This window comes from Saccharospirillaceae bacterium, from assembly GCA_022448365.1.
Classification (GTDB): domain Bacteria; phylum Pseudomonadota; class Gammaproteobacteria; order Pseudomonadales; family Oceanobacteraceae; genus Bacterioplanoides.
Window position 1 is genome coordinate 173,015 of sequence record JAKVCS010000001.1, and the last position, 57,671, is coordinate 230,685.

Genomic DNA, 57,671 nt, shown 5'->3' on the forward strand with positions numbered 1-57,671 from the left:
GCTCGATGCTCTGATTAAAGGCCGAAGACCAGGGCGTGATATTAAAATCGCCCAGCATAATCACTGGTCCGCTTTGTTGTGCTGCTGTTGCAGCCGCCTGCAACAGCTGAGTATCGCGCTGTTGCATCATGTCTTTTGTGATGGGTGGCAATGGATGGGTTGCCAGCAAGGTAATGCCCTGGCCTTGCCACTGATAGTTCAGCATTAAGCTGGGTAAACCACGATTGCCCCAGTAGCGAACTTCGGCTTTATCGAGGTACAACTTGCTGAAAACCGCAATGCCGAAGTTATCATTGCGAGCGATGGCTTTTTCAAACGGGTACGTTGTTTTGATGGTTTGCAGAGAGTTCAGCCAGGCATCATTTATTTCCAACAGCACCAGAATATCCGGAGATTCCTGTTGAATCAGATCAATCAGCCGCTGATGTTCGCTGTTGGCGGAGTTGACGTTACTTAGCAGGATTTTATGGGCGCTATTTTCCGATATTTGGCCAGAAGAAGTTGACGGGCTTTTCGATAAATACAAAGGCGCAATCGTATAACCATTAATAATCAGCAGCAGGCCTGCTGCCAGGCTTCTGAATTTGTCTTTTTGCAGCACAAATATCGTCAGGCAGACCAGTGCTCCGATTTATATAGTACTTTGGATAGTTATCTATATTCATATTAAATTCTCTAGAAAAATAAACCGGTCAATGAATTACTGCATCCCCGAAACTCGATACTGATCCGCCAGCTGGCTATAACCCAAACCGTTTTCCTTGCGCACTTCGATCTGCAATGGAATCCTTTCTTTCAACGCTTCTACGTGAGAAATAACACCAATCATTTTTCCGCTGGCGTTTAAATTATCCAGTGCATTCAGCGCCACTTCTAAGGTTTCTGCATCAAGAGTACCGAAGCCTTCATCGAGGAATAAAGAATCAATGCGAGTTTTATGGCTAACTAAATCTGATAGCGCTAACGCTAACGCCAAACTCACCAAGAAACTCTCACCACCAGATAAGGTTTTGGTATCGCGGGCAGTATCGCCTAGCCAGGTGTCCAGTACTTCCAGGCTTAATGCCTGATCGGCCTTACGTTTCAGCTGATAACGCGCATGCAAGCGATCCAATTGTTGATTGGCCAGGTAAATTAAATGATCCAGGGTTAAACCTTGAGCAAACTTACGGAACTTGTCGCCTTTGGCCGAGCCAATCAACTCATTTAATTGCCGCCAACTGGTGACACTTTGTTGCTGTATGGCGATTTTTTCAAATAGTGTTTTCTGACTGGCCCGTTGCTCCTCTTCACGAGATAAAGTTGCGCTTATTTCTCCCAATCGCTGTTGTTGCTGTGCCAGTTGTTGCTCGGTAGCATCAAGGTTTTCAGCCAATTGCTGCAGCGACAATTCCGTTTTGGGCCCCGCTAACAGTGACTGCAATGATTTATCGACTTGTTGCTCCACCGCTAAAGCCCGCTCTAACGCTTGCTCCAGGCTGTTTTTAAGCTCCGTTAATTGCTGGCGCTTTTCATCGCTTAACAACGCCTGGGTGAATTGCCCGACGTCGTCAAAATCACTCTGTTGTAACTGGTGTTGCCATTCGTCGTTTCGAGCGACCAGTTGCTTACTCACGTCGCTTGACGTGTTTTGCAGCTGTTGAATTTCACCCTGTAAACCACTGAGATATTGCTGGTTTTGCTGTAGGGTTTGCTCAGCAGCAGACAACTGTTGGCTAAGTTGTTTGGTTTGTTCACTAAGCAGCTGCTTTTCTTTCGCAGGGTCTTTATCAGCAAACAATTTCTGACGTTGTTGTTGTAACTCTGTCAGCTGTTGGTTACAGTCCTTTAATACAGTTTCGGAGCCAGTCGCAATTTTTTGCTGTTCGGTTAATTGCTGTGCAGCCAGGTCGATTTGTTTTTCCGCAACGCTGATGGTCTGTTGCAGTTGCTGAAGCAACTCACTCTGACTGGCAAATTGTTGTGCTCGCTGTTGTTGCTCATCAAGCCACAGTTGCTGCTCTTCATCATCTGGCAAGGTTAATTCAAATGCGGTCAGTGATTGATTCAGGTGTTGCTCAAGTTCAGCCAAGACCTTTTGTTGTTCAGATACCTTCGCTTCAATTTCGCTTAACTGCTGCTGGCAGTGTTGGCTTTGTTGTTGTGCCTGTAGCGTCTGGTGTTCTGCCGCCTGTTGATCGACATTCGCTTTATTTAGTAACTGTGTTTGCTCTTGCAGCTGAGCATTCAGAGAATCGAGACGTTTGATCAGGTTATGTAATTGATCACCCTGTTCCTGATGTTTCTCCATCCAGCCCTCAAACGGCTGTTGCTCAGCAATTGTCAGCGTCAATGATAAAGGCAGTGCTGCTTGTTGCCAGTTTTCCTGCCAGTTATTAAGTTGCTGCTCAATCTCGGATAACTGCTGTTGCTGATGTTCAATCTGCAGTTGGCTTTTTTCCAACTCAGTTTTAAGTTCAGTACCTTGTTGTTTTAACTGCTCTAATAATTGTTCCGCTTCAATCAGTTGGGTCTGATATTGGTCGGGATGCTGATTAGCGTAGTCGCTGATTTTTGGATGCTGTTGTGAGCCACATAACGGGCAATCTTCGCCCGGCTGTAATTGCGCACGATAATGGCTTAAATCAGCAATCTGACGTTGTTGTTCGACAATGATTTTGAGTTGTTCGACCTGTACCTTTTGCTGTTTATATTGGCCACGTAATGCTTGTCGATGAGTATCTTTTTCCGCCTGATGTTGTTGCTGTGTGGCGATATCGGCTCGCAACTGTTGCTGCTTCATTGCCGCTTTTATAAATAACGGCTGAATGGTTTTTAATTGCTCAATCGCCGGGCGCTGTTGTTGCCAATCTTCGTAACGCTGGTGTAACTGTGGTTCGCTGAAATCCACTAATAACTGCGCACGTTTGTTCTCTAGCTGCAGGCACACCTGCTCACTGTCCTGGCGTATCTGTTGCGATTTAGCCAGCTGCTCAGATAGGTGGTGAATCTGCTGCTGATGCCTTTTTAATTCGTCTTGTTGAGATAACAACTGACGCTGTAAACCTTGCTGTTGCACCATCCCGTCACTGCGTTGTTGCAGCTGTTGTTGCCATAACGGCAGCTGGCTGGCTAGTGTTTGCCAGGGATGCTGCTGTAACCAATCCTGCAGCGTTATTTGCTGACTAATATCCTGCTGCTGTTGCCGGGTTAATTCCGCATGTTGGCTTTGCAGTTGGGTTAACTTCTGTTGTTGTTCCTGACAGTCGTTTTGTTGCTGTGCCTGCTGTGAAGTTTGCTGAGTAATCTGTAGATCCAGCGGCATCACCTGATCATGAATCAGCTGCTCGGTTTGTTGCTGCAACTGCTGATGCTGCTGGAATTGCTGAGTCTGTTCTGTAACTGCTTGCTGCTGTTTATCGCCGGTTGCCTGAGCTTCACTGAGCAGTGTTTGTTTTTCGTTCAGCTGGCGTTGCTGAGTTTCAGACTGGGCCGTCAGTTGCTGTAATTGCTTATACACCGGCTGAATTTTCTGGGCTGGAATATCACGCTGTAAGGCATCTAATTCGGTTTGTTGCTGCTGCCGGGTCTGCTTCACTTCGGCAACTGCTGCGCTGGCCTGCTTCAGCTGCTGTTGCAAATCGCTGCATTGCTGACGCCATTGATGCTGTTGCTGCCAGGACTTTTGTTGAGCAGATTGTTGTTGAATCTCAGCCTTCAGTTCAGCTTTTTGCTCATTCAACCTTTCGATCTCTTCCGCAGGCAATAACTGCATTCCCTCAACTTTGGCTTGCAGTCGATCTAATATTTGTTCCTGGTCGCGAGTATCCTCGTATACTCGTTGTGAAATTTCACCGTAAATTTCGGTGCCGGTCAGTTCTTCTAATAACTCTGCTCTTTCATTGGCAGAGGCCTGCAAGAATGCAGCAAACCCGCCTTGGGCCAATAACATCGATTTGGTAAAACGCTGAAAATCCAAACCAGTTAATTCACTGGTCAGACGTAATTTATCACCGATTTTATCGGTAATAATTTTGTTCTGTTCGGCTTCGCTATCACCACTGACTTTCACCAGCTCGACTTTTGGCGGCTGTAATTTACCCTCACTGCTGCCCCGGGCACGGCGCTGTGACCAGAAAGCACGATAACATTCATTGCCGGCTTTGCCCTTAACCTCGAATTCCACTTCCGCCAGAGACTCAGCGGTATGACGGGTCATTAACTGGTTTTCATTGATCGATACACTCAACCTCGGGGTTTCGTGATACAACGCTAAACAAATAGCATCCAGCAGACTGCTTTTACCAGCGCCGGTAGCTCCGGTGATAGCAAATAAGCCGTTATCGAGGAACTCATCGTTGGTGAAATCAATTTTCCATTCACCTTTGAGGGAATTAATATTTTTTAACCGCAAGGATAAAATTCTCACGCGTTATTCTCCTGCAGCTTTGTGCCCGACTGCGCTTTATTTGCAGCAACTTCTTTCTCATCCGCCTTTTTTTCGTCTTCTGAAGGCGACTGAATACTATCCACCACCTGATTAAACAACCCGGTTAATGTCTGTAATTGTTCTTCTTCCAAAGTTTCGCTCAGTTCGGACTGCTCTAAACAAGCTTCAAATACATCACTGATTTCCAGCTCTGCCAGAGTTTCCTTGCTCGACTGCTGCAAGCTTCTCTCCTGCTGGGTGCGTTTTCGTCTGACCCGGAGAATTTCAAGCCGTAATACATCGGTGTGTTGCTGAATCTGCTTTTGCAGATCAGAGATATATTGGTCAGCATCAATCACCACTTCTAGCCAGGGCATCAGTGGATCTTCTTCGCCGTGCTCGGCGATGCTTTCTAATAGCTTCGGCAGTTCATCTAATGTGCATTGCAGTGACTTCAGTCGACGAAACAACGGTATTTCCAGTGGCGTTACCTGAGTTAATTCACCGTCATTGAAATCCGCCAGCAGTACTTGCTTAGCAGCCGATGATTCATCAAAGCTCAATGGAATGGGCGAGCCGCTGTAACGGATATGTTCGCTGTTGGCGACTTTTTGTGGCCGATGCAAATGGCCCAATGCAATGTAGTCTGCCTTAGGAAATAGCCCCGCAGGAAAGGCATCCAGTGTGCCGATATAGAGTTCCCGTACTGATTCTGACAACTGACCGCCAACGCAAGTCATATGGCCGGTAGCGAGAATTGGTAATAAATATCCCTGTTGTTTTACCTGCTGCTCTGCCTTTTTCTCAGCCAGCTGAAATAAGTCGAGGTAATGGTCGCTCATCGCTTTCATTAGCTGCTGTTGTTTATCCTGAGACGAATCACCAGCACGGCTTTTTACAAGGTCACGCTGACGCAAAAACGGAATGGCGCATAAAATTCCGCCTACGTCCCCATTGCGATTTTTCAGCGTTAAAATCTGATCTTGCGGATCTTCGGTGACAGTCGCGGTAACCGAGGCATTGAGGCAAGCCAGCAACTCGCGAGACTCGTGCAAGGTTGCGACCGAATCGTGGTTCCCCCCCAACACCACCAACTGACAGCCCGTGTTCTGCATTGCCGCCACAAACTGGCTGTAGCGGGCCCGGGCGTAACTTGGTGGCGTGCCGGTATCAAAGATATCACCAGCGATGATCAGCGCATCGACCTGGTGCTCCTCAACCTGCCCCAGCAGCCAGTCAATAAATGCCGCATGTTCCTCATCTCGGCTATTACCGAAGAAGTGTTGGCCTAAGTGCCAATCTGAAGTGTGCAGCACCCGCAGTTGTGGCGTGCCCTGCTCAGTAGATTGCACTTCATCAGGCTCAGAGGATTGCAATGTATCCGGCTGTGTAGACTGGGGAGTCAGATCCAGAGAACTCTGGGGATTATCGATATTGGAGGGGGAGTGAGTGCTGGCCATGAAGATCCGTCGAGAGCGAAGCGATTTAATGGCCGAATTGTATCATCTTTGGGAGTTGCATTCAGACTAGCTAGCTTCGTCCTAACAACTTAGCTGATTGAAGAATTGTTGACTTGGGTAGAATAATTCCGATTACGTAGTAAGCGATGGTTGTTGTTCATCACACTAAGCCTAGCTTGGCAATATAAGCCAGCGATGACAAATCATCACTCTACCTGCTTTATACCTATTATTAGCATTTTGCGCTAAAAATATTCTCACACAATAGCACTATTAATAACTCATTCCATTAGAACCCCATATAATCAAATAAAAATTCATCGAGACAAAAAACACAGGACCCATAGAGCCCTGCACTTTTTTATTAAATTTCCTAACTATGAACAGCACCCCAGTCTCGTTCTACAAACCACTTTGCCTCCCAAGTAACAAACTCCTCTGGATCAAAACTATCAGCCAAGAATTCCATGTCTTTTATTTGATCAGGCAACAAAGACAAAACATGATTCTTCTTATCACTTTCATAATCCCACAAGTGATATCTATCCGATTTATCGTTTGCACGACGGCTAGGACCGAAATCCATTGGCGCACAAAGGCGAACCAAATCTCTACCATCTTCTTTCGAGTAAAAAGTGAGACGTATCTTCTTCAAATTCCTGATAGCGGAAATAAACTGCTCTTTGTACATAAAACTGCCTCCTTGGCATCATTGATTTAAGTTGTAAATTTTATCAATCATTTTGGGCTACTATTTCGTTACCAATTTGACCGAATTTCAAATTCCTATCGAAAGTTAATCGCTGCAAGCTACTAGTTTCGACCAGTAACAGCCTGCACCCGGAAATTTTTAAGGCGCGTCTCGAAGATGATCCAAGTATGGGCTGCACAAGTTGATGAACGTAGATTTCCAATCATTAGGCAAATCAACAAATTCCTCCCCCCAATTATCTTGTATATGTTGATGGGCCCTGTATGGTTTTTCGTTACTTGGTGCATCATAACCCAACAAATCCTCAATGCACTCATCGATCATAATTCGCCTATCTTCTCCTGTCTGAGCCAAAATCGGAGCATTCATTGCTTCCGCACGCTCTGTCCCAGTATCACGGTCGTGCATAAACATGTAGTTTACATCTAAGGCATTCAAATATTTTGCAATTGATATAAGCACTGCTTTTCCTCTGGCTCTCAGAAATTCGCAATTTCCTATAACTCTTGCCTTATCTTCATGAGACAACCTCTTTATTGTTTCGCGTACGACTACTTCTTCCGTATCACCTTCAAAAAATACACATTTCTTTGAGAAGAACATCCTTGATATATAGTCATCGACTTTCAAAAGCATTTTCAAGTTATGCTTTTCATCTTCGACAAGCGTTAAGAAAGCTTCTTCTAGGTTAAAAGTATTTGCGGTCGAAAAGTTGTCTTCAGTAAAACTAAATTTCGTGAGACTCATGCTTTTCTCAGATCCAAGATTAACCATATAAGGCGAATGTGTAGTCGCGATAATCTGACAATTTGGGCCTGCTAAATCATATAATGAGTCCCGCATTTGATTTGCCGCCGAAGGGTGTAAATATATTTCAGGCTCTTCAAAGCAAAATATGGTTGCTCTAGGGTTGTCGGTGTTTCTATTTATAAAATCTTGAACAAATCTCAAGAGCTGAAAAGCTGTTGCCCTGATCATTCCGTGACCCTGATAGTTCACAGCAGTTTTTACATTACTCTCCATCTCTACCTTAAATTGAGGTTTAATAGATTTATCTGGCACATCAAGTGTCGCACTAACATGTACAGCCGAGTCAGGAAAAAGAGTATCCACCATTCCATTAAGGTCACTAATTAATTGGCCAAAATCAGTTGTTTCATCATTTGGATTAAGCTCAGCGGCCAGATTATTTAGAAAAGCCTGTGCTTGAAAATAGTTTTCGGAGTTGCTTCTAACTTGATCGAATAACCCTCCCAACAAAGTAAATAATGCTCCTCCCGGGCTGGTAAGTTCGGAAATACAAGATTCTGCAGGTATAACAACAATAATGGGTAACTTTGATAAGACATTACCTGGAATACCACCTGGGTTTTCCACCCAACTAGCTTCTTCTTCCACTTGAACATCCCAGCATTCGGGCAAATCTAATAGCTTCGATTTAGTTGCAGCTATTGTCAGATTTTTATCAAAGTTCGCCTCTCCAAAATGTTCTTTCAGAAATACTTCCGAATAATGTTCTCCAACGAGATCTGATACCTTTCTGCATTCAGCGTACAATGCACTCCTAGTTCTAGGATACTCCTTCATAAAAATTTTTGGTTTGCTTTGATTAAGAGACCAAACCTTTTTGTATACGATAGAATTTCCAGTCTCACCATCTAGCTGATCTTGAGATGATATTACTCTTCCTTTAAACCCAATCCAGCTGTGAGCAGTATCAGGTAAATTGTGATACTCCGCTACAATTTCAACCTCATCTTCGTAGGTATAGCTCTCTTCATCTTCGTTATACTCCTTGGAATAGTCTTCTCTGTCTAGATTAGAGTTTTTATGAAAATGCTCTAACGCGGAAAAGACACTAGACTTTCCTGCATTATTCGGCCCAATAAGAAAGGTCGTGTCTCTAAATTTTATGTGACAATTTTTGAGCTTTCTAAAATTATTTATATGGATCTCATGCAGTCTCATTAAACATCCTTATTCGAGTCTTAGCCTTAAAGTTTTAATTGTGCGCGTGTATTTACACGGAACACCGGCGCTTTGAACATCCTCACGACCAACTGAATTCGCTGCTGGAATCTCCACTCAATAACACCGTATTCCCTTAAAAATGCACATGCCTTTTATATCTGGCGACGAAGCTTGGTTATCACCATTGATATAATCAACAACAACTTCATTCTCTTACATTTCGTACGGCGATACCAGAACAAACACCCACAAAAAAACCCGACTTGAAAAAGCCGGGTTTTTATAAAAGCTAAGTAGTTAGCTTAGGTATTGATGAGCGATGATTACATCATGCCGCCCATGCCACCCATACCGCCCATGCCACCCATATCAGGCATTGCAGGAGCGTCGCCCGCTGGCAGTTCAGCAACCATTGCTTCGGTAGTGATCATCAGACCAGCGATAGAAGCAGCTGCTTGCAGAGAAGAACGGGTTACTTTAGCCGGGTCCAGGATACCCATTTCGATCATGTCGCCGTACTCACCGGTACCCGCGTTGAAACCGAAGGAACCTTCGCCTGCTTTCACTTTGTCGACAACTACAGAACCTTCTGCACCCGCGTTTTCAGCGATCTGACGGATTGGGGCTTCCATCGCACGCAGTGCCAGGGTGATACCTACGTTCTGGTCTTCGTTGTCCCCATTCACTTCTACAGAAGCCAGAGCGCGAACCAGAGCAACACCACCACCAGCAACAACACCTTCTTCTACGGCGGCGCGAGTTGCGTGCAGAGCGTCATCAACGCGGTCTTTTTTCTCTTTCATTTCAACTTCAGAACCAGCACCAACCTTGATCACGGCAACACCGCCGGCCAGCTTAGCAACACGTTCCTGCAGTTTTTCTTTGTCGTAGTCAGAGGTTGAGGCTTCCATCTCAGCACGGATCTGTTCAACACGTGCGTTAACGTCAGCTTCGTTACCAGCGCCATCTACGATGACGGTGTTTTCTTTGCTGATCACAACTTTCTTAGCCGTACCCAGCATTTCCAGAGAAGTGGTTTCCAGAGACATACCTACTTCTTCAGAAATTACCTGAGCGCCAGTCAGAATTGCGATGTCTTGCAGCATGGCTTTGCGACGATCGCCGAAACCAGGCGCTTTAACAGCAGCAACTTTGAACGTACCACGCAGGTTGTTGACAACCAGAGTGGCCAGTGCCTGACCTTCAACGTCTTCTGCAACGATCAGCAGTGGACGACCGGCTTTAGCAACACCTTCCAGTACCGGAATCAGTTCCTGCAGGTTGTCTACTTTCTTATCAACCAGTAACAGCAGCGGGTTTTCCAGCTCTGTGATCATTTTTTCCTGATTGTTTACGAAGTATGGAGACAGGTAACCGCGGTCGAACTGCATACCTTCAACCACGTCCAGCTCGTCTTCCAGACCTTTACCTTCTTCAACGGTGATAACACCTTCCTGACCTACTTTTTCCATCGCTTCGGCGATGATGCGGCCAACAGTTTCATCAGCGTTTGCAGAGATAGTACCTACCTGAGCGATCGCTTTAGAATCAGTACAAGGCTGAGCTTGTGCCTTCAGAGACTCAACCACCGCAGCAGTCGCTTTGTCGATGCCGCGCTTCAGGTCCATTGGATTCATGCCAGCGGCAACCGATTTCAGACCTTCGTTAACGATGGACTGAGCCAGTACGGTTGCAGTAGTGGTACCGTCACCCGCCTGATCGTTGGCCTGAGAGGCTACTTCTTTAACCATTTGTGCACCCATGTTTTCGAACTTGTCTTCCAGTTCGATTTCACGTGCTACGGATACACCATCTTTAGTGATGGTCGGAGCGCCAAAAGACTTCTCCAGAACCACGTTGCGGCCCTTAGGACCCAGAGTTACTTTTACAGCGTCAGCCAGAACGTTTACGCCGTTCAACATGGCAACGCGGCCATCATTACCAAATTTAACTTCTTTAGCAGCCATGAGACTTTCCTTTCTAATTCGTATGTATTCAGTTAGGTGCAGATACTAAAACGGAAGAATCAGTCTTCCAGTACACCGTAAATTTCGTTTTCGCTCAGAATCAGTAACTCTTCGCCATCAACGTCGATGGTGTTCGAACCGGAGTATTTTCCGAATACTACAACGTCGCCTTCTTTAACTGCTAACGGACTGGTGTCGCCGTTATCCAGAACTCGACCGTTACCGACAGCAACCACTACACCCTGGTTAGGTTTTTCAGCGGCAGCGCCTGGCAGGATGATGCCACCTGCAGTTGCTTGCTCTTCTTCCTTGCGACGTACAACGACGCGATCGTGTAAAGGACGGATTTTCATTTGAAGCTTTCTCCAACATTCAATTAACAGGCCCGGCGGAATACGTTCGCCGCAAGGCAATATTTATAGTTCAATTTCGTAGATAGGGTTAGATAAAACGATTTCAACAGCTAAATATGAAATTTTTTAGATTTTCGCTGGCAAAGGTGAATATTCGCTCAACCGCTGTTGAAGTTTTGATCAGTATTCACAATCAACCGAGCCACGGAGGCTGGCTGCTCACTCACTCTTCGCGTTTGTAATCGCCTTCGATAACGTTCTTCGGTCCATCGTTGCGATGAACGCTGCCCTGGGAGGATGTTTGACCCGGTGGCTGATGATGCTGAGCGGAACGCCCTCCCATATGTCCGAAGCCGCCCATCATTTTCGGTTTCATCATTTTCATCACTGAACCCGCCATAGCCATACGCACACCTGGAGTCAGCAACGCGAAGCCAAAGGCATCGGTTAAGAATCCCGGGGTCAGCAGCAGGGCACCGGATAATGCCAGCAAGAACCCTTCCGCCAGTTCTTTGGCTGGGATACCGCCTTCAGCAAGACGTTGCTGGGCACGCATCAGGGTCGATAATCCTTGCAGTTTCAGCAGCCGCACGCCAATGATGGCGGTAATGAAAATCAGCGCCAGGGTCCACAATATGCCGATGTGCGAGCCAACCTGAATCAGGACAGCCAGCTCAATCATAGGAATGATAATAAAGATCAATAAAAGAGGCACGACGCTCTCCGCTTGTTGAGATAGATTACTTAAATCGATGGTTTCTATATGGAGACGGCCATAGAGATTTCAACCAATGGCCGCCTATCCGGTCACAATTCCTGACAGAGCAATTTTGTACAATCAGTGATACTGAACCGCCATTAAGGTAAAGGTCATCTCAGAAGCTGCCCAGACAAACGACGTTCAAAATGAAACACGAATCCGGCAAACAACAGAAAGAATTCGCGCACTATCGCAACAGCGATGTGATGGGTGGCGTTGAGCTGTTGCAGGCACGGTTCGAAAATCACACTTTCTCACGCCACAGCCATGAAGGTTACACCATTGGTGTGATTGAAGACGGTGCCCAGGGTTTCTACCGCACCGGTGATAATCATGTCGCGCCGGCCGGCACCATCATTCTGGTAAACGCCGACGAGGTACACAGCGGTCATTCAGAAACTCAGGGCGGCTGGGCGTATCGAGCGATGTATCCGACGCCAGAGCAGCTCGTTCAGTTAAACACCGATCTGAATCAGTCCTCGGGTACCCGAGGTGCGCCCTACTTTCCTAATGCCGTCATACAAGACCCGGAAGTCGCCCGCGATTTGTATCAGCTGCTGACCCTCGACCCAATCACCAACAGCCGCTTAGCGCAGGAAACCGTGTTGTATGAAGCGCTGCGCAAATTGTTGTTGCGCCACAGCAAAACCCGCCCCAGCGAATCCAGTGCCGGGCATTACTCCCGGCCAATACCAGGCAGCGTTCTGATTTTCTCAATCTTTCTTGACGGCAAATCTGTTTCAGGATCATAATTGTTATATTATAACATTTCTGAAATTTGGATGGTTCATGTCTGACTCCAATCACGTCGTCGCCACCGACACCCCTTCAACCTCGATCAAAGATTCGTTCGGTGTTATTTGCTCCAGCTTGTGTCTGGCACATTGTCTGCTGCTGCCTATGGTGCTGGCGACTGGTGCATTGGGTACTGCGGGTGCGCTGTTGGCCAGTGAACAAACGCACCTGATGCTGCTGGTTCCGGTCGTACTGTTAGCTCTGATGAGTTTTCCAGCCAGCTATCGCCGTCATGGCAGTGTGTTGCCAAGCGCTCTGGCATTGGCCGGACTGACGGGGCTGACACTGGCACTGTTATTGGGGGAGGCAACCGAAACGCTGCTGACATCGATTGGTGCCGGTTTATTGATCATTGCCCACCTGAGAAACAGGAAACTGCTGAATGGCTAGTACTGCGATGGCCTGTAACGTGGCCAACAATCTGAAAGGTGATACTCCCGAAGTATTACCGCTGATTTATCAGGACGGTGTTAATCTGATTCAGTGGCAGCGTGCAGAACGCGCTGCAACACGTGAATACGCGCAATACTTAACATCGAACAGCAGCCATTTCTCGGTGTTTAAAAGTCGGTTGGAGCCAGACTCTGCCGCCGCTATTTTGCAGAAAGAACTGCCGGATCATGGCTATAAACAAGACTTTATCGATGATGCAGTCCTGCTGGTTGACATGTTCTGCACCCTGTTCGAGTTACCAGCTGCATTAGCACGCGTATCGGTACTGGACTCAGCTATGTGTCCGAAGTTTCATACCGATAAGGTACCTTGCCGTCTGGTGACCAGTTTTTGCGGTGCTGGCACTGAGTGGCTGGAGAATCATCAGGTTCGTCGACATAAAATGGGCCACAACACGCAGGGAAAATCGGATAAAGATGCGGGTGTATTCATTCATCAGCGATTTATTCAGCAGGTGGGTACACAAGACGTGGTGTTACTCAAAGGTGAATCCTGGGAAGGTAACGAAAACAACGGTGCGGTTCACCGCTCTCCAATGCCAGTTGCTGGCGAAAACCGCTTATTAATGACTCTGGATTTTTCCGACTGATATGAAGCCTTCAATAATTCTTGCCAGCCAACTACTTACTGCAATGACTGTATTGCTTTGCAACCCGCTACATGCAGAAGTCCATCAACACGATGCTCACGTGCATGGCGAAGCGACATTAAATCTGGTGATCGATAACACCGAGCTGCTGTTGGAACTGGAAAGCCCGGCCGCTAATCTCCTGGGTTTTGAACACGCGCCCAAAAATAAGGCCCAGCAACAGCAACTGGACAAAACCAAGTCGCTGTTATCCAAGGTCGATTCGCTGATCACCACAACGGGTCTGAAATGTCAGTTGGTCTCTGCTGAGATTGAAATGCCTTACACAGACCACAATCATGGTCACAAACATCATGAGCATCAACATGATCATGGGCACAGCGATGAACATCCCAAATCAGAAACATCTGACCACAGTGAAATTCATGCGCAATATAGCCTTAGCTGTGACATCCAAAATACCATCAAACAAATGAATGTTTCGTTATTCAAACATTTTCCTGGTTTAGAGAAACTGCAAGTAATGTGGATTAATGGCAACCAGCAAGGCATCGCTAACCTGACACCAAATAACTCTGCGCTGCTACTCAATCAATAATATAGAAATATGAGCAAATCATTTTTTAAAGATATCGAACTCTCTGAGTGCGGTAGGCGCTTCGCTGCGGCCGATATTCTGAATCAACTGACATTTAATGAGCAGGGTCTGATTCCGGCCATTGCTCAGGACGCTACCACTGGCCAGGTGCTAATGATGGCGTGGATGAACAGTGAGTCACTGAATTATTCGTTAACGAATGGAGTAATGACGTACTGGTCACGCTCACGAAATACCCTGTGGAGAAAAGGCGAATCCAGCGGTCACTGGCAGCATATTGTATCGATGCAGGTAGATTGTGATGGCGACGCCCTGCTATTCCGGGTAAATCAGGCAGGGGCTGCTTGCCACACAGGTCGTCGCCATTGTTTTTATTTCTCGCTGGATGCCGAAACCAATGAGTTTTTAATTACGTCAAATCCTGATAATTCCATTTAATCCAGATTTAAAGAGTACGGGGTAATCTATGCAAACCACTGCGTCTGCCATACTGATAAAGCATGCCACACTCGTTAACGAAGGCGTAATAAAAGAACAGGATGTTCGCATTACAAACCAGCGGATCGAGTTAATCGCTGATCATATTTCTGCCGCTCCTGACGATACCATAATTGATGCCAGTGGCCTTTATTTACTGCCTGGAATGATCGACGACCAGGTACACTTTCGTGAGCCGGGAATGCCCGGTAAAGGAACCATTCGCTCTGAGTCCCGCGCTGCGGTTGCCGGTGGCATTACCAGTTACATGGAAATGCCAAATGTGATCCCAGCCACGACTAACCAGGCGGCACTGCAGCAAAAACTGGATATTGCCAGCCAGAACTCACTGGCTAATTATTCGTTTTATCTCGGCGCTACCAACGATAATATTGAAGATATCAAGAAAATTGATCCGACACAGGTATGCGGTGTGAAAGCGTTTATGGGCGCATCCACCGGTAGCCTGCTGGTGGACGATCCCAAAGCCCTTGAGGATGTATTTCGCTATTCACCGGTATTGATTGCCACCCACTGTGAGGACAATGCAACGGTTCAGGCAAACAGCCAAAAGCTGGAATTGGATTTACCTCCGGAGCAATGGCAACCGATCCATCATCCGCAAATTCGCGATCACGAAGCCTGCTATCGCTCTTCGTCACTGGCTGTCAGTCTGGCTAAAAAACACGAAGCCGATCTGCATGTATTGCATTTGACAACAGCAAAGGAAATGGCGCTTTTCTCTGCCGGACCACTCATCGATAAAAACGGTCAGCGTAAAAAAATAACGGCTGAAGCCTGTGTGCACCACTTATGGTTCTCTGATAAAGACTATGCCCGTCTGGGTAATAAGATTAAGTGTAACCCGGCAATAAAATCCGAGCAGGATCGCCAGACCCTACTAAAGGCAATTAATGATGATGTTATCGACATTATTGCTACCGATCATGCACCACACACACTGGAAGAAAAACAACAACCGTTTTACAAAGCTCCAGCGGGCTTACCCTTAGTGCAGCACGCGCTACTCACCTTGCTTGATCAGTACCACCGAGGCGTATTCAGCCTGGAAAAAGTGGTGGAAAAAGTCTGCCATAACCCGGCTATTCGTTATCAGGTAAAAGACCGTGGCTTTATACGCGAAGGCTACTTTGCTGACCTTGTATTGGTGGATCTCGATGGCCAAACCACGGTTGAGCAAACCAGCTTGCGGTATTTATGCCAGTGGTCTCCCTTCGCAGGACATACCTTCAGTGCCAGCATCCGATCGACCTTTGTGAACGGTAAGGAAGTCTATAGCAATGGCGATATAACCGAACCGTTTATTGCGGGTACTTCACCGGCATTGCCACTTGTTTTTCAACGCGCCAATTCATAACAGATATTCAATAACCACGGATAAGTGAATCAGTCATGTTAATAAATCGTGAAATAGCCGATACCACTAAAAAACTACCCGATGTCGCCAGTGCCCACGCAACACCAATCGCTCTGTCACTTAACTGGGTCGGTATGGACCAGATTGACCTGCCTCTTTCGGTCGTCACACGCGAACATGCAGACACTGATATCAGCACTTCCAACGTAGACGCCAGAGTAAACTGTTACGTCAGCCTGGATAATGAACAGGCCAAAGGCATTCATATGTCACGACTGTATCGATCGGTTAATCGCCACGCTCAGCAACAGGCATTTACTCCCCGAATTGCCCATGAACTGCTGAATGACATGATTGCCAGCCACCGTGATCTGAGTTGTGATGCCTACTTTAATATGTCGTTTAATCTGACATTGAACCGCCCTGCACTTCTGAGTGACAACTCTGGCTGGAAAAGTTATCCGGTAGAAATTATTTGTCGCCAACAGGAAGGTCACCATATCAGTGAACTTAAAATCACCGTGCCTTATTCCAGCACCTGTCCGTGTTCCGCCTCTCTGTCACGTCAGTTACTGGCGAACAAAATCCGTCAGCATTTTTCTGCAGAGAATGATTCGAGTAGCCGCAGTGACTCAAGTTCTAATCAGATCGACCTGGATCAATTAACCAGCTGGTTGCAAAGCAGCGAGGGCTCTGTGGCTACACCACACAGCCAACGCTCATATGCTTATATCAAAGTGCGTTTCCAACATGACGATTACTTCCCGATTGTTGAATTGATTGATGCCGTTGAAGACGCATTGAAGACCCCGGTACAAACAGCCGTAAAGCGGGAAGACGAACAGGAGTTTGCCCGATTAAATGGTGAAAATCTGATGTTCTGTGAGGATGCTGCCCGTCGGGTAAAACACACCCTGATGCAACACAGCAACATCGCTGATTATTGGTTAAAAGTAGAACACCAGGAAAGCCTGCATCCGCACAATGCTGTTGCGATTGCAGTGGCCGATCTTCCCGGTGGTTTTCATCCAAGCTCAGGCTTTTAAAAGAATCTTTAAGGAAATACGATGTTACGTAAAAATCCAAGCGGTCATTTCCCACAAGTCAGCGCCAGTGCCTATATCGATAAAACTGCCATTATTTGTGGCAATGTAATCATTGGTGATAACGTTTTCGTTGGACCTTACGCCGTCATTCGTGCTGATGAAGTGGACGAGAACGGAGACATGGAACCCATCGTTATTGGCAGCGATTCCAATATTCAGGATGGCGTCGTGATTCACTCTAAAGCTGGAGCAAGAGTAACCGTTGGTAGCCGCACGTCTATTGCTCACCGCTCAATCATCCACGGACCTTGTTCGGTGGGTGACAACGTATTCATCGGTTTTAACAGTGTGGTGTTCCGCACCGACATTGGTGATGGCTGCGTGGTTCGTCATAATTGCGTGGTAGACGGAACCGATATTCCCGCAGGTACTGTGATCCCTCCAGTGGTGCATATCGGGCCAGAATACGATTTGGCGACGCTGCCGCAAACGGACAAGTCGGCGAGTGATTTTTCAGAGTCGATTATTTCCGCAAACCATTATCTGGTGAAAGGCTATAAACAGCTGGCGAATGAATTTTGATCTTTAACACAGTTATAGCAACGTAAGTAATGTTTCACCAACCAGCTAGTCGTTGTAATAAGGCTCTACCCTATCAACCGTCATGGAATAAGCAGCCGTGGCGGTTTCGTTCTTTACCGCTTTGGTCGACATGGTTCCCTCAATCCAGAAGGCGTCCATCAGGGTATACAGTTCCACGCCCTGTTCCATTTTTCCGTAAACGATCTGATTCGGCGGTGGCGGGGGTAAATGCATACAGGCACCAAAAAATGGCACCAGAAAGAACTCGGTGACACGCTGTTGGTTAAATTCCAGCGGCACAATAAAGCCTGGCATACGAATTTTTTTGTTATTGTATTCCTGTTTCACTTTGCTGGAGGTGAGGGCTTTTTCATAAGGGGTCAATTCACGATCAGGGTCCATCGCCAACGCCAACTTGCTGGCGATTGCATCCGCCAGTCCACCTTCCTCACTACCTGTAATTTGCTCTGGTGGATTTTGCAGCGCTTTTAAATCCTCCTCGGGAATCAGATCAGGCCACTCCACGGGTTGGTAGTCAGCCAATACCGATGCGCTTAAACCGATAAAGAGTAATAAAACGATCGTCTGGCATATCAGACTTCTCTTCTGACGCCTCTCTGTACCTCTTTCCCGCCCAACTGCAGCGAACATGCGACTTACCTCAAAAACACCAATGTGTTATATCATAACAACCCATTGTTAAGAGTCTAGTGTGATGATCCAACTGACCGACTTGCAGTTTTCTTACCAACGTCAGCCGGTGCTTAATATTACTGATTGGCAGGTGGAACGCGGCGAACAATTGCTGTTATGTGGTGATTCGGGAAGTGGGAAATCGACCTTGCTGCATCTGTTGGCCGGACTCAACCAACCCGATAGCGGCCAAATACGCATAGCCGGGGAAGATGTGAACCGGATGTCAGCTCGTCACAGGGATCGATTCCGGGCGAAGCACATAGGCTTTATTTCACAGCGCCTGAATCTGATTCCGTATTTATCGGTAGTCGACAATGTGCTCCTGGCCGCCCGGTTAAGTGGTATAAAAACTCCGCGCTCAACACTCATCAGGCAAGCTCAGGAAAAACTTCAACAGGTCAACCTGGCTCCGGAGCTTCATCAGCAAAAATCAGAGAACCTGAGTATCGGTCAACAACAACGGGTAGCCATCGTACGCGCGATGATTCATCAGCCGGAACTAATTCTCGCTGACGAACCCACATCATCACTCGACCACAATAATCGGGATGTATTCATGGAATTATTAAACACCTTGTGTCACGAACAGCAAACAACGCTGGTGATGGTGAGTCACGATATGTCTCTGGCAACGAAATTCAGTAAAACCACCGCTCTGCACAGCATCAACTCGGTGGAGAAATAAGAATGTTCTGGCGTGTTGCTTTCTTCAGTTTATTACATCGCAGAGGCTCGGCCATTTTGACGTTGCTGGCGGTTGCCATCAGTGTTTTCTCCGTTACGGCGGTCGAACATTTACGCCATCAGGCCAAAGCTGGATTTTCTCAGACGGTTTCAGGGGTTGACTTAATTGTCGGTGCTCGTGGCGGTGAAATTAATCTGCTGCTGTATTCCGTTTTTTATATTGGTAATGCCAGTCGCAATATTTCTTATCAGAGCTTCGAAGAACTTCGCAGTTCGCGTGAAGTGAAGTGGGCAATTCCGCTATCCATGGGCGATTCGCACCGGGGTTTCCGGGTAGTGGGTACCGACCAGAATTTCTTCAGATATTTTCGCTATGGCCAGAAGCAACCGCTGCTATTTAATACTGGCGATGCATTTTCAAACGCCCGCAGTGTTGTTATCGGCGCCGCAGTCGCTCAACGACTTAACTACAGAATCGGCGATAAAATCACCATTGCTCACGGTACCGGACGCCAAAGCTTCCAACAACATGACCAATACCCTTTTGAAGTTGTTGGTATCTTAGAAACTACCGGTACGCCTGTGGACCAGGTATTGTATGTGAGCCTTGCTGGCCTGGAGGCGGTTCATAAACCCGGCATAACACCTGCCGGTGCCGAGCTACTCAAACCAGAAAGTATTACGGCAACACTGGTTGGGCTGAAATCGCGACTAAAAACCTTCCACTTGCAACGCAAGATTAATCAGTCACAACCTGAACCATTGATGGCCATCTTGCCGGGTGTATCACTGAGCCAGCTTTGGGAAAGTATGAATATGATGGAAAATACATTAAGAGTGATTTCCTGGCTGATACTCAGCGCCGCATTGATGGGCCTGAGTGCCACCTTGCTTGCATCAATGCGCGAACGTCAAAAAGAACTCGCTGTATTTCGTACATTGGGTGCAAGGCCGTGGTTTATTTTTGCGCTGATTCAGGCCGAGACTCTGTTGATAACACTCACTGCGATCATGATGGCACTGATCAGTTTCAGTTTGATATTAAGTGGTGCTCAGGATCTGATCAGCAGCCGTTTTGGTATCAGTATCGATCCGAATTTTCTTACTCTGGAAATCGGAAAAGTACTGGCTATCATTTTGATCGCCAGCCAGTTAGTCAGCTTCTATCCGGGTTATAAGGCGTATCGTTTGTCGCTGAATTAGTATAAATAGCTCATTACAACAAGATCGAGCGGACAAAAAAGCCAGCATTGAGCTGGCTTTTTATGACATACCGGTTGAAATCTGAATTAACGGTGTTTATCGCGAATCACCAACAGCCTCAACTCGGTCATATCTTCCATCGCAAACTTAATCCCTTCCCGTCCGACGCCAGAATCTTTCACGCCGCCATACGGCATATTATCAACCCGCCAACTTGGTACATCACCAATCACCACGCCGCCGACTTCCAACTCGTCCCAGGCCTTCTGGATTTTGTAGATATCTTTGGTAAAGATCCCCGCCTGCAGACCAAATTTACTGTTGTTGACCTGAGCTAAAGCGTCATCAAAGTCCGAGAACGAAGACAAAATGGCCGCCGGACCAAACGCTTCTTCGGTGTTTAATTGGGCATTTTCCGGGACGTTTTCCAGCACCGTCGCCTCGAGCATGGCGCCCTCCTGATTGCCACCCACCAGAAGGTTACCACCCAACTGTTGTGCTTCATCAATCCATCCTTTCAGACGATTAGCTTCCGACAACGAAATCATCGGACCAATAAAGGTTTCTTCGTCTTTAGGGTCGCCCATCTTCAGCTCACCAACTTTACGAATGAACTCAGTTTTAAACCGTTCGTATAACGACTCATGCACCATAATACGCTGCACACCGATACAGCTCTGACCAGACTGATAAAAGGCACCAAAAATAATGCGCTCAATGGCATCCGTTAAATCACCGCTTTCAGCAGACGTATCTTCATCGACGATACAGGCGGCATTGCCACCCAGCTCCAGCACCACCGGCTTTTTGCCCGCACGGGCTTTTAAGTCCCAACCAACATCCGGTGATCCGGTAAAACTCAATAGTTTTAACCGATCGTCAGTAGTGAATAAATCCGCGCCGTCACGGGAGCACGGCAGAATCGAAAACGCACCTTCCGGCAAATCGGTTTCCGCCAGAATTTCACCGATGATTAATGCACCAATGGGGGTACGGCTGGCTGGTTTCAGAACAAACGGACAACCCACGGCTAACGCCGGAGCCACCTTGTGTGCCGCCAGATTTAATGGGAAATTAAATGGCGAAATAAAAGAGCACGGACCAATCGGTACACGCTTGTACATACCGGAATAACCACGGGCGCGCGGTGCCACTTCCAGGTTCATCACTTCGCCATTCATACGTACAGATTCTTCTGCCGCCACCCGGAAAGTGTCGATTAAACGCCCTACCTCACCACGAGCGTCTTTGATTGGCTTGCCTGCTTCAACACACAAAGCCTGTGCCATTTCTTCAAAACGTTCTTCAAAACGTTTGACGCAGTGATTCAGAATAGCCTGACGCTCATAGGGTGCCATTTTACGCAGTGCGTCCTGACTGGCATCCGCTGCGGCAATGGCTTTATCAATCATGGCTACATCGGCCAGCGCCACCCGGGTGGCAACTTCACCGGAATATTTATCGGTCACTTCCAGATCTTCGTTGGCAAACACCGCTTTATTGGCCAGATAATAAGGGTAACTTTTCGCTAACATGGTTTATTCCTCCCTTAACCAAATAATGGCTTACACTTTTGCGCTTAGTGCGCGCAATTGGTTATTCAGAATTTCATCGTTTTCGCTGTAGTCGATTGGAATATCAATCAGGTGTACCGCGTGTTCCTGCATACATTTTTCCAACAACGGTAATAACTGATCCGCCGCTTCTACCCGGTGGCCTTTACCGCCATAGGCTTCGACGTATTTGACGTAATCCGGATTGCCATAATCGAGACCAAAATCGTCAAACTTCATATTGGCCTGCTTCCACTTAATCATGCCGTAAGCATCATCCCGCAGAATCAGAATAATCAGGTGCTGATTTAACCGTACCGCCGTTTCCAGCTCCTGGCTGTTCATCATAAAGCCACCGTCACCACAAATGGCGATGACTGGACGGTCGGGATAAACCAACTTTGATGCCATCGCTGATGGTAAACCAGCTCCCATGGTGGCCAGTGCGTTATCCAGCAGAACGGTGTTGGATTTTTTCGCCTTATAGTTACGGGCAAACCAGATTTTATAAACACCGTTATCCAGCGCAATAATGCCATCATCAGGCATTGCCTTACGTACGTCCGCGACCAGACGCTGCGGATACATCGGGAAACGATCGTCTTCACAACCGCGTGGCAGTTCTTTCTCTTCCGCCTTTTTCACCTTATCGAAATAGCTGAAATCCCAATGCTTCTGCGACTGTAATTTGTCTTTAATCGCCCAGATACTGTTAGCAATATCACCAACCACTTCCACCTGAGGGAAATACACCGGGTCGACTTCGGCGGCGTTGTAATTAATATGAATAACTTTTTTATCGTTATCGCGCATAAAGAATGGCGGCTTCTCCACCACATCGTGACCAACATTAATAATCAGATCAGCATGGGCAATGGCGCGGTGAACGAAGTCGCCATCAGATAAAGTCGTGTTGCCGAGGAACAGGTCTTTGGTTTCATCCACCACCCCTTTACCCATTTGTGTTGTCACGAACGGAATGCCAAAGTCGTCTACCAGCTCAGTCAGCATAGAACTCGACATCTTCCGATTGGCACCAGCGCCAATCAGCAGCAATGGCGACTTGGCCAGTTCGATCATATCGACCGCATGTTTGATCGATTTTTCTTCCGCCACCGGACGACGCATCGAACTTTCGGGAATCAGGTTTGGTGAGGTTTCTTCATCAGCGATATCTTCCGGCAACTCCAAATGCACTGCTCCCGGACGCTCGGCACTGGCAATACGGAAGGCCTCGCGCACCTGGGAAGCGATACGTTCGCCGCTGACAATTTGCGCCGTGTATTTGGTGATTGGTCGCATCATGTCGACCACATCAAGCACCTGGAAACGGCCCTGCTTGCTGGCTTTAATTGGCTTCTGACCGGTGATCATCAGCATCGGCATCGCGCCCAGCTGAGCATAAGCGGCCGCCGTCACAAAGTTGGTCGCCCCCGGACCCAGAGTTGACATGCAAACACCGACTTTTCCGGTTAAACGACCATAGGTCGCCGCCATAAAGCCTGCGGCCTGTTCATGCCGGGTAAGAATCAGCTTAATTGACGAGGTTCGCAGTGACTCCAGTAAATCGAGATTCTCTTCACCAGGAATACCAAAAATGTACTCCACGCCCTCCTGCTCCAGTGCTTTTACGAACAGATCCGATGCCTTCATAGCGCTATCCTGTTTGACTAAGTCAGTTAGTGTTGTGATTTTTAGTAAGAGTCCATAATGCCAGCCTGGTTCCCAAACGATAATGAAAGATGTTTATGACAGTGATTGGTCACATCTATGTCTAATGAACCAGCGTAGATGAGATTGATTAAAGTGCTTAATGAAGGCTTTCTGAAGATGTGATCGTTAGAAGGACTGTTGCTCAAAACCGCTATAAAACAATGAGAACTTTCCTGGGTATTACCAGACACTTGTCATATCTTTGCAACGGCTAATTGATTACAATATTGTTATTAAGAAAATATCGTGAACACAAGGATGTTAATTTTGAAGCAAGCATTGGCAGCAACACTGACGCTGGTATTAACCGGCTGTATTGGCGATGAAGACTCACAGGAGCAATGTTCCAGTATTGCGGTCCGAAACTTCGAAGCTGAGCAAAAATTTACGGCAAGCTACAGCGGCGAAGAAAGCCGGACGTTAACCTTTACTCCACAAGATAATGGCTTACGTATTAACGTTGAATCCGCCAGCAAAGCTGATCAGACCTATATGGTTAGTTCAGACCCAGATACAAGTTGCCTGAAGGCCGAACCCGAACTGACCGATGAAATTCGTTTTATTGCAGACCTGAGCCCAAGTACTGATTTTGTCGCCCGGCACTACTTTGCCATTGATGTGAGTCGCGATGGCAACGCCAGCTCTGTTTGTGAGAATAGCAACGTAAAATATCAACCACTGGCGCGTACTCAATGCTCTTATACCGTCCGTTACTCAAATGGTAGCGAGATAGACTATTCGCAGTTTAACGATAAAAACGCTCAACCTGTTGGACTGGATGCCAAACACGAGGGTACGTTGGTCTATTCGCTAGCGCCGGTTATTTCAGACTAGATTAATCGTCCAACGTTCTGATTGTTCTTGCCAGAGTGCAGGCTGCGAGAATGGCGGCCCGAACCGGAAATTCAATAATTTCACCAACAATATCGGGCCAGCCTGTTTCTTCTCTCTTACTTGGCCATAAAAAAACCGGATCTGTTTCCAGATCCGGTTTCTTTTAAAGCAATCTAACAACGGTTAATTAACCGCAGTAAGACTTAGCCGTAGAAAGACTCGCCTTTTACTGCTTTCTCATCAACCATCGCAAACGTTAAGATGGGGATGGCTCAAGAGCCCGATACTTCAGTTCAAAAATGCACTTTCCACCACCCTCTACAGACAGAGACCTCTTATCATCAACATCTACCACCCAACACATTTTAAACTCGACCTGGTCTGTGCCAAGTTTCTCCTTGACGTCATAGAATTCTCGATAAAAGAACTCACCAATACCAAAGCATCGGCGATTTGTATCGGAGACCCCTGTATAAAATTCATCGCCACTGTCAAACTTCACATAGTGATCACCTCGCCTCTTACCAGTCTTCACTAAATAACTTTCAGCGTGTTGCCCTTGAACACAATATGTAGGGCCTTCTTCGAGACGCGCTTCTAATCGATTGTATTCGCGATCGATATACTGATCAGTTAACACTTCATAGGTATAAAAAATCGAATGATATAGCGAATAAAAACCCACTAAGAAAAAAGGCAACCAAATAGGAAATTTAATCTTTTTAAGAAAAGATATAGGAAAAGCAACCCAGTAACTGCTTGCCTTTCCATCCTCAATCATTTGCTGTCGAATTCGATATGCTCCATACCCAAATCCCACCAGGAAAAACAGCAGAGTAAACTCTTGCTGCCAAAGTGGCTTCAAATTGCAGGGGTAACATACGTCACTCCAGTCGTGAATTATTTCCCACATAAACTCTTCACCAACCCAATATTTCGTTCCATAACAATAAAGTGTCGATACCTCATTCTTCAGAGGAATCCTTGTACCCCAGACTCACTGCCTCAGCACCATAACTTTACCCTAACTATCATCACCGATGATACCTCTGTCCTCCACACTTGACATGGCCCATCCAGAGCACATCCATTTCCCTAAGAAGCACAGAGGTGCGGCACTAAAGCAGCGAATGTTCTGTAGTACCTACAAAAAAACCGGATTTGTTTCCAGATCCGGTTTTTTTAAAGCAATCTAACAACGGTTAGTTAACCGCAGTAATACTTAACGATAAAAGGACTCGCCTTTCGCTGCCTTTTCGCGAACCATCGCTGGCAACGCGTAGCGCTGACCAACATTTTCAGCCAGGTCATCAGCAAGCTTGATGAAGCTTTCCAGGCCCAGAATGGTTTCAACATAAGAAATCACACCGCCGGTCTGTGCCGCGAAGCCCCAACCGAAGATAGAACCGATATCCGCTTCCATCGCGTTGGTGATAACGTTTTCGTTAAAACAGTGCAGGGTTTCAACCGCTTGCACCGCTAACAAACGCTCTTTGACGTATTCAACGTCAGGCTGTTCTGCAGCCACCGGGAAGCGCTCGGCTAAACCAGACCACAGCTTCTTGTCGCGACGATCCTCTGAGTAGTCATAGAAGCCCTGCCCTACTTTTTTACCGATACGTTTTACTTCGTGAACCATAAAGTTCACGACTTCGTCAGCTGGGTGTTCGATGTAGGCGTCACCCAGATCTTTGCGGGTCTGAGTTGAAATGCGATCCATTAATTCCAGCGTAACTTCGTCAGTCAACACCAGAGGGCCAACCGGCATACCCGCCATACGGCCAGCGTTTTCAATCAGTGCCGGAGCTACACCTTCTTTCAGCAACGCCATGCCTTCCAGTACGTAGGTTTTGAATACACGAGACGTGTAGAAACCACGGCTGTCGTTCACCGTAATAGGAATTTTTCGGATCTGCTGGATGTAATCCAGAGATTTCGCCAGTGTTTCATCCGAGGTTTTTTCGCCCAGAATCACTTCCACCAGCTGCATTTTGTCGACCGGTGAGAAGAAGTGCAGACCAATAAACTGCTCCGGGCGTTTGCTCGCTTCCGCCAGGCCAGTAATTGGCAGCGTTGAAGTATTGGAAGCAAAAATGGCGCCTTCGCCAATCACCGCTTCCGCTTTAGCCGTAACGTCTGCTTTAATCGCGCGGTCTTCGAATACCGCTTCGATTACCAGCTCACAACCTTCCAAATCAGCGTAATCGGTGGTTGCTTTGATTAAACTTAGAACGCCCTGTGCTTTTTCTTCGGCCATCTTGCCGCGAGAAACACGCTTGGTCAGCAGGCCCTCAGAATACGCCTTACCTTTATCAGCCGATTCCTGAGTGCTATCCAGCAGTACAACCTGAATGCCCGACATAGCAGAAGCATACGCAATACCGGCCCCCATCATGCCTGCACCTAAAATACCGACTTTTGAGAAGCGTGCTTTATCGACGCCTTTCGGACGGTTTTTCAGCTTGTTAGCATCCTGCAACGCCATAAAGAAGGTACGGATCATGGCTTTAGACTGGCTGGATAACAGCAGTTGAGTAAAACCAAGAGCCTCTATTTCCAGTGCCGCATCGATTGGTGCCTGGCAACCTTCAAACAGTACTTCCAAAATTTTCTGTGGCGCATTGTAGTTACCCAGGGTTTTCTTACGCAGCATGGCTTCTGCGCCCATAAATACCTGCGACACTTTTGGTGTCTGAACTTCGCCACCCGGCAGGCGGAATTTTTTCTTACGATCAATACGGGAAACATCCCATGGCTGAATCGCTGCCGGATTATCTTTTAACCACTGTTTAGCCGTTGCAATAACGTCATCCGCGGCAACCACCTGATCAACCAGTCCCGCTTCTAAAGCAGGCTCAGGGCCGACTTGCGTGGCCTGAGTCAACCAAGGCAGAGATTTTTCAACACCCACCATACGCGCCAGGCGCTGAGTACCACCGCCACCTGGCAGCAGGCCTAAGTTGACTTCCGGGAAGCCAAACTTAGCTTTCGCATTATCCGCAGCAATACGCTGATGACACGCCAGCGCTACTTCCATACCACCACCCAGCGCAGTACCGTTTAAAGCCGCAACAAACGGCTTACCACCGGTTTCCATTTTGCGCATAGTGGAGTGTATTAAACGAATAAATTCCATGGTGCTGGCAACGTCTTTTTCGTAGTCGCCGGTTTGCATGGTCAGGATTTCTTTCAGGTTGGCACCCACCACAAAATCCGATTTACCCGAAGCCAGTACCACACCTTTTACATCAACGTTAGCCACCAGCTCATCAACATTGTCAGACAGAGACTGCATCGCCGCCTGGGATAAAGAGTTAACCGGGCCATTCTGGTCGTCCCAGGTTAATACCGCTAAGCCGTCGGTATCGATCTCGTAAGAGAAAATAGATTTAGTCATAACGTGTCTCCTCTTACACTCGCTCGATGATGGTTGCGGTACCCATACCACCGCCAACGCACAGATTAATTAATGCAGTCTTTTTACCGGTGCGTTCCAGCTCATCGAGAACCGTGCCTAAAATCATCGCACCGGTTGCACCCAATGGGTGACCCATGGCGATAGAACCACCGTTGACGTTAATTTTCTCGCGTGGAATATCCAGATCTTTCATCATCTTCAGAACAACCGCAGCAAAGGCTTCGTTTAATTCCCACAGATCGATGTCTTCCGGTTTCATGCCGGCATTATTTAACGCTTTTAAGGCACTGGGAGTCGGGCCCGTCAGCATAATGGTTGGCTCTGAACCCACAGAGGCCTGAGCAACAATACGAGCGCGAGGTTTCAGACCCATTTTTTCGCCGGCCTCTTTACTACCGATTAATACCGCAGCCGCACCATCAGCAATGCCGGAGGAGTTACCCGCGTGGTGAACATGATTAATGCTTTCTACCTGAGGGTAAACCTGCTGTGCAATGGCATCGAAACCGATTTTTCCCGGACCTTCGAATGAAGCACGCAGTCCACCTAAATCTTCAATGCTAACACCAGGACGCATGTGTTCGTCTTTCGCCAGTATCACCTGCCCCAGCTCGTCTTTTACCGCAATCACCGACTTATCGAAGTAGCCGTTTTCCCAGGCATGTGTCGCACGACGCTGAGATTCAACCGCGTAAGCATCAACGTCTTCACGGGTGAAACCCTCCAGTGTCGCAATTAGATCGGCAGAAACACCCTGCGGAGTAAAAGACAGTTTGTTGGTTACGTATGGGTCGGTGTAATACGCACCACCGCTGCCGCCCATAGGCACACGAGACATACATTCAACACCACCACCAATAGTCAGCTGAGCTTCGCCCGCTTTTACTTTGGCAGAAGCCATGTTCACAGCTTCCAGACCGGAAGCACAGAAACGGCTCACGACAGTACCAGCCGTCTGCTGGCTGTAATCGGCCATTAAAACCGCAGTACGGGCAATATCAGCACCCTGTTCCATGACCGGTTCAACACAACCCAGAACCACGTCATCAATCAGAGAAGTATCTAAATCGTGACGTTGTTGCAGACCTTTTAACAGGCCGGACATTAATTTAATCGGGGTAACCGGATGCAAACTGCCATCCGCTTTTCCGCGACCGCGAGGAGTGCGTACCGCGTCGTAAATATAGGCTTCGCTCATCTCTTTCTCCTAAAAACGTCTCAGAGTTACCTGCGTTGCCAGAACTGCGTCATAACTAACTCAAAATTGCTCATTTATTACTTATAAACTCCGCTTTTTTCGTTAGTTTTTCCTTGTTCTGCCTGCCTCGCTCACACTCTGAGTTCGTTTTTACTAATTTTTAAATAGTTTCAATTAAATGGTGCGAGAAATAATTTCTTTCATAATTTCGGAAGTACCGGCGTAGATGCGCTGTACACGGGCATCTGCATAAGCACGAGCAACCGGGTATTCCCACATATAACCGTAACCACCGTGCAGTTGCACACATTCATCGATAATGCGGCACTGGGCTTCAGTTGCCCATAACTTGCAGGACGCAGCGGCTTCAACACTGAGCTGACCCTCGCAATGTAACGCTAAGCAGCGGTCAACATAGGCTTGGGTGACTTCAACTTCGGTCAGAATTTCAGCCAGTTTAAAGCGGGTGTTTTGTAATGCAGCAATTGGTTTACCAAATGCTTTGCGCTCTTTCACGTATTCCACGGTTGCGTCATAACAGGCACGCATCGCACCCACCGCCATCAGCGCGACACTTAAACGCTCTTGCGGCAGTTCCTGCATCAGGTAAATAAATCCCTTATTTTCCTGGCCTAACAGATTATCTTTCGGAACACGGACGTTGTCGAAAAACAGCTCAGAGGTGTCCTGAGCTTTCATACCCACCTTGTTCAGGTTCTGACCACGCTGGAAGCCTGCCCGATCCGCTTCAACCAGAAACAGACTGACACCTTTGGCGCCTGCGGATGTGTCAGTTTTAGCCACCACAATAATCAGATCAGCCATTTGGCCGTTGGTGATAAAGGTTTTGGAGCCGTTAATGACGTAATCATCACCATCCTGTACCGCCGAGGTACGTACACCAGCCAGATCAGAACCCGCACCGGGTTCGGTCATGGCGATAGCCGTAATCACATCACCAGATGCCATTTTTGGCAGCCACTTTTGTTTTTGTGCTTCGTTGCCGTAATGCAGGATATAAGGCGCAACGATATCGGAATGCAGAGAAAAACCCGGACCCGTCGCAAAAACACGCATTTGCTCTTCAATCGCAATGGCTGAATAACGGAAATCCACTTCAGAACCGCCATATTCTGCTGGCAGATGGGTACACAGAATTCCGGCATCACCGGCCTTTTTCCAGGCTTCACGGGAAATGTGACCATCTTTTTCCCACTGCTCGGTGTGGGGCTCAATTTCACGCTGCATGAATTTGCGTACCGCGTCGCGAAACATGTCGTGTTCTTCGGTGTAGACATTACGTGGGATCATCGCATTCACTCCAGTTAATTATCTTTTTAAAATGGGTTTCTGAATAATTAAGAGAACATCAGTCAGCGCGCAAAACGCCCTGCTGAATAAATTCTTCAATATCCTGAGCCGCGTATTTCAGCTCACTTAAAATACTTTTTGAATGTTGTCCCTGAGTCGGGCCAGATTCGTTAATTAATTCTTTTTTAGCGTTGTTATCGGAGGCGAAATTAATCGCCGGTGCCGGGCAACGTAATTTTTGTCCAGCCTGGTTGGTTAGTACCTGTACCATTTCACGGGCTAATAGTTGAGGATGCTCGAAGGCTTCTTCGAGTTTCAAAACCGGCGTCACACAGCAATCGATATCAGCAAACACATCTCGCCAGTACGATTGTGGCTGACCGGCAAAAACGGCAGCCACTTCGGCGCGTAATTGTTCGGCCAGCTCGCCTTTATCGGTGTAACGCTCTTTCCATTCCGGGTGGCCTAGGGTGTCACACACCTGTGCCCAGAATTTTGCTTCAAGAGAACCCACGGCCATATGTTTGCCATCGGAGGTTGCATACAGGGCGTAACAGGGACGTTCACCGGTGAGCATATCTTCTCCGCGCGCCAGGGTTCGACCAGCCATATTCATCACCGAGAGCGGAATGACGTTATTGGCAAACGCGCAGTCGGTCATGGAAATATCCAGATAACAACCTTCGCCGTTGCGCAAGCGGCCTACTAAACCAGCCAGAATCGCCATGGCACCGCTTAGCGCACCACCAGCTAGATCAGCAATCTGGAAATTACTCAGCGTTGGCGCACCACCCGCTTCACCACACTGATCGAGAATGCCTGCAGTAGCGGTGTAATTCATATCATGACCGGCTTTATTCGCCCACGGGCCGGTCTGGCCATAGCCGGATATAGCACACACCACGATCTGAGGGTTGGTGGCTTTGAGCGAGCTATAACTCAGACCCAAACGTTCCATTACCCCCGGACGAAAACTCTCCAGTAATACGTCCGCTTGTTTAACCAGCCCCATCAGAATTTCGTGGCCTGTGGGCGTGGTGATATCAATAGAAATCGACTCTTTGCCGCGATTGAGAATATCAAATGCCGGGCTCACCATGCCCTCGGGCATACCCAGAGTGCGCACATAGTCGCCAACGCCGGTATCTTCGATCTTGATCACTCGAGCACCCATATCACGCAGGTGCATGGAGCACATAGGTCCAGGCAACAAGCGGGATAAATCAAGTACTAACATTCCTTGTAATGGCAGGGTCATAGCGGCTCCCGAACGGTTTTTTATTATGATGCTCTGTGCGGCCAAACTTCGTTTAGGTCGATTTATGTTATGGCAACTCACGCTACGTAAGGGCCTTCTCAGGGTCAAGGGATGAAATGCGCTGGATAATTGATCTATCTGCTCAACCGAGGATAACAACTGTGTTTAAAAAGGACATAAATACGGTCAATGAAATGCGCGATATCCGGTAAAACCAGACCGTGCATCAACGCCAAAGGCATTTCACCCACAGCATTTGATTGCACTTAAGTATTTGTAAAGCGAACCGTGGACAATAAAACACAAAATACTGGCAATTTAGCGGCAAAAATTCAGGATTTCTACCTAGCAATTCGCTTGTCAAGGGCACGATTTATGTCGGTATTTGTCTATACTTTCGCTGCATCAGGAAAGGCAAGTATCTGCGCCTTCCTGAACCCCGGTTTTCCTGAATTGAGTGGTATGAAGCCGGGATGAAAATCCCCTTAAGTCAATTAACTGGAGTTCATATGAACTTACAAGACAAAGTGATTGCCATCACTGGTGCAGGCCAGGGTTTAGGTCGTGCTATGGCAGTCTATCTTGCAGAAAAAGGGGCAAGGATCGCCGTTATCGACCTTAATCAGGATTTGATGGATGAAACAAAAGCTCAGGTGGAAGCCGCTGGTTCCAGCGCTTCAACGTTCCTGTGCAACGTTGCTGATGAGCAACAGGTAGAAGAGACCTTCTCCGGCATTGTTGCCCAAATGGGTGGCTTGCATGGTCTGGTAAACAACGCGGGTGTCTTGCGTGATGGTTTGATGGTAAAAGCTAAAAATGGCGAAATCACCAAAATGTCACTGGCTCAGTGGCAAACCGTCATTGATGTAAACCTGACCGGTGTTTTCCTGTGTGGCCGTGAAGCCGCAGTCAAAATGATCGAATCCGGTGAAGGTGGTTGTATCATCAATATCTCCAGCATTTCGCGTGCCGGTAATATGGGCCAGAGTAACTACTCAGCCGCAAAAGCCGGTGTTGCCTCAATGGCCGTGGTTTGGGCGAAAGAACTGGCGCGCTATAACATTCGTTCAAACGCTATTGCTCCTGGCTTTATTGCCACCGAGATGACAGCCGGTATGAAACCGGAAGCGTTGGACAAAATGACAGCGGGTATTCCGGCCAAACGCATGGGTCAACCGGAAGAAATCGCGCACACCGTCGCCTATCTGATGGAAAACGATTACGTATCGGGTCGTATGGTTGAAGTAGACGGTGGCTTACGTTTGTAATTTATCGATGTTGTAGCCAATCAATAGGCCCTCCTCTGAGGGCTTATTGATATTTTATATTTTCCGCTGAAGTGCCTAGCCGGATATCTGACGATAGAACGCCGCCATCATATTTTCCTGGGGCGTTCCCTGGCTGTTTGAATTTGCCACCGCCTGGCTGCCATCGGAGTTAAACTTCATGACCTGAGGGCGATCACTCAATGACCTGGCCTGATTCACCAACCATAACCCAGCAGCCTGCTCATCCATACCGGATTCAATTTTATTCAGCCACTGTTTATGCAGCTCAGCCAACTGCTCAAAGGTTTTAGCCTGACTGGCTTTAACAAATTGTTGCTGCAATTCCGGTTCTTTTTCAAACATGGCCTCTATCTGTTTTTTCTTCGGATGATCATTTAACACGATGACTTTACCGCTATAGTCGGTGGTCAGTTCGATCGTTTCATCGCCGTCTATACCAGCCTTTTGCAGTGCTCGTCCAAAGTCCTGCTCGAACTGTTTAATATCCGCTGGCCCCGGCAGTTTCAGAGGTGCAAGCTCAAATAATAGCTGCGTGGTTTTCTCTAACTCCTCACTGTATTTCTGTCCGCGATCACTGATCTGATAACTTTCAGAGGCGGCAGATGCCGTTGTATAGGCATGCATTTGCCGCTGCTGTTGCCGCTCGACACCAGAGGTTGCCGCTGCTGCCGGGATATTTCGTGTATTAATGTCCATGACTGTCTGACTCTCCCTGATGACTGATGTTGAAGGGCTAAAGGCACTAACAACAAATCAATCAGCAAGAAGCAGACCAAGAAAAATACAGCCTGCCAAAAAGTCCACTATCAGGACTCACTTATGCGAACCCGCAGCTTTACAGAGAGACTTATGAAGCAGATCATCCTCGCCATAATGATCGATCAGGAACTTACTGCCTTATGACTGGCGAACTCAGTCCGACCGAACGGCTATACACTGCATTGGCTAATATCCCAGCAGCAAAGGTTGTCACTTATGGCCAGCTGGCAGAACTGGCTGGATTGCCGCGACGGGCACGCTGGGTGGGCCAGGTACTGAAAAACCTGCCAGAAGACACCGCTCTGCCATGGTTTAAAGTGATTAATTCCCAAGGCAGAATCAGCTTCCCGCCCGGCAGTGACGCTGCTGAACGTCAGGCTCAGCTATTAAGGGATGATGGAACTGAGGTCAGCGAGCAGTATCGCGTCAACCTGAAGATTTACGGTTTTTAACAACCGCCAGATAACAAAGTACGACACTTTGATGAGAGTTTCCTATACTCAATTGACAGTAACGGTTATAGGCTGCCATGCGACACCATCAAGGATTTACTCTGGTTGAATTGATCATCACTCTGGTGGTGGTGGGGGTTCTTGCGGCCATTGTTTTCCCCAGAGCATCCGATTTGTCAGAAGAAGCCGCTATTGCCAAAGCCCAAGGGGTAGCCGGTAGCTTACGCAGCGTCGTCAATACTGTGAAAGCCATCTTCCTGAGTCAGGGGCATACGATTCGGGTACAAGACCTGCAGGGATTTGGAAATAATAACGTCGATACCAATAACAGCGGATACCCGATTGGTATCGATAAAGGTAACGGCAATGAAAACGTAGGTCGTAATCAGAAAGGCTGTGATGAATTGTGGGACGGCCTCTTAGTTGATGCACCCACAACCGCGTTTAACAATAACAGCCAAGACTATCGTTCTTTCAGGCATACCAGCAATAAGATATGCAGCTATGTCTATCGCCGAAATGGCGATTCGGGTAACCAAAACACCGGACAAATCATCATTCGTTATGATTCCCGCGATGGAACGGTGCGGGTTTGTGGTGCCAGCTCTTTGCTCGATCCATGCTAAGCATCGCGTTTCGCCCGGGTAAAGCGCTCCCAGCCAAATAGCCCATCGACGGTAAACGCCACAAAACCCGTTGGAATGGGTCGGGCGCGGTTTGATTAAGGCGTTTTTCGATTTACTCAACGACCGCTTCGTTTCCCTCTCCCTGCTGACGGTTCAGCGCTCCACCAAAAGGGCATACCGGGGCGTTCTCGGTCATGGGTAAACGACTGATGATCTTTTCTGGCCCTAAACAACGTACCTGGTAGCCACCGGGATAACTTTTATAATAGCGATAGATCAGACTGTTCTCGTAATCAAATATCTGCCAGATATTAATGCGTTTGGCAATTCGTGCGCGCAACCTCATTATTCCACGAAATAACTGCTGCACTGGCTTCAAAGGGGGGTTAATCCCCAGCGCTTTCAACGCTTCATCATCGTTTACCATGGTCAGAACGAAATTACGCAATAAGGGGTTAGTCAACAACCGAATGAATTTAGGCATCATATTTTGCATGCCTCTGATCAACCCTTCGGTAACTGCCCTATTCGCCGGATCAAACGTCATATTCTGCCGACGATATTGCTCATACCAGTGCTTAACGGCATAAAAGTCTTCTGGAATCTGTTGAATATTCATCGCTATGCCAAGGTCACGAAACTCCAGGTAGAGCGCCTGTTTTTCATCTTCCGACAAACGGCGATAACCAAAAGTTTCACTCCAACGCACAGGTTCTACCATAAATAACGCCAACGTATACAAATAGTCGTCATTGCTGATCGGGTAATGGCTATGAATAAAATTCAGTTGTTCGACCATTGTCTGGCCGCGCTCACTATGAACTGTATCGACCATACACTCGGTAAGAATGGCACGCGTATCATCCAGTCGTTTTGTTCCAGCGTTTTCATATTGTTTGGTACGATGCAACAAGCGACTGATACTTGGGATCACAAATGTCTGAATCTGAGCTAATTCTCCCGCCAATAAAAAATCGATTGGCATATCCTTATTAGCCAGATATTTAACCCGCTCGTGATAGTTCTTATAGAGTGGAATACGGTTCAATTGCTGACGCTTTCTCTGATGACGAATTATTCCCATCACATAATCTCCGTAACGTTTCATTTTTGAGCGACTGAGCTTGATTAAAATTGCGTCTGTCTTTAGCCTCAATGGACATAACATTAAGAAGTGTCCTGTAATTGACAGAATCGTAGATATGTCGCAAAAAATTTCGCCAGATCAAAAACACGTATATATGACCGCTGAAAAGCCCGACCCAAGAACAGAGCGCACCCGACGCCAGATTGTTGAAGCTCTGCTGAGGCTGATGGAAAAACAGCCCTATCAGAAAATTAAAATCTCTGATATTACCGGCATGGCCGATATTGCTCGCCAGACATTTTATCTGCATTTCAAGCGCAAGGACGACGTATTACTGGATTACATTGACGAGGTATTTGACGACTTCTACCAGGATATCGCCGTACATATTAAGGCATCACCAGATCCTGATCCGGTCATTTCAACGTTATTATTCGAGCAATGGAAAAACCATGCACGCTTCTCAAAATTGGCCTTAGCCGCCGATATTCAACATCTGGTGATAAAACGCTTTCAGAATTACATCAGTCGCACCATCGGTTTATACGTTCGCTGCCACATAAAAACGCCAAGCGATCCGGACGAGCTGGCCTATGTGATTGACTACCTTGCCGGAGCATCCTGGATGATTTTACGCCGCTGGGTTGATAGTGATTTCAGTTACCCACTGGAAAAACTCAGCTCGCTGTACAGCGAACTGAATCGTCCTGGGTTACTGTCGGTGCTGCAGCGCCAGATTCGTGTTTAACCTTGCGATACAAACGATTCAAGCAGAGGCACTAATCAGGTTTTAATGACTCAATATATTCCGAAGGAGGAACCCCCTGCCAACGCTTAAAGGCTCGACGAAAATTCGCCACATCGGAATAGCCAAGTGCATAGGCAACCTGCTGAATGGTTAAATTGCCTTTCTTAAAGTGCTGTAATGCCAGCCGGTGGCGAACATCCTCTACCAGGAATTTATAACTGGTTCCTTCTTCCTTTAATCGTCTGTGCAGCGTTCTGGGCGTCATATAAAAACAACGCGCGGTGGTTTCAAGAGTTGGAAACTGCTGACTGCCAGATAACAAAAGCTGTTGAATCTGGGTCGCCAGGCTGTCCTGATTTTCCAACTGCTCCAGATCCTGCTGACAGATGTTAATCGCTTCGCGAAAGCTCGCGTTGTTAGCCATTTTTAACGGTCGATCGACAATATCCAATGGTAGTGAAATACCGACCCAGTCCTGAGCAAAATCCACCGGCGTATTAAACATGGAACGCAAAAAATCTGCATATCGATGCACCGGATAAGGTAACGCGATCTGCAGATCGAGTTTCTCTCCCATAGCAATAAAATCAAGGATATTCTTAATCGCTAACACAAGTGCTTCCAGTACGCTGCGACGTATATCGTCCAACTCACGGCGCTCCTGAAAGACAATGCGATAGTGCTGCCCGTAAACCTCTCCCACGACAGTAATCAGGTCGGTACGCAATGGAATGAATCGAGCCAGCAGGTCCACCACCTGGCGAATCGAACCACTGTTCATTGCTGCAAACCCAAGAATGCCATGCGTGTTCACGGCCAAGCGCTGGCCTACCATCAGGCCGACGGCCTTGTCTCCGCTGTACTCTTCGGCCTGCTGTACCATGCGGTAAAACACGTCCCAGGGCATCGTCACGGAATCGAGATCTTCCGCGATTGGTTCAAGCCCCAGTTCACTGGCCCAGCCACCGGTATCAATACCAAAGCTGGCCACTACATCGACTATTTGGGCGACGTAGAATCCAGGCAGGGTGATATCACTTTGTAGCGCTAACGGTTGTACGGTTGTTGTTATTGTTGGTTCTATTGTCAAAAAATGACCCCCTCGTGTCAGTCTCTGCTCTCAGAGAATCGGGTCTGCTGCCCTAACCTACTCATTATCGAGTACCCCGGAGCGCAACCATGTTTTCATTTTTCCAAAAAAATAAAAAGTCACACAACGCAAATATTAACGGTCAGGTTATCGAAGTCTTACCAAAAGAAACCTTGCTGAACGCCGCGTTACGCAATGACATAGAATTTCCGCATTCTTGCCGGGTTGGCGGCTGTGCGGCTTGTAAGTGTCAGCTCACCGAAGGCAAGGTTAAGGAACTGACCGATGTTGGCTACATTCTCTCGGACGACGATCTCGATAACGGCTACATTCTCGCTTGTCAGAGTGTGCCGAAAACCGATATCAGCATCACTCTTGACCTGCCGCAGCACTCACTGGAAGAGGTAACAGGCGAAATTGTTGCCCAGAATCGCCTGACGCATGACATCACAGAGCTGAAAATCCGTACCAGCGAACCCCTGAAGTATCAACCAGGCCAGTTTGCTGATCTGACGTTGTCATCTCTACCCGATCTGCCTCGCAGCTACTCATTTGCCTCGGCCCCAACCACCAGCCCAAATAGCCAAACTGAGCTGAGTTTCTTCGTTCGAGAAGTGCCAGGAGGTCGTTTTTCGGGCGCTATCAACCAACAGCAGAAAATTGGAGAGCGCATTTCAGTGAAGGGGCCGCTGGGAGATTTCTGGCTCCGTCCGGCACAAAACCCGATCGTAATGATCGCCGGAGGAAGCGGTCTGGCGCCGATCATTGCCATGTTACAGGAGGAGGTAAAACAATCGCGTCACCGTCCACTGCTTCTGTTGTTTGGCGCGCGCACTCAGCAGGATTTATACGCGCTGGAAACCATCGCTAGCATCCAACAGCAGTGGAACGCGACATTTGAGTTTATGCCCGTGCTATCCGAAGAGCCCGACAATGCCTCAGCGGAAGACGAACATTGGCAGGGCTTGCGTGGCCTGGTGACCGAGTACATTCAGGAAGCACTCATCCCTGATAGTCATGCCTATTTATGTGGGCCGCCGGCCATGATCGATGCTGCAGAAGCCGTTTTGAAGCAACAAGGTGTTAAACAAGAACATATTCACGCCGATCGCTTCGTTACGCTCGCGCCAGAAACCCAGCAATCAAACCTCAAACAAAGCGCTTAACCCATTTTCAAAACACAACGATAACAAAAAGCTTAGGAGACTCAGCCATGATACTTTTCCATTACATGAAATATTTTTTGCTTCACGCTACCAGCCTGTCGGTCATTGCAGCCCTGATATTCAGTGGTGATTACATTATCTATGCACTGGCGGGGATTTTGTTGGTATACATCGTTGGCGACAGTATTTCAGGCGACGACACGTCAACACCGGAGTACAAAGTGCCTCAGATTTTGACAGTACAACTCTGGATGGCATTGCCGTTATTGGCGCTGGTCATGTTTTTGGTGTTGTGGAATATCAGCGCTACCGATCTCTTTTCTGTTGGCGCAATCGCCTCGGAGATAACCGGATACGATGTACTCGCTGCCCGCGATAGCCTTGGCGTCGCGCATTATATATCGCTGTTTATTTTAGCCGGACTGATTATTGGCTTGGTAGGCACAATCACAGCCCATGAATTAACTCACCGTACCTGGGATCCTACGTCTATGCTGATTGGCCGCTGGTTATTAGCGTTCAGTTTCGACACTATCTTCTCGATCGAACATGTCTACGGTCACCACCGCTATGTCTCAACAAAGGAAGATCCGGCAACGGCACCGCGTGGTCGTAATGTTTACTTTCATATTCTGGCGTCAACCATCAAAGGCAATATCAGTGCCTGGAAAATTGAGAAAAAACGTCTTACACGTAAAGGCTATGCTCTGTTCGGCCTCCGCAATGCTGTGATTCGCGGCCACCTTATGAGTGTGTTTCTGGTTGCAATTGCTTATGCCCTGAGTGGCCTGATGCCAACCCTGTTTATCATCGCTTGTATGCTTTGGGGTAAAGCGCTGCTGGAAATCGTCAACTACATGGAGCATTACGGTATGGTTCGTAACCCGGAAACTCCGGTACAACCACGCCACTCCTGGAACACCAATAAACGCATCAGCTCTTGGGCGATGTTTAATCTGACCCGTCACTCGCACCACCATGCCCAGGGCGAAGTGCCATACCAGGATCTCAAGCCTTACCCGGAAGCACCCATGATGATCAGTGGATACTTAACCACCATCGTTGTTGCCCTGATCCCACCGCTTTGGCACAAGCTGATGATTCCGAAAGTACTGGAATGGGATGCGAAGTACGCAACTGCGGAAGAACTGGAACTGGTACGCGAAGCGAACGCTAAAAGCGGTATCAAAGCCTTTCAGGAGTCGGTAATCGCAGATAACGCATTGCACGCCAAGATGGCTTAACGATGAAACCTTCGGAGGCCTGCCCCGGCCTCCATTGCTTGCCCCTTCTCTCTCCACGAGAATGAGCGTTAGGACAATGATAATGGTCCACTCAGCCGTATTCTGGACACGTATGGCTGAGTTTTTTTGCTTGTCCGTGCATTACAGAACATGGACCTCTATAAATTTATTACCTACCTCCGCCGAATTTCTTGCTCAATTGCACACAGATATGCCCCTGAAATGCTCGTTTGTACTGGAAGCATTAGGAGATTTGTTGCAGAATCAACGACCTAACAAACGTATCAACAGAAGTAACAGGTGGCTGTTATTTCTGAAAACTCGCATGCCTATCACTAAAATTTTAATTAAATATGATAGATCTCGAAGGAACCAAAGAAGTGTTGACTGTCTTTCTTGAACTGACCGAATAATGACTAAAGTGAAAAACCAACTATCAAAGACACTTTCAATTGTATCTCTTCTAGTAAGTACATACCTGACAGTCATCCTGATCAGGGACATCGGTTTTGTTTACGACAATGCGATGTCATGGTCTGAAGGAGATACCTTTGTCGCTGTTTGCACTTCGATATTCGTCGGCTCCTCCCTGCTCTCTTCTCTACTAATCACCTTTTTAATCTACAGGGGAGTTTATACATACTGGCTAATAATCCCCTTACTTCACATTGCTTTCGTATCCGTCAGCCTGCCAGTCTATCTGTTAGTTTTAGTCGTTTTGATCTGGAATGCTAGCCAATACAGTGTTTTCAACAATAAAAAGAATTCTTCATGATTGACACATAGATTCTGGTTTAGAGTCTATATTATCACCTATATTTTCTGGTAAACGATATGGACTTCACACCTATCATTAATGAACTACTGCAGCTCTGGTGGCTACTTCCAATTCTTTTTGCGGTAGCGTTTTCGCGGTCATCTTTCTTCAAGGGAATGCTGGGTGAGTTCATAATTCGTCTGATTGCCAGGCTCACCCTTCCCAAAACAACTTACCACCCCATCCATAACGTCACACTGGCAACAGCCGACGGAACCACCCAAATCGACCATCTGTTTATATCGCGTTTCGGTATCTTTGTTGTAGAAACCAAAAATATGAAGGGTTGGATATTTGGCAGTGAACGACAGGCACAGTGGACTCAAAAGATTTACAAAAAGAGCTACCAATTTCAGAACCCGATTCGGCAGAATTACAAACATGTAAAAGCCATCGAAGAAACACTTAAAACTCCACCTGAGAATATCCATTCCATTATTGTATTTTTTGGCGACAATACATTTAAAACACCAATGCCCGAAAATGTTACACGCGGAGTAGGCTATATTCGGTATATCCGCTCTTTTAATGAGCAAATATATTCAGAATCTGAAGTACAGCAACTGATATCTGCAATAGAGACCCTTCGTTTGAAGCCTTCCAGAGAAACTCATAAACAACATCTAGAAAGCCTGAAGAAACGCCATACTCTTGCTACTGAGAAATCTTGCCCCAAATGTGGTAAAGCCATGGTGTTACGCACAGCAAAACGTGGTAAAAATATCGGCCAGCAATTCTGGGGCTGCTCGGACTATCCATCCTGCAAATCGACACAAGCCAGCCCTGAAAAGGACTGGTAGCGGGCTTCCTGTTCTGGCTATCTGTAGCAAGACACTGCACAATCCAACTTGAGTGCATAAATATCAATTAAAAAGTAGCTCAGAGAGAACACCACACAGATGGCGTCTGTATGCCGATTCATTCAATCGCATTAGGAATCATCAATGACAATGAATAAATGGGAAAAATTTGCTACCAGCTTCGAAGAAAAGAATAATTACGTCGTAGGTATTGAAGACATTAATAAAGTTAAAGAAGCGCTGACGTCATTCCCAGACCTTGGTAACGTACTCGAATTGGGCTGCGGTAATGGCACTTACACCGAAAGTATCGCTGCGGCAGCGACAGCAATCGTTGCCACAGACCTATCAGAAGATATGGTAGCGGTTACTCGAGAGCGCTTTAAAACAAGCCATCATATCCAGGTTGAACAGGCTGACTGTTTTAACCTGAGGTACCCGGATAATTCTTTTGATACCGTGTTTATGGCGAATCTGCTGCATATCGTACCGAACCAATCAGCATTATTATCGGAGTGCTTGCGCGTTTTAAAAGATGGTGGCCGATTAATTGTCGTGAGCTTTACCTTGCATGGTATGACGCTTTTAAATCAATTAGCGCTGAAATATCGCTATGTGAAAACATACGGTACTAAATCATCAAACAATGCACCACTATCCCCCGATATCGCCAAGACTCTGTGCCAGCAAAGTGGCTTCAATAACCCACAAATCAGGACAATCGGGAATAAAGTCAAAGCAGTACTGCTCGCAGCCGAAAAACCGATATAGACTGCCCCGGCAACGAGTTTGACAGACCTCTCATAGATATAAAAAGCAATCCTCGAATGGGGATCACTTTTTAATCTTTGAAGCCTTATTGAGTATAAACATGGGTAATATTTTTATTCTGCTCTTTCTTATACCAATAAAGCAATGAATATTTACTGAGGCATTGGACCAAAAGCCACTTCCATTAGCTGCTTCAGGCTTGGGCTAAAGGAAGTTTGCTCATAACCGAAACCATCGGTCACAACCACTTCAATCGAGTTATCATCACCGGCTGCCTGAAGTGTGATGGATTTTGCCGTAACGTCATAACCAGGCGCCTCAATCAATAGTGTCTCAGAGCCATGACCCATCCAAACAGCTTCAATTTGAACGTAATTGTCTTTGATACGATCCAACAGTTTCAATGTTACGCGCTTTCCGCCAACCGTTGTATGAGCAACATCAACCACTTTGCTGCGTGTTTTATCAACCAGGGTCGCGTTACCACTGATTAATGTTTCACCGACGGCTTCTTCCAGCACGTTATTGCTTGATTGGTTTTCAACAACCATCACACGATATTCAATATTACGGCCATCGGTGAATTCATAACCTTTTACCTCAACCAATAGCTTCTTAAACACCCATGGGCTGTTTATGATCTTACGGTAGCTATCAGGCACAGATGTACTTTTCACCAGATTCGTAGCAATCACATTATTGGCATATGGCAGCTTAAATTCGATGCGCTTGATGGAATTTTGTTTTTCCGGTGTTCCCGGCACCGGAGTTGACTCGAGACGAATATCAATACCGTTTAAGCCGCTTACGTCCAGGCGTGGGTACAACATGTGGTTAATACCACTAATATTTTCTGCCGTAAAGCTCTGTATTTCAGCTAAAGAGGCTGATGCAGAAACCAGCAATAATGAAGAGGCTATTAATTTTCTTAACATAGAAACAACTCCGTGTTGTATTAATCGAAGGCGCAAAATAATAGAAACCGATACCTTTTAGTACCCCATTAGTTTTTTCATCAGTAAATTAGGTATTTATTATTAGCGGACTAACCAAGAGCCTCAATTTTGGATATCAACTTACACGTTGGTTGGCTTGTAAGCCAGTTCCAGACAGTCCCAGAAAATTTTTAAACGATTCATATAATCATCGATAAATGGCCGTTTTCAGACTGAATTCAGTAGCTTTTTGCTTAATCCACTCAGCAAAAAGATGAACATGTTCGCTTTCAAGGCTCTCTTCACTGGCGGCGACCAAATAGTAACCACTACCCGAATCAACTGCCCTGCAACCAAGCGTTATCAAGCGCTTCTGATAAATATCATCCGTTACCAGTGTCAAAGGTCCGAGTGCAATACCGATGCCGTCAATTGCAGCTTGTAACGCTGCGACAGGGTCATTGCATTTTATATAACGAACGTCTTCAGGCATTGGGTAGCCATTCAGGTCAGCCCAACGTTGCCAGTGATCAGCTTCCTCAAACAACTGAATCAGTGGTAGTTTTAAGATATCCTGAGGATTGCAGATTCCCGAATCAGCCTTTAATCCGGGAGACAGCACTGGCAGAACAAATTCATCTAGTATCTTTTCGCTATACACACCAGGCCAATTTCCATTTCCCCAACGGATGGCCAGATCACATTTTTTTGTTGCCATATCTTCCAGATGATAACTGTTTTTCAGTATCAGATCTGAGCATGGGAATCTCTGGAAGAAGTCCAGCAACCTTGGACTCAGCCATTTAATCGAAAAAACCGGTAGAACGTTGATAACCAGATTGCTGCGATGGCCAGCCCTCAGATCCTCCAATGTTTCTGTGATCATCTTAAACGCTTGATTAAGCGTTTGCTGGAGTTGCAGACCTTTATCAGTTACGCCAATTTTACGATGACTACGGTGCAGCAGTTCGATCTCTAATTCGTCTTCCAGTTTACGCAACTGGTGACTGATGGCAGATGGAGTGACATGCAACTGCTGGGCAGCTTTTTGCACCGATCCGAGCCGAGCACAAGCTTCAAACGCCTGCAATGCATTTAGTGATTGAATCTTCATGACTGAAAAAATCTCATTCAAGACGCAAAAATAACTCGTTTGAGTTCTGTTATGGCTGTTGAAAAGATAACACCAACGACTGAACTTATCTCATCCTGAAGCAGTAGGGTAAAGGCAAATGACAATAAAGACACCTCTAATCGTAATGCTGGCTATCTTAGCGACCATGACAATTGGTTTTATCTCTATTTTCAACTTACCTGATGCTCCCAAGGCTCAACAAAAACCCGTTTCACTGAACCATGTAACGGTGATCAATCCGACACTGAACCGTTTGCAGGTGGCAAACCTGTCGGTGGAGGATGGCGCAATCAGATTCAGAGAAAGTAGCAGCCAACCGAGTCAATACGACGGAAGTTTTGTGTTACCTGGCCTGGTGAACATGCACTCCCATACTCCCGGTAAAAACCTTCTCAATCTGAGTCCCATGTTTAGCCTGGCAGCCATCATGCACGGGGTTACTACCTGGCGCGACGCGCTGGATCCTGACGGTAGTGGTGTCGCTGCATTGCATCAACAGATTCGTCATCAACATTGGCCAACACCTCAGGTTTTTTCTTGCGCTGTTGTTACCCGAGGTGATGCGCGTTGGCCAAACTCGAACTTCCTGGAAGAGCCGCATCATGCGGAAGGTCTGATTTATTCTTTAAAACAACAAGGCCACAGCTGTATTAAATCATATGAAAATCTAAGTCAGGAATTGATCAGCAGTATTAAACACGCTGCCCATCGGCATGGAATGCAAGTTATCGGCCACGTTCCGGAGGGATTAACGTTTGAACAAGCAGCACTTCCAGATACTCAGCATTTTTTTGGTATAAATACAATTACACAATTTAACGTACTTTCAAGAAATGGAGATTGGCGTGCAGTTCATCCATCAAGAATCGAAGAAATCAGTGAATTCATTATCAAGAACAAACTGATCAATACACCTACGCTTGTAACACTGCAGCAGATACAACAATACCGATACTTCGATGAGGCCAGGAATAACCTAACTTATCAATTTCTACCGGATTTTTACCTCGATGTGGTATGGCACCCGACTACCGGTTTACCGGCATATCGTAACTTAAAAGCGCACACTCTTACCTTAGCCGAACAAGCATTGAGGAAAAAGCAATTACTGTTGAAGAAACTGCATGACGGTGGTGCAACTCTTAATATTGGAACAGATACACAGCAACCCTTTGTAGTTCCGGGGATAGCAATGTGGCAAGAGATGCGACTTTTTCAACAATCAGGAATTGATCCTGAGCAAGTATTGGCATATGCCAGCTGGAAAGCCAGACAGCAACTACCGATTGATAAAACTCTGGCGCTGAAACAACAAGGATTAGTAGAGAATAACGGGATTGCAGACTTTCTGATTTTTTCCCGAGACCCAACTTTGTCGCTTGATAATCTGGACAGTCTTCAAGCTGTTGTTGTTCGTGGAAAGCTATACGACATCAACGAGTTAAAGAAAACCATGAGTGCATTGCAACAACATTATCGCAGTTGGCCACTAAACAGTATTTCAAAATTCTTCGCTAAGCGTTCGATGCAAAAAATCGCCAGTAAGTTCACTCATTAATTTCTCTCCAATTCACTTCAGGTGTAACCATGATCAGACCACGGATTATATTTCACAGCATATGGTTTCTCATTTTTATAGCCTGGCTGGTATTGGTTCCTATTGATCTTGAAAAATACGTTAGCCCGGCAAATAGTCAACTCTCCCATGCGAATAATAACAGTAACTTATATTATCCATACACGAATCTTTTTGTAGCAGACATGCACGCTGACACATTACTCTGGCAACGGAATTTCTCAGCTGCCGCAGAGATTGGTCACGCGGATTTACCACGCTTGCGTAAGGTCAATACCGGACTTCAGGTATTTATGTCAGTTATTGAAGCTCCGGATGATACAGAGTCAGACCATATTGAACAAAACGGCGACCAGATCACTGCCGTTGCCTTGCTGGATGGCTGGCCTCTTAATACAATCAACAACTATCTCAATCGCGCATTATTTCAGTCCCAGCGCTTACATCAGGCGGAAAAGAGCGCCTCAGGTAAGCTTCAGATTGTTAGATATCGTGAGCAATTGCATTCATTGCTGCCTGATTGGAAAGCTCAAGCCAGCCCCCTACATGCCATCCTTGGTCTTGAGGGCGCACATGCAACCGAGTTTGACAGAAAAAATCTGCAACGGCTGTTCGATGCCGGTTACCGCACCATGGAGCTCGCGCATTACTCTGATACAGCACTGGCAGGCTCGTCATCCGGCATGAAAAAGTATGGATTAACCGACAAAGGGAAAGAGATGCTGGCTGAAATGCAACGACTGGGAATGGTTTTAGATGTTGCCCATTTATCCGATCAGGGGATTCGTGACGTTTTGCATAGTACTGATCTTCCTTTGTTTTCTTCACATACAGGGGTCTATTCCATTTGTGCCAAATCACGTAATTTATCTGACGATTTAATTAGACAAATTTCAGCTCGCGGTGGAATCATTGGAATCGGTTTTTTTGAAGGGGCACTATGCGATCTATCGTTAAAGGCACTGGTCGATACAATTGTATACGCAAAGAACCTGGTTGGATCTGAATATATTGCTCTTGGTTCTGGATGGGATGCCGCTGAACTGGCAATTTCACCGTATCAGCTTCCAGAACTTGTCAGGGCTCTACAACAACGTGGACTGAGTGAAACTGATGTGCGTAACATAATGGGATTCAATGTTGTACGTTTTTTCGCAAAGAACTTGCCGTCAATGAAAGATAGATAACGTTCACATAATTAACCATTTTTCATACTTGCATATTCAGTGTTAGCGACAGAATAGCAAATTAATTTAAGTACCCATTTTTACTAAAAATAAACGACTTTACAGCTGTAATTCAGGCTGATGCTACGAGGTACGCAGATAACCGATGAAATTAGTGTCGATTAAAGTCCGGCAATTATCTATGTTTTGCTGGTATTACCGACGAATCTACAGAACAATGCAGTCGAAAGATTTCTCTGGCATCAAAGAACTTGATAGTTTTGTAGGAATTAAGTAATATCCGCGCGCTTTTTACCTATCTATCAAGGAACGATATGCGCGCTATTACTCGCTTGCAAATTAGTCTGCTTTCCATGCTTGTTGCCTCTTGTGGTGGCGGTGATTCTGATTCGTCCGCACCTATTCAGAAGAACGTAGGTATTCACGCGACTCCGGGAACAGTCGCCAGTAATACGATTATTTACGGAAATTATCAGACGATTTCCAGTGGTCAGTTAGCGCCCAAGTCTGAATACTTCAAGACCTTTCGCCAAACCGAAATCGTGAACAACATTCCTGCGGCGTTTGGGGTTTCTACGGATAGTCCAGCACCCTATAAGAAAACCAAAGATTTTGTTGAGTATACGGGTAAGCTCGCGGAGCACTCCACTACCAGTTATTTTACGATTGAAGCTGCGCCTAAATTACTGGCAGCGCTTGATATAAAAAATCAGTGGTACAACAACCTTCATACCACGACAACCACGAAAACCAACAGTAATAACGCCGATGAGGCTCAAGTTGGTCAGAAAGAAAGCTCCACTCAGAGTGCCGATCTGTTGCAATACCCATCCGGTAATCCGGTGGGCAATCGCTCCAGCAATCTGAATTCTACCTACCAGGGCGTTGAGGACATTACCGTTGGCGGTAATTTGTGGAGCACCTTTAAAGTGACCGTTGATGACCGTCGCTCCCAGGCGATTACCGGTAATCTGAGTAAAAGTACGCGCACCAGCGCCGCGGGCACCATGTGGTTGGAACGTCGCACGGGGACACTAATAAAACTCACCTCCAAGATGAAATTTGAACGCATGGATTATCCCGGTATTCACCTCGACTTAGAAGTCACACAGCGGTTATTGGAAACCAACGACCCGTTGCTGTTAGAACAGCGGGTTAACGCCAATACCGGTGCAACGATGGCCACCAGCCTCAAACCGCAAACCTTGCGTGAATTCAGTGAAGGTGAGCTGAAATCACTGGCACAAAGCTACTGGCAGCAACATACCAACATCCATCAGCCAGAAGCTCTGGAGCTGTTGTAATCCCCTCAGAACCGACTCGTTCAGCCCCGATTCAGCGGGGCTGACATCTGCTGACAACGTTCAGACATAAGCCAGATACTTTCCCTTTCTCTATCAGCTTATGCTGTTCTCCGAACTGACAGGAGAACACCAATGAAAGCTCTAAAGACATCCAATTTACGCACAGCACTGCTGTCTGCCATTCTCGCTTCCGTTGTCAGCCTGACCGGCTGTGGCTCTGATAGTCAATCCAACAGTGCTTCCAGCAATACCGGGAACACTGGTGGCGGCGATCATCCAGACAATGTCACACAACCAGGCGCAGGCCAACAAGCGGATGGTTTATTTGCCGTGCGTGGTGACTGGGCCATTATGAATGGTGAAATAACTTCCAAAATCGTCGAGCAGCTAAACAGTCTGGTGAAACATAACCCCCAGGTAAAAACCATTGTGTTTGAAAATGTTCCCGGTTCCAGCGATGACGAGATGAACCTGAAAGCGGGTCTGCGTTTGCGTCAGCTGGGGCTGAATACGTATTTACCGCCGGGTGGTGAAATTGCCTCAGGTGGCGTGGACTTATTTCTTGCCGGCAAAGAGCGTTTTTCCGCAAATGATGTTTTGGTGGGCGTGCATTCCTGGGCCGGCGATGGTGTTCAGGATGCCAGCACTCTACCCCGAGACCACGCGTCGCACAAACCCTACCTCGACTATTACAAAGCTCTGGGCATCCCTCAGGACTTTTACTGGTTCACCATTGAAGCCGCTGACGCCGAAAACATTCACTGGATGTCGAACGCTGAGCGCAAGCAATATGGTATTACCACCCGAGCGGCAAGCGACAAAGAGTTAAATATGATTACTCATCATGCCAACCCGGATAAAGCCATCAGTGGCTTATTCACTCAGTACAGCTGGGTAAACGCAGTGAATAAAAAACCAATTCATATCTTTGCCGCAGAATCAGTGGCACCGTTGCAGATCGCTAAGGCCCGTGCGGTCATGCAACACTACCTGACTAATGGCGCAGCTCTGAAAAACAAAGATAAGATAAGTACGAAGCTGGGCGACAACCAGGCCAGCCTGTTTATGTTCGCCACCCAGCAAGATTCCGAAGCGGCCTTTGATGGCAGTCTTGGGCAATCCCCACTGGCACACCACGGTCAGGATTTATACGCCAGTGAGGTGTTTGTTGAAGGAACGCAGAATTATCTAAAACGCAGCCAGGCCGAAGGTCGAGACGCCACTTACGAGGAAATTCTTCATCTGGTTCAGGGGCACGGACTGGCGCCAGCAGAAAAGGCGTTACAGGATCGGATTGTCAGCCTTGCCAATCAGGCCCTTGCGGATAAAAGCTGGAATCCAAGCCAGGAAGATGTGAACCAATGGACAGCCGAGACCGGCCAGAATGGTTATAACTCGCTGAACTTTGAATATCTCGCTGCGGCTGTTGAAGGTTTTTATGGTCTTTGGGGTTATTCCGATCGCGGTTTAGACGGCTATCTCGGTACAACCCGAGCCGCTCAACAACAGAAGGATCCTCAAGGACTGGCGCTGATTAGAGAAGTCTGGCCGTCGTATATTGCGACCAGCATGCCGATCAGTGCCGGGTTCGAGGCCGGTCAGACCTTCAGCCTGCAATACAATCCAGATCTGGAATACAGCAGTCAGTCACAATACTTGCAACATGTACACCTGACGGGCAGCAACAACAGTCATATACTGGGTAACGAGCAACAGAATACATTGCAGGGAAATGCCGGAGACAATCGCATCGATGGTGCAGCTGGTGATCGGGATGTGGCTGTTTTTGTCGGTCTGCAGCAAGAGTATCGGGTTTACCAACAAGGTAACGAATGGCATGTGGTTGACAGCGTGACTGATCGCGATGGCCACGATGTATTGGTTAATGTGGAATTCCTTAACTTCCGCGACAAAAACAATGTCAGTGTGAATGATCTCTGAAAGACCCCCAATCACACACAATACGTCAATAAAAAGCCGGGAAACAATGAACGAATTTGCAGAAAAACACATCCTGGTGGTTGAGGACGATGCCGAAATCAGCCGTCTGCTTAGGGTGTTTTTAACAACCGAGGGGTTTAACGTTCAGGTTTGCCAGCGGGGTGATCAGGCTCCGCTGGCAATTCGTCAGGCCTCACCCGATCTGGTCGTCCTTGATATTTTGCTACCCGGCCAGGATGGCTTGTCGGTTTGCCAGCAAGTCCGTTCGTTTTATCACGGGCCAATCCTGATGCTCACAGCGTGTGAAGACGATGTTTCGGAGCTCACCGCGTTCCGGTCCGGCGCCGATGATTATGTGCGTAAACCGATTCGTCCCGATGTGCTGTTAATGCGCATTCAGGCGCTACTGAAGCGTTGCAGCACTGCCGTCACTCACTCTGAGCATTACCGCTGTGGCCCGATCGAAATCATTCCCGGACGCCGCGAAGTTCTTTTAAATGGCGAAGTCGTTGAGCTGCAAAGTGGTGAATTCGATCTACTCGAGCTACTGGCCCGTCATCAGGGTCAGCCGGTGAGCCGTGACCGCTGTTACAAAAATCTCAGAGGCATTGATTACGACGGTGCTGACCGCTCCCTCGACATGCGCATTTCGTCATTGCGAAAACGCCTTGGAGATCAGGCACCGCAACAATTTATAAAAACCGTGCGGGGTACCGGTTACATGTTGGCCAATGATGAAACCCGTTAGTTTTTTCTGGTATTTGTACGGTGCAGTCGCCGTAGCACTGGCTCTGACCATCAGCACATTATTTTTAGCCATCGATACGATTGAGAGTCAGGATGACTGGGAAGATTTTGCCCGGGATGCCCAACAGCTATTGTTAATGGCGCGGGTTGAATGTGGAACCGAAGATTTTCGCAACCACTGTGTCACAGAATTAATTGCCGATCACGGTTTCGAAATCAGCCAGCATTCGAACAGTGACAACGATCATGATGAGTTCGTCGATAGCTGGTCACATCTGAATGAAGACATTCAGGTATTCCGTTTAGCGGCCGGGTTTCAGGCTCAGGTCACAAACCAACCCAACCTGTGGTTGCGGGATAGCCCGGCACACCTGGCTGAAGCGGCGCGTGACAACAGCCCTTACATTGTTTTCGCTACCGCCATGGGGATTACGTCGTTACTGCTGATCTCGATCGCACTGTTTCTCTACTGGCCGATTAAACGACTGATTCGCTGGCTAAAACAACTGGAGCACTCTGCCGATTCGCTGGCAAGAGAAGATTACAGCGTGCATTTACCCGCCTTACATGTCAGCCCGTTTTTTCAATTAACCGAACGCTTTAACCGCATGATTGGCGTTGTCCGCAATAACCTTGAAGAGAAGCGGTTGCTGGCCAATGCCATGGCGCACGAACTGCGTACGCCATTAAGCCGTGCCCGACTGGCACTGGGTCTGTTGCAGCGCCAACCAGATGATGCGTTCCGGCAAACCTTGTTGTCCGATCTCGATCGTTATCTGGATGAACTGGAGAAAGTGACTGACAACAGCCTGCAGTTGGTCAGGTTGCAAAATTCCGAACCAAACCTGAGCGAGCTGTCACTCGATAACTGGATTAAACAAAAAGTCTTCAGCCGCCAGGGACAGACGAGTCATATCGACTGGCAGATGACATTAATGCCCTGCTCAGTGGCTGTTGATGAACGCTTTTTTACGCTGATTATCGATAATATCTTGAGTAACGCTGAACGCTATTGTCAGCAATGTATTCGGATAACGATTACCACCCGTGAAAAGTACGCAGAGTTAATCGTGGCAGACGATGGTCCCGGAATCGCTGATGAGCTTATCGAACAGGCACTGCAGCCGTATCGACGCTTAGACGACAGTCGTGACCGCCGCTCTGGCGGCATTGGCCTGGGCCTGGCATTGGTAAACAGTGGCTGTGCACGGCTAAACATTGGCCTGTCACTGCGCAATCAACAACCCGGTTTGTCGGTGCGATTGCGTATTCCTCTGGTAACGGATGATGTTGGCCGTTCAGGTAGAAACACCAATAGCAGCGAATGTCACTTTTAGACTACTTTTTGATCTTTCACATGACATAAGTATCTGTTTGAGGCTGGCGTCCGGCGTTGTTTTCCATTACGGTCGAGGGAGACTCTTAAACTCCATAACAGTCAGATTCAAGCACCGTGAAAAGACATTTTTTACTCTTACTGCTCGTATTGCCGTTGCTGTTATTGGTAAACAGCGTTGGCGCATCCGATCTGCGTCACAAGCGAATACTATTGCTGTTTTCCTACCATTCGACGTTTCCAACCACGAGCAAAGTGCTCGACGGTCTGCGTCAGGCATTTGCCGACGATCAGCCCATTCTCGACGTCGAATACATGGACAGCAAGCACATTAACGATGCCGCCAGCCGACAGCTATTCCTGCAACTGCTCAGCTACAAACTGGACCGGCTGCCATCCTATGATCTGATTATTACCGCCGATGATAACGCGCTGAACTTTGCACTGGAAAACCATCAGCCGTTATTTAATAGCACCCCGGTTGTCTTCCTAGGGGTTAACAACATCCCGAAAGCCCTGTCTCTGGAAGAGAACCCTCTAGTAACAGGGGTGGTTGAGGCCGCATCATTTGATGACAGCTTGTCGCTGGCGATGGCGTTGTTTCCAGAGCGTACTAACTTGCATGTAATCGTCGATGGCAGGGTCTCGGGACAATCGGACTATCAGTCGCTGGCACTGTTGAAACAAGATTTCCCGCAACTGAATTTTCGTACGTTATCGTTACAAAATCTGACCTGGCAACAACTCGGTAGCCGCCTGCAGCGTCTGGGTCAGCGCGATCAGGTTCTTCTGCTGTCGGCCTACCATGACAAGGAGTCTGCCTATAAGACCTTTGATGAGGGACTGGCATTCATTACCCAACACAATCAAACGCCACTGTTTCATTTGTGGGAGCACGGTATGGGCGATGGCGTATTGGGCGGTGTGCTGGTCAGCCACAAAGAACAAGGCTTGCAAGCAGGATTAATGGCACGACAAGTGCTGACCGGCCGATCAATCAACGATATCCCGATTCTCAAAGAAAGCCCAAACCGACCGATGTTCGATTTCCAATATATGAATCTTTTCGGTGTGGGTCACGCGCAACTGCCGGAAAACAGCCTGGTATTACTTCAGCCTGAATCTCTCTGGAACACATACCGGGCAGAACTGACGATATTGATTGTATTTTTCGTACTTTTGGCAGGCGCCGGTATCTATCTGTTCAACCAAAACATCAAGATGCGTCGGCTAGGTTATCGCCTGGCAGAACAAACCAGTTTTTTTCGTCTCCTGATGGCCACCCTGCCCGACCTGGTATGGATTAAAGACCCAAAAGGCGTGTATCTGGCCTGTAATAAGCGTTGCGAACAGTTTTTCGGTACTCGCGAAGAGAACATCATCAATAAGACCGATTACGAGTTGGTCAGCAAGGAAATGGCCGATATTTTCCGACAAAATGATCGGCAGGCGCTGCAATCCAACTCGATCTCAATTAATGAAGAACAAATTCAATACGCCAGCGATGGGCATATTGAGGTGCTCGAAACCATCCACACACCGGTGTATGACGAACAAAATGGGCGATTACTGGGAGTATTAGGCGTTGGCCGCGATATTACGGTTCGCAAAGCCCATGAAGAATCGCTGCGTTTGTTAGCCAGTGTGGTGGAAAACACCGCTGAAGGCGTGGTGATTACCGATGCCGACCGACGAATCATTGAGGTAAATGCTGCTTTCAGCGATATCTGTGGGTATCCGCGCGACGAAGTACTGGGTTGCAACCCCAATATTCTGAAATCAGATGAACAAGACGCCGCCTTCTTCGCCGGTATGTGGGATGACATCCATCAGAAGGGTCGGTGGAGCGGCGAGATCCTTAACCGACATAAAAACGGCGATGTATTTCCGGCCTGGCAAACCATCAGCGAAGTACGCAATAAGATCGGTGAGATAACGAATTATGTGTCCGTGTTCTCCGACATCAGCGAGCTGAAAAAGACTCAGGAAGAGATCTCTTATCTGGCGTATCACGATTCGCTCACCCAGCTGCCAAACCGGGTATTGTTGCAGGATCGTCTCGGCCAGGCGATTAAACATGCAGATCACACCGGTCAGTCGTTCTGTTTGATGTATATGGATCTCGATAACTTTAAAAATATTAATGACAGTATGGGACACGCGGAGGGCGACCAACTGCTGATCGAGGTTGCCGACCATCTTCGCCATACGTTACGCGATAACGACACCATCGGCCGCCTCGGTGGTGACGAATTCGTGATGCTGTTTGCCAATCTGGACAGCCCGCAGCAAGCCAGCAACCTGGCCGAAAAAATTCTTGAACGCATCCAACAACCGATTCAGCTGACGAATAAAATCGTCAATGTATCGGCCAGCATTGGTATCTGCATGTACCCTCAGGATGGTTCAAATGCGGTTGAACTCTGGCGAAATTCCGATGCCGCGATGTACCGTGCTAAGCAACTGGGTCGCAACACCTACAGTTTCTATACCGAGGAACTCACCCGCCAGGCTTCTGAACGTGTACAGATAGAAAGCGACTTACGGCAAGCACTCAAACGCAACGAATTTGTTCTGCATTACCAACCGCAAATCGATACCGCAACCCAGCGTATTATTGGCGCCGAAGCACTCATCCGCTGGATACACCCGCAACGTGGACTGGTACCACCCGATGCGTTTATTCCGGTTGCCGAAGAGACTGGCCTGATACTCGCCATTGGTGAATGGGTGCTGGAGCAGGCTGTCTCACAAACTAAGACCTGGCTGGATCAGGGCATTAACATCGGCGCCGTAGCGGTGAATATTGCAGGCCCGCAAATCACCAAGGAAGACCTGACCGAGAAAGTGAAGTCGGTGCTAAAACGCTATGAACTGCCGCCACAGCATCTGGCTCTGGAATTAACCGAAACCTTTATTATGACCAACGAAGACACCATACGGCACCTGCAACAGTTAAGTGAACTGGGTGTTGAGTTGGCGATTGATGATTTTGGTACTGGCTACTCGTCGCTCAGTTATCTGAAAAAACTGCCGGTCCATAAACTGAAGATCGACAAATCATTTATCAGTGATATTGGTATTGATGCCGACGATATGGCGATTTGTCGCACCATTATCGCCCTGTCAGAAAATCTGGGATTGTGTGTGTTGGCAGAGGGCGTTGAAACCATGGCGCAATCGCAATACCTGCAGCAACATGGCTGTATCCAGGTTCAAGGATATGGTTACAGTAAGCCTTTGCCGGCATCTGAACTGGAAGCTTTCTATTACAGCTGGACTTGTCAGCACAGGTCGGAACCACATAGTTCTGTATCCGAGGGCGTCACCCAACATTAAGGTGCCGCCCTGCGAGTTTATTACCCTTGGCCAGATCAGACTTCGGACAACAATGACAATTGCTTGATCAGCTGCTGACTCAGTTCGTCATTCGTCAACACGCCCTGCTCGCTGTCGAAGTTATCGTAAAACGAAGGCACCGACAGGCTGCCTTTTACGTCCAGTGCGAAGTACGGCGCCGAACCCACCGCCGAGTTCAATACACTTTGTGCCCCACCCTGTCCTGGCGAAGTCGCCAATAACACCGCTTTCTTGTTCTGATAGACCTTCTGATCGATGCGGGACGTCCAGTCGAACACATTTTTATACGCCGCCGTGTAGGAGCCATTGTATTCAGCAAACGAAATCAAAATGACATCGGCTTCACCGATTTTTTTGCGAAATGCCTGCGCTGGCGCCGGAATGCCCGACTCGTTTTCGCGATCAGAGCTGTAAATAGGCATCTCAAAATCGTTTAAATCCAGCACCTCAAATTCGGCGCCAGTGTTGTTTTGCAACAGCTCAGCAGCGTGGGTAACCAGCGCTTTATTAATGGACTGGCTGGAGTTGCTTGCGGCAAATGCTAATACTTTCATCATCGTTCCCCGGCCGGTAGGCCTGTGTGTTCATGGTTGGTTTTGATGTGTCCACTATAGATTCACCACAAATAAATATTAATATCCCATTCGTGGACTTATTATTTCCATTTGACTCGCAATAAAGTCGAAGCTCCCTTATGCTGGGTTTTTCACGTTTCTGATGAGGTTGGTAAATGAGCTACAACGGCCAATTGCTCGACGGTATGGTCATCTTTACCGAAGTCGTTAATGCGGGCAGCTTTACGCTGGCGGCAGAAAATACCGGCCACTCAACCTCGTACATAAGTAAAGAGATGAATAAACTCGAGGAGCGCCTGGGTGTGCGGCTGATGAATCGCACCACCCGCTCACAGAGTCTCACCGCCGAAGGGGAAATCTACTTCCAGCAATGTCAGCAAATCATCGCTGAAGCAACCCAGGCACAAAACGCACTGATGGGCCAACAGCTGGAACCGACCGGTACATTGCGCATCAGCTGCCCGGCCAGTTTTGGTGAAGCCCGGATGCAACCGGTGTTCTCCGGCTTCCTCAGCCGCTATCCGCAGGTTGCGCTGGAGCTGGATGTCAGCAACCGCAAAGTCGATGTGATTGCCGAAGGGTTTGACGTGGTTATTCGCGCCACACCTCAGCTGGCCGACTCGAGCCTGATCAGCCGCCGGGTGATGACGTCACGTGGCATTACGGTAGCCTCACCCGACTACTTGAATCGCAAAGGCACACCAAGCCGTCCGGAACAATTAGCGCAACAACACCCGGATCAGCACGAATGTATTACCTACAGTCATCTTAAGCAGCCAAGACTGTGGCAATACCAGAATCAATACGGCAAGGAAATTCAGGTAGACGTGGGTAGCCGAACCCTGACCAACAGCTCAGAGATGATTTTGTCGCTGTGTCGCGACGGCCAGGGCATTGCCCGGATTCCGGAGTTTCTGCTGACCGATGAGCTGCAACAGGGAACACTGGTTGAACTGTTTTGTGATCACCAGCACTTCCCTATCGATGTATTTCTGATTTATGCCAGCCGCAAACATATGTCGTCGAAGGTGCGGGCATTTATTGATTTTGTTGCCGAGGCATTAGCCAACGAAGCTTAGTGCTCTTCAAGTACCGCGAGCAACGTGCGCAGATTGTCATCAATTTGCTGCAGTTGCTCAGGTGACAATTCAGAGATGATATGTCGTTCGTTCTGCAGATGAGCCTCAACCGCCCGGTCTGCCAGCGCAGCGCCTTCTGCGGTGAGCTGAACCAGCTTACTGCGGGCATCTTCCGGATTTGCCAGCCGTTCAATAAGCCCTCGCTTTTCCAGCTGATTCATCCGGTGCGT

At 47.5% G+C, this 57,671-nt stretch carries 50 protein-coding genes (2 of these 50 running past the window's edge); 27 read left to right on the top strand and 23 right to left on the bottom strand.

Annotation, left to right across the window (positions count from 1 at the left end; translation table 11 throughout):
- The 8 genes from MK185_00755 to MK185_00790 all read right to left on the bottom strand — a co-directional run.
- Nucleotides 1-601: the 5' portion of an endonuclease/exonuclease/phosphatase family protein gene (locus MK185_00755; protein MCH2039151.1), read on the bottom strand. It extends 194 nt beyond the left edge of the window; the window shows 601 of its 795 coding nt (coding positions 1-601); it begins with the start codon at nt 599-601; the stop codon falls past the left edge of the window.
- A 99-nt stretch (nt 602-700) separates the two neighbouring features.
- Complete coding sequence (locus tag MK185_00760; protein MCH2039152.1) at nt 701-4,408, bottom strand: AAA family ATPase; 3,708 nt, start codon at nt 4,406-4,408, stop codon at nt 701-703.
- A complete protein-coding gene (gene sbcD, locus MK185_00765; protein MCH2039153.1) occupies nt 4,405-5,868 on the bottom strand; it encodes an exonuclease subunit SbcD in 1,464 nt (487 codons plus the stop codon). The genes MK185_00760 and sbcD overlap by 4 nt, the downstream gene beginning before the upstream one ends.
- A 373-nt stretch (nt 5,869-6,241) precedes the next feature.
- A complete protein-coding gene (locus tag MK185_00770; protein MCH2039154.1) occupies nt 6,242-6,559 on the bottom strand; it encodes a hypothetical protein in 318 nt (105 codons plus the stop codon).
- A 159-nt stretch (nt 6,560-6,718) separates the two neighbouring features.
- Complete coding sequence (locus tag MK185_00775) at nt 6,719-8,548, bottom strand: AAA family ATPase (protein MCH2039155.1); 1,830 nt, start codon at nt 8,546-8,548, stop codon at nt 6,719-6,721.
- 326 nt (nt 8,549-8,874) lie between these two features.
- Nucleotides 8,875-10,518: a chaperonin GroEL gene (gene groL, locus MK185_00780; GenBank protein ID MCH2039156.1), complete on the bottom strand. Its 1,644-nt coding sequence runs from the start codon at nt 10,516-10,518 to the stop codon at nt 8,875-8,877.
- Nucleotides 10,519-10,577: 59 nt separating this feature from the next.
- A complete protein-coding gene (locus tag MK185_00785) occupies nt 10,578-10,871 on the bottom strand; it encodes a co-chaperone GroES (protein MCH2039157.1) in 294 nt (97 codons plus the stop codon).
- Nucleotides 10,872-11,094: 223 nt separating this feature from the next.
- Nucleotides 11,095-11,586, bottom strand: a complete 492-nt coding sequence (locus tag MK185_00790; GenBank protein MCH2039158.1) for an FxsA family protein — start codon at nt 11,584-11,586, stop codon at nt 11,095-11,097.
- Nucleotides 11,587-11,777: 191 nt separating this feature from the next.
- Here MK185_00790 and MK185_00795 point away from each other — a divergent pair, with 191 nt between their 5' ends.
- The 8 genes from MK185_00795 to MK185_00830 are packed head-to-tail and all read left to right on the top strand — an operon-like array spanning nt 11,778 to nt 17,549.
- Nucleotides 11,778-12,383 (top strand): AraC family ligand binding domain-containing protein, encoded by a 606-nt coding sequence (locus tag MK185_00795; GenBank protein ID MCH2039159.1) that lies wholly within the window; start codon nt 11,778-11,780, stop codon nt 12,381-12,383.
- Nucleotides 12,384-12,420: 37 nt separating this feature from the next.
- Nucleotides 12,421-12,816 (top strand): MerC domain-containing protein, encoded by a 396-nt coding sequence (locus MK185_00800; GenBank protein ID MCH2039160.1) that lies wholly within the window; start codon nt 12,421-12,423, stop codon nt 12,814-12,816.
- Entirely contained in the window at nt 12,809-13,468 is a 660-nt protein-coding gene (locus tag MK185_00805) for a DUF1826 domain-containing protein (protein MCH2039161.1), read from the top strand. Before MK185_00800 ends, MK185_00805 begins: the two co-directional genes overlap by 8 nt.
- 1 nt (nt 13,469) lies before the next feature.
- A complete protein-coding gene (locus MK185_00810) occupies nt 13,470-14,066 on the top strand; it encodes a DUF2796 domain-containing protein (GenBank protein ID MCH2039162.1) in 597 nt (198 codons plus the stop codon).
- A gap of 9 nt (nt 14,067-14,075) precedes the next feature.
- Nucleotides 14,076-14,504 carry a phosphoribosyl-AMP cyclohydrolase gene (gene hisI / locus MK185_00815; GenBank protein ID MCH2039163.1) on the top strand — a complete coding sequence of 143 codons (429 nt, stop codon included), beginning with the start codon at nt 14,076-14,078 and terminating at the stop codon, nt 14,502-14,504.
- Between the two features lie 28 nt (nt 14,505-14,532).
- Entirely contained in the window at nt 14,533-15,921 is a 1,389-nt protein-coding gene (locus tag MK185_00820) for a dihydroorotase (protein MCH2039164.1), read from the top strand.
- 35 nt (nt 15,922-15,956) lie between these two features.
- Entirely contained in the window at nt 15,957-16,967 is a 1,011-nt protein-coding gene (gene folE2, locus MK185_00825; GenBank protein MCH2039165.1) for a GTP cyclohydrolase FolE2, read from the top strand.
- A gap of 21 nt (nt 16,968-16,988) precedes the next feature.
- Nucleotides 16,989-17,549 carry a carbonate dehydratase gene (locus MK185_00830; GenBank protein MCH2039166.1) on the top strand — a complete coding sequence of 187 codons (561 nt, stop codon included), beginning with the start codon at nt 16,989-16,991 and terminating at the stop codon, nt 17,547-17,549.
- A gap of 45 nt (nt 17,550-17,594) precedes the next feature.
- Here MK185_00830 and MK185_00835 read toward each other — a convergent pair whose 3' ends face one another.
- The gene (locus MK185_00835) at nt 17,595-18,200 is read right to left on the bottom strand and encodes a DUF3299 domain-containing protein (GenBank protein MCH2039167.1); all 606 of its coding nucleotides are present in this window, start codon (nt 18,198-18,200) and stop codon (nt 17,595-17,597) included.
- Between the two features lie 64 nt (nt 18,201-18,264).
- Between MK185_00835 and MK185_00840 the strand changes: the two genes are divergently transcribed.
- Together MK185_00840 and MK185_00845 are read left to right on the top strand one after the other, a co-directional pair.
- Nucleotides 18,265-18,930, top strand: a complete 666-nt coding sequence (locus MK185_00840) for an ABC transporter ATP-binding protein (GenBank protein MCH2039168.1) — start codon at nt 18,265-18,267, stop codon at nt 18,928-18,930.
- Between the two features lie 2 nt (nt 18,931-18,932).
- Nucleotides 18,933-20,132 carry an ABC transporter permease gene (locus MK185_00845; GenBank protein MCH2039169.1) on the top strand — a complete coding sequence of 400 codons (1,200 nt, stop codon included), beginning with the start codon at nt 18,933-18,935 and terminating at the stop codon, nt 20,130-20,132.
- An 86-nt stretch (nt 20,133-20,218) separates the two neighbouring features.
- Here MK185_00845 and MK185_00850 read toward each other — a convergent pair whose 3' ends face one another.
- Together MK185_00850 and MK185_00855 are read right to left on the bottom strand one after the other, a co-directional pair.
- Complete coding sequence (locus MK185_00850; GenBank protein ID MCH2039170.1) at nt 20,219-21,667, bottom strand: aldehyde dehydrogenase family protein; 1,449 nt, start codon at nt 21,665-21,667, stop codon at nt 20,219-20,221.
- 30 nt (nt 21,668-21,697) lie between these two features.
- Nucleotides 21,698-23,338, bottom strand: coding sequence for an acetolactate synthase large subunit (locus MK185_00855; GenBank protein MCH2039171.1), 1,641 nt, complete (start codon nt 23,336-23,338; stop codon nt 21,698-21,700).
- A gap of 327 nt (nt 23,339-23,665) precedes the next feature.
- Here MK185_00855 and MK185_00860 point away from each other — a divergent pair, with 327 nt between their 5' ends.
- A complete protein-coding gene (locus tag MK185_00860) occupies nt 23,666-24,232 on the top strand; it encodes a hypothetical protein (protein MCH2039172.1) in 567 nt (188 codons plus the stop codon).
- Between the two features lie 256 nt (nt 24,233-24,488).
- Here MK185_00860 and MK185_00865 read toward each other — a convergent pair whose 3' ends face one another.
- The 5 genes from MK185_00865 to MK185_00885 form a co-directional block, all read right to left on the bottom strand.
- The gene (locus MK185_00865; GenBank protein MCH2039173.1) at nt 24,489-25,145 is read right to left on the bottom strand and encodes a hypothetical protein; all 657 of its coding nucleotides are present in this window, start codon (nt 25,143-25,145) and stop codon (nt 24,489-24,491) included.
- A gap of 309 nt (nt 25,146-25,454) precedes the next feature.
- Complete coding sequence (locus tag MK185_00870) at nt 25,455-27,629, bottom strand: 3-hydroxyacyl-CoA dehydrogenase NAD-binding domain-containing protein (GenBank protein ID MCH2039174.1); 2,175 nt, start codon at nt 27,627-27,629, stop codon at nt 25,455-25,457.
- Between the two features lie 13 nt (nt 27,630-27,642).
- Nucleotides 27,643-28,848: an acetyl-CoA C-acetyltransferase gene (locus MK185_00875; GenBank protein ID MCH2039175.1), complete on the bottom strand. Its 1,206-nt coding sequence runs from the start codon at nt 28,846-28,848 to the stop codon at nt 27,643-27,645.
- Between the two features lie 174 nt (nt 28,849-29,022).
- Entirely contained in the window at nt 29,023-30,159 is a 1,137-nt protein-coding gene (locus tag MK185_00880; GenBank protein ID MCH2039176.1) for an acyl-CoA dehydrogenase family protein, read from the bottom strand.
- Nucleotides 30,160-30,217: 58 nt separating this feature from the next.
- The gene (locus tag MK185_00885) at nt 30,218-31,417 is read right to left on the bottom strand and encodes a CoA transferase (protein ID MCH2039177.1); all 1,200 of its coding nucleotides are present in this window, start codon (nt 31,415-31,417) and stop codon (nt 30,218-30,220) included.
- A gap of 509 nt (nt 31,418-31,926) precedes the next feature.
- On the opposite strand from MK185_00885, the gene MK185_00890 reads away from it, so the two are divergent.
- Nucleotides 31,927-32,685 (top strand): SDR family oxidoreductase, encoded by a 759-nt coding sequence (locus MK185_00890; GenBank protein ID MCH2039178.1) that lies wholly within the window; start codon nt 31,927-31,929, stop codon nt 32,683-32,685.
- 75 nt (nt 32,686-32,760) lie between these two features.
- Here MK185_00890 and MK185_00895 read toward each other — a convergent pair whose 3' ends face one another.
- Nucleotides 32,761-33,402 (bottom strand): hypothetical protein, encoded by a 642-nt coding sequence (locus tag MK185_00895; protein ID MCH2039179.1) that lies wholly within the window; start codon nt 33,400-33,402, stop codon nt 32,761-32,763.
- Nucleotides 33,403-33,605: 203 nt separating this feature from the next.
- Here MK185_00895 and MK185_00900 point away from each other — a divergent pair, with 203 nt between their 5' ends.
- Both MK185_00900 and MK185_00905 read left to right on the top strand, forming a co-directional pair.
- A complete protein-coding gene (locus MK185_00900) occupies nt 33,606-33,917 on the top strand; it encodes an MGMT family protein (protein MCH2039180.1) in 312 nt (103 codons plus the stop codon).
- A gap of 77 nt (nt 33,918-33,994) precedes the next feature.
- On the top strand, nt 33,995-34,543 hold the full coding sequence (locus MK185_00905) for a prepilin-type N-terminal cleavage/methylation domain-containing protein (GenBank protein MCH2039181.1): 549 nt from the start codon (nt 33,995-33,997) through the stop codon (nt 34,541-34,543).
- A 112-nt stretch (nt 34,544-34,655) separates the two neighbouring features.
- Here MK185_00905 and MK185_00910 read toward each other — a convergent pair whose 3' ends face one another.
- Complete coding sequence (locus MK185_00910; protein ID MCH2039182.1) at nt 34,656-35,651, bottom strand: DUF2236 domain-containing protein; 996 nt, start codon at nt 35,649-35,651, stop codon at nt 34,656-34,658.
- A 94-nt stretch (nt 35,652-35,745) separates the two neighbouring features.
- Between MK185_00910 and MK185_00915 the strand changes: the two genes are divergently transcribed.
- Nucleotides 35,746-36,378 (top strand): TetR/AcrR family transcriptional regulator, encoded by a 633-nt coding sequence (locus MK185_00915; GenBank protein ID MCH2039183.1) that lies wholly within the window; start codon nt 35,746-35,748, stop codon nt 36,376-36,378.
- Nucleotides 36,379-36,409: 31 nt separating this feature from the next.
- Here the strand turns inward: MK185_00915 and MK185_00920 are convergent, their stop codons facing one another.
- Entirely contained in the window at nt 36,410-37,468 is a 1,059-nt protein-coding gene (locus tag MK185_00920; protein ID MCH2039184.1) for an AraC family transcriptional regulator, read from the bottom strand.
- A gap of 89 nt (nt 37,469-37,557) precedes the next feature.
- On the opposite strand from MK185_00920, the gene MK185_00925 reads away from it, so the two are divergent.
- The 4 genes from MK185_00925 to MK185_00940 all read left to right on the top strand — a co-directional run bounded on the left by MK185_00925 (nt 37,558) and on the right by MK185_00940 (nt 42,266).
- Nucleotides 37,558-38,634, top strand: a complete 1,077-nt coding sequence (locus tag MK185_00925) for a 2Fe-2S iron-sulfur cluster binding domain-containing protein (GenBank protein MCH2039185.1) — start codon at nt 37,558-37,560, stop codon at nt 38,632-38,634.
- 47 nt (nt 38,635-38,681) lie between these two features.
- Nucleotides 38,682-39,878, top strand: a complete 1,197-nt coding sequence (locus tag MK185_00930) for an alkane 1-monooxygenase (GenBank protein MCH2039186.1) — start codon at nt 38,682-38,684, stop codon at nt 39,876-39,878.
- Nucleotides 39,879-40,712: 834 nt separating this feature from the next.
- Nucleotides 40,713-41,495, top strand: a complete 783-nt coding sequence (locus MK185_00935; GenBank protein ID MCH2039187.1) for an NERD domain-containing protein — start codon at nt 40,713-40,715, stop codon at nt 41,493-41,495.
- 144 nt (nt 41,496-41,639) lie between these two features.
- Nucleotides 41,640-42,266, top strand: a complete 627-nt coding sequence (locus MK185_00940) for a class I SAM-dependent methyltransferase (protein MCH2039188.1) — start codon at nt 41,640-41,642, stop codon at nt 42,264-42,266.
- Between the two features lie 152 nt (nt 42,267-42,418).
- Here the strand turns inward: MK185_00940 and MK185_00945 are convergent, their stop codons facing one another.
- Nucleotides 42,419-43,201 (bottom strand): hypothetical protein, encoded by a 783-nt coding sequence (locus tag MK185_00945; GenBank protein MCH2039189.1) that lies wholly within the window; start codon nt 43,199-43,201, stop codon nt 42,419-42,421.
- Between the two features lie 208 nt (nt 43,202-43,409).
- On the bottom strand, nt 43,410-44,315 hold the full coding sequence (locus tag MK185_00950) for a LysR substrate-binding domain-containing protein (GenBank protein ID MCH2039190.1): 906 nt from the start codon (nt 44,313-44,315) through the stop codon (nt 43,410-43,412).
- A 118-nt stretch (nt 44,316-44,433) separates the two neighbouring features.
- Here MK185_00950 and MK185_00955 point away from each other — a divergent pair, with 118 nt between their 5' ends.
- The 7 genes from MK185_00955 to MK185_00985 all read left to right on the top strand — a co-directional run bounded on the left by MK185_00955 (nt 44,434) and on the right by MK185_00985 (nt 55,766).
- Nucleotides 44,434-45,894, top strand: coding sequence for an amidohydrolase family protein (locus MK185_00955; protein ID MCH2039191.1), 1,461 nt, complete (start codon nt 44,434-44,436; stop codon nt 45,892-45,894).
- 29 nt (nt 45,895-45,923) lie between these two features.
- A complete protein-coding gene (locus MK185_00960; GenBank protein ID MCH2039192.1) occupies nt 45,924-47,099 on the top strand; it encodes a membrane dipeptidase in 1,176 nt (391 codons plus the stop codon).
- A gap of 314 nt (nt 47,100-47,413) precedes the next feature.
- On the top strand, nt 47,414-48,403 hold the full coding sequence (locus MK185_00965; GenBank protein ID MCH2039193.1) for a hypothetical protein: 990 nt from the start codon (nt 47,414-47,416) through the stop codon (nt 48,401-48,403).
- 132 nt (nt 48,404-48,535) lie between these two features.
- The gene (locus MK185_00970) at nt 48,536-50,344 is read left to right on the top strand and encodes a hypothetical protein (GenBank protein MCH2039194.1); all 1,809 of its coding nucleotides are present in this window, start codon (nt 48,536-48,538) and stop codon (nt 50,342-50,344) included.
- Between the two features lie 46 nt (nt 50,345-50,390).
- On the top strand, nt 50,391-51,092 hold the full coding sequence (locus MK185_00975; GenBank protein ID MCH2039195.1) for a response regulator transcription factor: 702 nt from the start codon (nt 50,391-50,393) through the stop codon (nt 51,090-51,092).
- Nucleotides 51,076-52,428: an ATP-binding protein gene (locus MK185_00980; protein ID MCH2039196.1), complete on the top strand. Its 1,353-nt coding sequence runs from the start codon at nt 51,076-51,078 to the stop codon at nt 52,426-52,428. Before MK185_00975 ends, MK185_00980 begins: the two co-directional genes overlap by 17 nt.
- Nucleotides 52,429-52,544: 116 nt before the next feature.
- Complete coding sequence (locus MK185_00985) at nt 52,545-55,766, top strand: EAL domain-containing protein (GenBank protein ID MCH2039197.1); 3,222 nt, start codon at nt 52,545-52,547, stop codon at nt 55,764-55,766.
- Between the two features lie 35 nt (nt 55,767-55,801).
- Here the strand turns inward: MK185_00985 and MK185_00990 are convergent, their stop codons facing one another.
- Entirely contained in the window at nt 55,802-56,341 is a 540-nt protein-coding gene (locus MK185_00990) for an NAD(P)H-dependent oxidoreductase (protein ID MCH2039198.1), read from the bottom strand.
- A gap of 176 nt (nt 56,342-56,517) precedes the next feature.
- Here MK185_00990 and MK185_00995 point away from each other — a divergent pair, with 176 nt between their 5' ends.
- Nucleotides 56,518-57,441, top strand: coding sequence for a LysR family transcriptional regulator (locus MK185_00995; protein ID MCH2039199.1), 924 nt, complete (start codon nt 56,518-56,520; stop codon nt 57,439-57,441).
- On the opposite strand, the gene MK185_01000 is transcribed toward MK185_00995, so the two are convergent.
- A protein-coding gene (locus tag MK185_01000; GenBank protein MCH2039200.1) for a MarR family transcriptional regulator crosses the window boundary here: on the bottom strand, nt 57,438-57,671 show its 3' portion. The gene runs 255 nt beyond the window's last position; the window shows 234 of its 489 coding nt (coding positions 256-489); the start codon falls outside the window, past its right edge; it ends in the stop codon at nt 57,438-57,440. The genes MK185_00995 and MK185_01000 overlap by 4 nt on opposite strands.

Excerpts from the sequence above, each read along its gene's own strand:
- MK185_00800 (MCH2039160.1), top strand. The coding sequence starts at position 12,421 with ATGTCTGACTCCAATCACGTCGTCGCCACCGACACCCCTTCAACCTCG.
- MK185_00830 (MCH2039166.1), top strand. The coding sequence starts at position 16,989 with ATGTTACGTAAAAATCCAAGCGGTCATTTCCCACAAGTCAGCGCCAGT.
- MK185_00940 (MCH2039188.1), top strand. The coding sequence starts at position 41,640 with ATGACAATGAATAAATGGGAAAAATTTGCTACCAGCTTCGAAGAAAAG.
- MK185_00915 (MCH2039183.1), top strand. The coding sequence starts at position 35,746 with ATGTCGCAAAAAATTTCGCCAGATCAAAAACACGTATATATGACCGCT.
- MK185_00775 (MCH2039155.1), bottom strand. The coding sequence starts at position 8,548 with ATGAGACTGCATGAGATCCATATAAATAATTTTAGAAAGCTCAAAAAT.
- MK185_00935 (MCH2039187.1), top strand. The coding sequence starts at position 40,713 with ATGGACTTCACACCTATCATTAATGAACTACTGCAGCTCTGGTGGCTA.
- MK185_00840 (MCH2039168.1), top strand. The coding sequence starts at position 18,265 with ATGATCCAACTGACCGACTTGCAGTTTTCTTACCAACGTCAGCCGGTG.
- MK185_00925 (MCH2039185.1), top strand. The coding sequence starts at position 37,558 with ATGTTTTCATTTTTCCAAAAAAATAAAAAGTCACACAACGCAAATATT.
- MK185_00955 (MCH2039191.1), top strand. The coding sequence starts at position 44,434 with ATGACAATAAAGACACCTCTAATCGTAATGCTGGCTATCTTAGCGACC.
- MK185_00810 (MCH2039162.1), top strand. The coding sequence starts at position 13,470 with ATGAAGCCTTCAATAATTCTTGCCAGCCAACTACTTACTGCAATGACT.
- MK185_00795 (MCH2039159.1), top strand. The coding sequence starts at position 11,778 with ATGAAACACGAATCCGGCAAACAACAGAAAGAATTCGCGCACTATCGC.
- hisI (MCH2039163.1), top strand. The coding sequence starts at position 14,076 with ATGAGCAAATCATTTTTTAAAGATATCGAACTCTCTGAGTGCGGTAGG.
- MK185_00960 (MCH2039192.1), top strand. The coding sequence starts at position 45,924 with ATGATCAGACCACGGATTATATTTCACAGCATATGGTTTCTCATTTTT.
- MK185_00845 (MCH2039169.1), top strand. The coding sequence starts at position 18,933 with ATGTTCTGGCGTGTTGCTTTCTTCAGTTTATTACATCGCAGAGGCTCG.
- MK185_00965 (MCH2039193.1), top strand. The coding sequence starts at position 47,414 with ATGCGCGCTATTACTCGCTTGCAAATTAGTCTGCTTTCCATGCTTGTT.
- MK185_00870 (MCH2039174.1), bottom strand. The coding sequence starts at position 27,629 with ATGACTAAATCTATTTTCTCTTACGAGATCGATACCGACGGCTTAGCG.
- MK185_00850 (MCH2039170.1), bottom strand. The coding sequence starts at position 21,667 with ATGTTAGCGAAAAGTTACCCTTATTATCTGGCCAATAAAGCGGTGTTT.
- MK185_00905 (MCH2039181.1), top strand. The coding sequence starts at position 33,995 with ATGCGACACCATCAAGGATTTACTCTGGTTGAATTGATCATCACTCTG.
- MK185_00865 (MCH2039173.1), bottom strand. The coding sequence starts at position 25,145 with ATGTGGGAAATAATTCACGACTGGAGTGACGTATGTTACCCCTGCAAT.
- MK185_00995 (MCH2039199.1), top strand. The coding sequence starts at position 56,518 with ATGAGCTACAACGGCCAATTGCTCGACGGTATGGTCATCTTTACCGAA.
- MK185_00950 (MCH2039190.1), bottom strand. The coding sequence starts at position 44,315 with ATGAAGATTCAATCACTAAATGCATTGCAGGCGTTTGAAGCTTGTGCT.
- MK185_00835 (MCH2039167.1), bottom strand. The coding sequence starts at position 18,200 with ATGTTCGCTGCAGTTGGGCGGGAAAGAGGTACAGAGAGGCGTCAGAAG.
- folE2 (MCH2039165.1), top strand. The coding sequence starts at position 15,957 with ATGTTAATAAATCGTGAAATAGCCGATACCACTAAAAAACTACCCGAT.
- MK185_00805 (MCH2039161.1), top strand. The coding sequence starts at position 12,809 with ATGGCTAGTACTGCGATGGCCTGTAACGTGGCCAACAATCTGAAAGGT.
- MK185_00990 (MCH2039198.1), bottom strand. The coding sequence starts at position 56,341 with ATGAAAGTATTAGCATTTGCCGCAAGCAACTCCAGCCAGTCCATTAAT.
- MK185_00975 (MCH2039195.1), top strand. The coding sequence starts at position 50,391 with ATGAACGAATTTGCAGAAAAACACATCCTGGTGGTTGAGGACGATGCC.
- MK185_00910 (MCH2039182.1), bottom strand. The coding sequence starts at position 35,651 with ATGAAACGTTACGGAGATTATGTGATGGGAATAATTCGTCATCAGAGA.
- MK185_00900 (MCH2039180.1), top strand. The coding sequence starts at position 33,606 with ATGACTGGCGAACTCAGTCCGACCGAACGGCTATACACTGCATTGGCT.
- sbcD (MCH2039153.1), bottom strand. The coding sequence starts at position 5,868 with ATGGCCAGCACTCACTCCCCCTCCAATATCGATAATCCCCAGAGTTCT.
- MK185_00930 (MCH2039186.1), top strand. The coding sequence starts at position 38,682 with ATGATACTTTTCCATTACATGAAATATTTTTTGCTTCACGCTACCAGC.
- MK185_00785 (MCH2039157.1), bottom strand. The coding sequence starts at position 10,871 with ATGAAAATCCGTCCTTTACACGATCGCGTCGTTGTACGTCGCAAGGAA.
- MK185_00980 (MCH2039196.1), top strand. The coding sequence starts at position 51,076 with ATGATGAAACCCGTTAGTTTTTTCTGGTATTTGTACGGTGCAGTCGCC.
- MK185_00885 (MCH2039177.1), bottom strand. The coding sequence starts at position 31,417 with ATGACCCTGCCATTACAAGGAATGTTAGTACTTGATTTATCCCGCTTG.
- MK185_00855 (MCH2039171.1), bottom strand. The coding sequence starts at position 23,338 with ATGAAGGCATCGGATCTGTTCGTAAAAGCACTGGAGCAGGAGGGCGTG.
- MK185_00875 (MCH2039175.1), bottom strand. The coding sequence starts at position 28,848 with ATGAGCGAAGCCTATATTTACGACGCGGTACGCACTCCTCGCGGTCGC.
- MK185_00895 (MCH2039179.1), bottom strand. The coding sequence starts at position 33,402 with ATGGACATTAATACACGAAATATCCCGGCAGCAGCGGCAACCTCTGGT.
- MK185_00945 (MCH2039189.1), bottom strand. The coding sequence starts at position 43,201 with ATGTTAAGAAAATTAATAGCCTCTTCATTATTGCTGGTTTCTGCATCA.
- groL (MCH2039156.1), bottom strand. The coding sequence starts at position 10,518 with ATGGCTGCTAAAGAAGTTAAATTTGGTAATGATGGCCGCGTTGCCATG.
- MK185_00820 (MCH2039164.1), top strand. The coding sequence starts at position 14,533 with ATGCAAACCACTGCGTCTGCCATACTGATAAAGCATGCCACACTCGTT.
- MK185_00970 (MCH2039194.1), top strand. The coding sequence starts at position 48,536 with ATGAAAGCTCTAAAGACATCCAATTTACGCACAGCACTGCTGTCTGCC.
- MK185_00890 (MCH2039178.1), top strand. The coding sequence starts at position 31,927 with ATGAACTTACAAGACAAAGTGATTGCCATCACTGGTGCAGGCCAGGGT.
- MK185_00770 (MCH2039154.1), bottom strand. The coding sequence starts at position 6,559 with ATGTACAAAGAGCAGTTTATTTCCGCTATCAGGAATTTGAAGAAGATA.
- MK185_00880 (MCH2039176.1), bottom strand. The coding sequence starts at position 30,159 with ATGATCCCACGTAATGTCTACACCGAAGAACACGACATGTTTCGCGAC.